The organism is Variovorax sp. P1_H2 (assembly GCF_056405295.1).
In genome coordinates, this window is sequence record NZ_JBFUCJ010000039.1 from 1 (window position 1) to 51,790 (window position 51,790).

Consider the following 51,790-nt stretch of genomic DNA (forward strand, 5'->3'; position numbering starts at 1 on the left):
AGCCTGCGCAGGCAGGCTCGGAGCCGCGGCATTCAGCCCCCTCGGGGGGCAGCGAATACACGAAATGATGAGCGTGGGGGTTCATGGTCTTCCTCAGGCCGGCTGCGAGCTGGCTTCCTGGCCGCCGAGATAGGCTTCGATCACCTTGTCGTCCGACTGCACCGCGGCCGGCTCGCCCTCGGCGATCTTCTGCCCGAAGTCGAGCACCGACACCGTGTCGCACATGCTCATCACGACGTCCATGTGGTGCTCGATCAGGATCACGGTCACGCCGTGCTCGCGGATCTTGCGGATGATCGCGATCAGTTCCTTGATGTCCGGGGCCGTGAGGCCGGCCGCGGGCTCATCGAGCAGCAGCAGCTGCGGGTCGAGCGCCAGCGCGCGCGCGATCTCCAGCAGGCGCTGCTTGCCGTACGGCAGGTTGCGCGCCTCTTCGGCCGCGAACGCCTCCAAGCCGACGAACTTCAGCAAACCAAGCGCCCGGTTGGCGGCGGCCGTGTCCTCGCGCTTGTAGCGCGGCGTGTGCAGCGCGACGTCGAGCAGGTTGCTGCGGAAGCTGTGGTGCAGGCCAACCTGCACGTTCTGCTGCGCCGACATCTCGCCGAACAGCTGCACGTTCTGGAAGGTGCGCGCAATGCCCGACAGCGCGATGTCCGCCGAGGTCCGCCCGACCAGCGAACGGCCGCCGAAGCTGATGGCGCCCGCCGTCGGCACGTAGATGCCGGTCAGCACGTTCATCATGGTGCTCTTGCCGGAGCCGTTGGGTCCGATCAGGCCATGGATCGTGCCGCGCTTGACCATGAGATCGACGTTGTTGAGCGCCTTCAGGCCGCCGAACTGCATCAGCACGCCCGCGGCCTGCAGCAGCTCGGGCTGGCCGCCGGCCATCGCCGCGACCGACACCGCGTCGGCCGGCGCCACGCCCGCCCCGACCGCCTCCTGCAGCGCCTTCGGCCGCCGCAGGTTCAGCGCATTGCGCACGAAGCCGACGATGCCGTCCTGCAGGTAGTAGACGACGAACAGCATGATCACGCCGAAGATCGAGAGCCGCCAGTCGGTCATGGTCTGGAGCCAGAACGACAGGCCCGCGAGCGCGATGCTGCCGACCACCGGGATCGCCATCTGCTTGGGCGTCACGCGCTTTTTCTGTACGCCGACCACGGCCACGATCATCACCAGCACCGCCAAGGCCACCGACACGTAGCGGAACAGCTCGACGTCGTCGAGCAGCTTGGGCAGCAGCACGATGATGGTGGCGCCCAGCATCGCGCCGATGCGGCTCTTGCGCCCGCCCATGATCACCGCCAGCAGGAACAGCACCGTGAGCTCGAAGTTGTAGGTATTGGGCGAGATGTACTGCTCCGAATAGGCGTACAGGCTGCCCGCCAGCCCGGCGAAGCCGGCGCTGATCACGAAGGCGTAGACCTTGTAGCGGTACACCGACACGCCCATGCAGTCCGACGCCACCGGGCTGCCGCGCAGCGCCTCGAAGGCGCGCCCCAGGTGCGAGCGCAGGATGCGGTGCACCACGATCAGCGACAGCACCAGCATCACCACCACCAGCCAGTAGAACTCGCGCTCGTCGAGCTTGTGGCCGAACAGCGGCGGCTTCGTGAGCTTGATGCCCATCGGCCCTTCGGTCAGGAAGCCCATCTCGTTGATGAGGATCTGGATGATGGTGCCGAAGGCCAACGTGACCATGGCGAGGTAAGGCCCGGTCACGCGCAGCGCCGGCAGCGCCAGCAGCGCGCCGAACAGCGCCGTGACGCCGATCGAGGCGATCAACGCCACCATCAGCGGCGCGCCGAGCTTGTAGACCAGTACGCCCGCGGTGTAGGCGCCGACGCCGAACAGACCCGCATGGCCGAGCGAGACCTGGCCGGTGTAGCCGACCACGATGTCCAGCCCGAACAGCAGGATCGCGTAGATCATGATGGTCTCGAGCAGGTGGATGTAGTACGGGTTGTCGATGCCGATCGGGAACAGCAGGAGCGCTGCAAGACCGACGATGGCGAGAAGGAAGCGTCCGATTCTTGTATTCATTTGCGCGTCAAACTTTCTTGATCGCGGTCTTGCCGAACAGGCCCGCCGGGCGCACCGCCAACACGATCAGCAGCAGCACCAGGCCGGGCACGTCCTTGTAGCCGGTGCTCAGGTAGAAGCCGGTGGTGGTCTCGGCGATGCCGAGGATGATGCCGCCGAGGATGATCCCCATGCCGCTGGTCAGCCCGCCGATGATCGCCACCGCGAAGGCCTTGAGGCCCAGCACCGCGCCCATGGTGGCGCCGGTCAGCGTCAGCGGCGCGATCAGCACGCCCGCAAAGGCCGCGGTCAGCGAGGACAGCGCATACGAGAAGGTGATCACCAGCCCGGTGTTGATGCCCATCAGCTTGGCGGCGTCGCGGTCGTTGAAGGTCGCGACCACGGCCTTGCCGTAGATCGAGCGGCGGTTGAACAGCTCGACCGCCAGCATCATCAGGATGGCGCCGACCACCACCAGGATCTCCATCGGCAGCACGTTGGCATTGAGGAACTTGATCGGCGCTTCGGGCAGCGGCGACGGGAACTTGAGGTCGTCGCGGCCCCAGACGTTCTCGGCCACGTTCTTGAAGATGATGCCGAGCGCGATGGTCGACATGATCCAGCCGAATTCCGACTTGATCTTGATGGCCGGACGGACGCCGATGCGCTCGACCACGGCGCCCTGCACGGCGCCGAACAGGCACACCAGCGGAATCATGAGCCAGTAGTTGACGCCCAGCGTGACCAGTGTCAGGCCGACCAGGGCGCCGAGCATCAGCGCATCCCCCTGGCCGAAGTTGAGGGTGTCGGAGGTGGCGAAGGTGAGCTGATAGCCGAAGGCGATGACGGYGTAGATCATGCCCAGCGCGATGCCGCTGAAGATGAGTTGGGTCAGGATTTGCATGACGGCTTTCGCAAGGCGTGGGCACGAAAAGGCGCCGCCACGGGCCTGACCCGAGGCGGCGCCGGTACGCGGGCTTTCTACTGCTTCAGCAGCGCGTCGTTGGCGGCCTGGTCCTTGATGCGAACCTGCGATGCCGTCTTCACGTCGTCGGAATTGGCATAGACCACCCGGCCGCCCTTGACTTCGCCGAACACCGGGATGTTGGCGGTGATGGCGTCGTGGTCGGCCTTGGAGAAGGGCTTGGTGTAGGTCGTCACCACGCCCGGGACCGGGGTCTGGAGATCTTCCAGCGCGGCCTTGAGCTTCGGCCCCTCGGTGCTGTTGGCCTGCTTGATCGCGGCGGCCAGCAGGTAGATGGAGTCGTAGCCCTGCGCCGCCGACACCGGCGAATCGATGCGGTCGTTCTTGGGCTTGAAGGTCTTGAGGTAGCTCGCGATGAACTCCTTGCGCTTCGGCGTCGTGCCTTCCTGGATGAAGGTCTGCGGCATGCGCGCACCGTCGCCGCCGGGGCCGGCGTTGTCGATGAAGTTGGCCATCGACAGCGTCCAGCTGCCGATCATCGGCACCTTCCAGCCCAGCTTGGTCATGCCGTTGGCGATCTGCGCCAGCTCGGGGCCGATGCCGTAGGTCAGCACCACCTCGGCGCCGGCCTCCTTGGCCTTCAGCAGCTGGGCGGTCATGTCGACGTCCTTGATGTTGAACTTCTCGACCGCCACCGGCGTGATGCCCTTGGCCTTGAGCGCCTTCTCGAGGTCTTCGCGGCCGAGCTGGCCGTAGTTGGTGGAGTCGGCCAGGATCGCGACCTTCTTGTAGCCGCGGCGGGTGACCGCCTCCTGGACGATCATCGGCGCCTGGATGCTGTCGTGAGCGGCGTTGCGGAAGACGTAGTTGTCGGGTTCCTTGTCGAACTGGTGCGTGACGATCGAGCCGGTCGCGACGTTGTTCAGCACCGGGATCTTGGCTTCCTGGAAGAAGCGCTGCGAAGCCAGGGCCACGCCGGTGTTGATGTAGCCGACCACGGCCACGACCTTTTCCTTGTTGATGAACTCCTGGGCGATCTGTACGCCGCGCTCGTTCTTGGCCTCGTCGTCGCGTTCGACCAGCTGGATCTGGCGGCCCAGCACGCCGCCGCTCTTGTTGATTTCCTCGGTCGCCAGGCGGACGCCGTCGCGCATGCTGACGCCCATGGACGACGAACCGCCGGTGAACGGTCCGTCGACGCCGATCTTGATCGGGTCGGCGGCCAGCGCCGCGGCAGAAAACGCGATGGCGCTGACCACGGCGAGAATCTTGAATCGCGATTGCATCGGTCGGAATCTCCAAATATTTTGTTGCGGGAATTGCACCTTCGAACATAACGACGGGAACCGGTTTCGAAGAGAGTGACAACCCTAAAACCGCCTCCGGGGAATCCCCGATTCCGCGCTACGGAGCGTCCGGCGCCGCCGGCGGTTCTTCCTCGCGCCGTCCCGACCCCTTCTTGCGCGCCCGGGCCGCTTTCTTCGCACTGCGTTCGGCGTCGATCAACTGTCCCGCGGCGAGCCATTGCGCGAACTCCTCGGGTGTTTCCAGCGTGATGCGGCCGATGTTGCCGCTGCGAAATTCGTTCATCGCGATCTCGGCCGCCTTCTGCAGGTTGACCCGGCCCTTTCCGAGCAGCGCGCCGCGCTTGCGGCCGATGGCTTCGAGCACTTCCTCGTCGCTCAGCGCGCCGATCGGATCGATCTTGAAGCGCGCCTCGACCAGGCCCGCGTAGTGCCCCTTCAGGGTGGCGAGCAATTCGAGCGCCACCTCTTCCTCATCGAAGGCATTGCGCCCGATGGCCCCGCTGGCCGCCAGGTTGTAGCCGCTCTTGGCGACGATGATGCGCGGCCACAGCATGCCGGGCGTGTCCCAGAGGTAGAAGTCGTCGGCCAGCGTGATGCGCTGCTCGAGCTTGGTGATGCCGGCCTCGTCCCCGGTCTTGGCCTTGCGGCTGCCGGTCAGCGTGTTGATCAGCGTCGACTTGCCGACATTGGGGATGCCGCAGATCAGCACCCGCATCGGCTTGGCCATGCCGCCGCGCGAGGGCGCCAGCGCATGGCAGGCATCGATGAGCTGCCGCGCCGGCGTGGTCTGGCTGGCGTCCAGTCCGATCGCCCGCGTGTCCGGCTGGGCGTTGTAGTGGGCCAGCCAGAGCGCCGTGCGGGCCGGGTCGGCCAGGTCCTGCTTGTTGAGCACCTTGAGCCCCGGCTTGTGGCCGGTGAGCTCGGCCAGCATCGGGTTGGCGCTGGAGCCGGGCAGCCGGGCGTCGAGCAGCTCGATGACGACATCGATGTCCTTGATCCGCTCGGCAATGGCCTTCTGGGTCAGGTGCATGTGACCGGGGAACCACTGGATGGCCATCGGGAGTTCTTTCTCTATCTACAGGTTCGACCCGCGATTGTCGCCGGCCCGTGCGCGTGCCCGTCCGGCCCTCGGGCGCAATGTCCAAATGCTTACGCACAGCCGCCCGGCTTGGGCGCACAGTAAGGGCTTGCAGAAAGGACGAACCGCTATGCAGATCCAGGTCAACACCGGCAACGGCATCGAGAACAAGGACGCGCTGGAGCGCTGGGCGGACGGCGAGATGCGGCAGGCCCTGGCCCGCTTCGCAGCCGACGTGACGCGCGTCGAGATCCACCTGAGCGACGAAAACCACACCGCCAGCGGCGGCGGCGACAAGCGCTGCACCATGGAAGCGCGCCTCGCCGGCCACCAGCCCCTGGCGGTCAGCCACCATGCGGCCAACCTCGACGAAGCCTTCCGCGGTGCCGCCGACAAGCTCAAGCGCTCGCTCGACAACACCCTGGGCCGGCTCTACGGCCGCCGTGACCGCGAATCGATCCGCAAGGACGGCGACGCCGAGGTCGAGGAGTGAACGGCCGGGCCGAATGGGCAGCCGCAGGGCGGCGTGCCGTCGTTCACGGGGTGCGACGTCTCAGTGCTCCACCACGTGATCGCGTGACCCGCGACGCATGAAACCGGCGCAGTTCGATACCAGGGATACCGCGGAACCGGCTTTGCCGGGCCGCCGGTATCGCCCCCCTTCAGGGGGGAGGCGCCGCAGGCGCTTCGGGGGGTGTTTCATTTCAGTGCTTGCCGGCGTTCGCCAACGCCTTGCCGACCTCGTTGCTGCCCTGGGCGGCGCCGCTCTGCGGCACGATCTCGCCCGCACGGTCGCTGACCTCGGCCAGCCGCGCGGCGAGTTGTTCGGGCGCATCGCTGCCGAGGCCGATCCAGCTGCCGTTCGTCAGCGTCACGTGGGCGGCCTCGAAGCTGCCGGCGCCGGCGCAGAGGATGGTGCGGTTCGGCGCGTCCTGCGCCGCCAGCACCAGCATCGCGGGCACCACGGCCTCGGGTTTCAGCGCCTCGAGCACGGCCTCGGGCATCAGGTCCTCGGTCATGCGGGTGGCGGCGGTCGGCGCCAGGCAGTTGACGCGGATGTCGTTCTTGGCGCCCTCGATGCTCAGCGTCTGCATGAGCCCCACCAGCGCCATCTTGGCGGCGCCGTAGTTGCTCTGGCCGAAGTTGCCGTACAGGCCCGAGGACGAGGTGGTCATCACGATGCGGCCGTACTTCTGCTCGTTCATGAGGGCCCAGACCGCCTTGGTGCAATGCACGGCGCCCATCAGGTGGACGTCCATCACCAGCCGGAAGTCGGCCAGTTCCATCTTGGCGAAGCTCTTGTCGCGCAGGATGCCGGCGTTGTTGACCAGGATGTCGACCCGGCCCCAGGTATCGACGGCCTGGATCACCATCGCCTGCACGGCCGCGAAGTCGGTCACCGAGGCGCCGTTGGCGATCGCCTGGCCGCCGGCGGCCCGGATCTCGTCGACCACCGCCTGGGCGGCGCTGACCGAGCCGCCTGAACCGTCGCGGGCACCGCCGAGATCGTTGACCACCACCTTGGCGCCGCGCGCCGCCAAAGCCAGTGCGTGCTGGCGACCGAGGCCGCCGCCGGCGCCGGTGACGATGGCCACGCGGCCCTTGAAGTCGATGCTGCTCATGCTTTCAGTGCTTTCGTAGGAGTCGTTGACGCGACGCGTTTTACCCCAGAAAGCGGCCGGCCCAGGACGGCGCGGCGGGCAGTTCAGTCGTTTCGGCGACTCGGGCAGCGGCCTGCCCGGTGCTTGCGCTCAGAGGGCGGCGCGCTGGCTCACCGGCTCGGCGGAGGCCTCGGCCCAGTGGTTCTTGAAGCCCAGGCGGGCCGGCGACACGTACTGCTCGCGGTAGATCTCGAACGGCATGCTGTCGCTGGCTTCGATGCGTTTCTGGGCGTCGACGGAGGTCTGCGTCATGCGCTCGAACTCGGCCCGCCTGGCGTCCGGGAAAGGCAGCGCGAGCAGCGCCAGGCGCGTCTGCTCGGAGCGTTCGCGCACGAAGCCGACGAAGGAATCGTTGTGCGCCTTCATGGCCTCCAGCACGCGGGCCGAGGGCAGCACGGCCGGGTCGCGCAGCGCCGCGGCGGCCGCCCGCACCGCCTCGGCGTGCTGCGTGCCGCCGTGCGCCGCATCGAGCGCGGCAGCGATCGGCGCGAACTGCTCCAGCAGCTCCGAGCCCCAGTCGGTCAGCGTGGCCTCGCGGCCGCCGCGGCGCAGCCGCAGGCCGGGCTCGCGCCCGCGCGCGGCGGTCAGGTGCTGGTTGTGCGCCAGGTCGGCGATTTCCTCGCGCGTGTCGGGCGGGCTGTCGGTCAGCAGGCAGTGCAGCAGGAASACATCGAGGAARCGCATSGTCTGGGCATTGATGCCGACSGGCTCGAAMGGGTCSAGGTCCATCAGGCGCACCTCGACGTACTCGACCCCGCGCTCGCGCAACGCGTGCAGGGGCCGCTCGCCCGGGTAGATCACGCGCTTCGGGCGGATGGTGCCGTAGAACTCGTTCTCGATCTGCAGCAGGCTGGTGGCCAGCTGGTTGTAGTCGCCGCCCAGGTTGCGGATGCCGATCGCCTCGTAGGCCGGCCAGGGCCGGGTCAGCGCGTCCTGCAGCGAGGCGCCGTAGCCGTCCAGGCTGTTGTAGCTCACTGCCAGCGAGGCCTGCGCATCGCTCTGGTAGCCCAGGCGGCCCATGCGCAGCGAGGTGCCGTGCGGCATGTGCATGCTGCCCTCGCCGAGCGGCTGCAGCTCGTGCGGCCGGCCGTCGACGAAGCTCGAGCACAGCGCCGGCGAAGCGCCGAACAGGTACAGCAGCAGGAAGGCGTGGCGGCGGAAGTTGCGGATCAGCGCGAAGTATTGTTCGCTCGACACCTCGGGCAGCGACCAGTTGTAGTGGATTCCCGAGATGGTCTGCATGCGCCGCCCGTAGCGGTGGCTCAGGCCCATGCGGTAGACGCTCTTGGCCCGGCCGACGTTGGACGAACCGTAGAGCCCGATCGGGATCGTCTCGTCGGTCGGCAGGCCACAGGGCATGCTCGACACCCACAGCCGCTCGTCGCCCGCCTCGTCCAGCACGCGGTAGGTGAACTGGTGCACCCGCACCAGTTCCTCCAGCGCGGTCTCGACGCCGGTATGCGCGCCGGTGATGAGCTCGAGYTGCGACTCGCTGAAATCGGTCGTGATGTGAGGATGGGTGAGCGCCGAACCCAGCGCCGCGGGATGCGGCGTCAGGGCCAGCTTGCCATCCGGTTGCGCCCGCAGGCTTTCCTTCTCGATCCCGCGCCGTACCCCCCGGAGTCGCGCGGGCGAGAGCGCGTCCAGGCGCTCCTTGAAGTTACTCATTTAGTTATCACCCATCGTTCTTTTGTGGGCACGGAAGGTAGCACGCCGAAAGAAACGTTGCTCGCCCCAGGTGTTGCTCGCCCCCAGGTTGGGCTCACTTCGTGTAGAGCGCCTCGAGTCGCTGCCAGAGGCAGCGGCCCTTCGGAGCCGTCCAAGCCTGCACAGGCAGGCTTGGAGCCACGGCTCCTCAGCCCCCTGCCGGGGGCAACACCAGCGGCCCGGCAAAGCCGGTTCCGCGGTGTTTCACCGACGGGCCTGGCTGCGCCGGCCGGGATCAGGTCAGGCCAGGACGCGGAGGAGGAATCTATTGAGGTCGGCGATTTCTTCCATGCAGACCGAGTGCTCCATCGGGTAGTCGTGCCATTCGACGTCGTAACCCAGCGCCTTCAGTGCATCGCGGCCCTGGACGGCGCGGGCGATCTGCACCACGCCGTCGCGCTGGCCGTGGGCCTGGAAGACCGGCGTCTGCTGGTTGGCCGGGCTGCGCTCGGCGGCGGTGGTGTCGGCCAGCGGCAGGTAGCCCGAGAGGCCGACGATGCCGGCCAGCCGCTGCGGATGGCGCAGGCCGGTCAGGAAGGCCATCGCGCAGCCTTGGGAGAAGCCGGCGATCACGATGCGGGAGGCCGGGATGCCCCGGGCCTTCTCGGAGGCGATCAGGGCCTCGATCGCCAGCTGCGAGCGACGCAGGCCGGCCTCGTCCTCGCGCTTGGCCAGGTCGGGACCCAGGATGTCGTACCAGGCCGGCATGCGGTAGCCGCCGTTGAGGGTGACCGGCATCACCGGCGCGTTCGGGAACACGAAGCGCACCGGACCGACCGCGGACAGGTCGAGCTCGTTGGCGATGGGCACGAAGTCATTGCCGTCGGCGCCCAGGCCGTGCATGAGAAGGACGGTGGCCGTCGGATTCGGGCCGGTTTCGATTTCGATGGGTGGATTTGACATGGCTGCGAAGTTACCTCAGAAACCGGGCACCGGTCCCGGCAGAATCCATCCATACCAATGACAGGAGACATCCATGCTGACACTGATCGGCTTCGCGGCCAGCAACTACTACAACAAGGTCAAGCTCGCGCTGCGCGAGAAGAACGTGCCCTTTGCCGAGGATCTGGTCTGGCTCGGCGAAACCGACCTGAGCGCCTCGCCGCTCGGCAAGGTGCCCTACCTGCGCACCGACCAGGGCATGCTGTGCGAATCGGCCGCGATCAACGAGTACATCGAGGCCGCCTACCCGGCAATTCCGCTGCTGCCAGCCGACCCCTACGCCGCCGCCAAGGTGCGCGAGCTGAATCTCTACCTCGAGCTGCACCTCGAGCTGGTGGCGCGCAATCTCTACCCCGAGGCCTTCTTCGGCGGCAAAGTGAGCGAGGGCCTGAAGGAGAGGATCGGCCAGCAGCTCGAGAAGAACATCCCGGCCTTCGGCAAGCTCGCGCGCTTCGACACGCCCTTCATCGCCGGCGAGCAGTTCACGCTGGCCGATTGCGCCGCGATCACCCACCTGCCGCTGGTCGCCGGTGCGACACGCATCATCTATGGCCGCGACCTGCTCGAGCAACACCTGCCTGCCGCGCGCGACTACCTGAAACGCATGAACCAGCGCCCCCACGTGATGCAGGTCAACGCCGACCGGAAGACCAACACCGAGGCGATGCTGAAGCGCTACGCCTGACGCCGCGTCGCGGCAAGCTGCACCTGAAGGGCATGGTCATGGGCCAAACCCGTGTCGTGCTGCTGCAGACCCTGCAGGGGCTGAAGCAGCCTGACTCAGGAAAACTTCGGCGCCCGCCGCTCGCGCAGCGAGGCCACGCCCTCGCGCACGTCGGGACCGGCGAAGCCCATGAATTCGAGCGCCAGCGAAGCGTCGAAGGTCGGCCCGGCCTGGCGCAGCCAGTTGTTGAGCGCGTACTTGGTGAAGCGGATCGCGCTCTGGCTGCCGGCCGCCAGCCGGTCGGCCAGTTCGTAGGCCCGCGGCAGCAGGTCAGCCTCGTCGACCGCCAACAAGGTCCGGTAGTGGGCGTAGTCCATGGTGCCTTTGCGCCCTGGATCAGAGCTTGGCCGCGAGATCGCGGCATTGCTGCAGGTTGGTGTTGAACTTCGCCGCCATGCCGGGTTCGCAGGCGGAACTGGTGGTCATGATCCGGCACATGCCGACGACCAGGAAATCCGACACGGCATCGGTGCACATCGGGAAGCGCGCCAGCGCGGGGTTCTCGCGCGTCTTGAAGCCCCAGCTGTCGGAGAAGTCCAGCATGCGGCCCATGGCGTCCTCGAAATAGTCCCGGTCGCGCGCCGCGATCGCGGCTTCCATCGCCGGAAGTTCGCCGCCCAGGAAGCTCATCGCCGCGGCGGGAAAGCGGTTGGCGTCTGCCTGCGCCCCCGCGCCGGCGGCGGCGGTGGCAAGCAGCAGCGGCGCAACGATGCGCCCGAGGATGGCAGGAAGGCGGGTGCGAAGGAGGTCCATGGGGTCCGGTCTGGCAGGTCTGGAAATAGCTTCGAAGGCCGCCCGGCGCGGGCGACCGCAGGAAGCGTATTTGAACCGAAACCCGGACCGCCGGACGACCAGCTCAGGCGCATCCCGATCGAACCCTGCACCGACGACTTCACCCTGGCATCGCCGCCGGCGCTGTAGAGCTGTCCGACTTCGCCGTAGAGCGTGGCGGCGGGCGTCACGCTATGGTTCAGATAGCAGCAAAGTCACATTCAGCGGGAGTTCGCAGCGCGATGCACCGGAACGGGGAACGTATCCGGAATGCGCGGGAACATGTCACGCGGATGTCACGGCGCGCGAGAGGCCTAAACTCGGGCGATGGCTTCCAGACGACCCACCCGCAGCCCGCGCATGATCGAACGCGGTGTCCTGTGCATCCTCATCGGCGCCGCCGTGCTGATCGCGCCGAACTTCCTGAGCTCGCCCGGCTGGCGCGAGACGGTCGGCGGGGCCTCCGTCGTGGGATGGTTCGCGCTGGTGCTGGGCGTCGCGCTGGTGGCGGTGGCCCTGGTGCAGCGGGCCCGGGGCAAGGACCGCTGAATTCAGCGGGGCTGGCGCGCCCGCTTCACCCCTTCGACCGCAGCCAGGACCATGCTGCCGGCGATCACGCCGATCGCGGCATTGGCGCCCATCGAGCCCAGCCCGCCCAGCAGGCCGCCAACGCTGTCGGCCCAGGCCTCGACGGCGTGGCCCAGGGCCGGCACGCCGTGCACCAGGATGCCGCCGCCGACCAGGAACATCGCCGCGGTGCCGGCGATCGACAGCCCCTTCATGAGCCACGGTGCCGCCGCCAGGATGCCCCGGCCCACCGCGCGTGCGCCGGCGCCTTCGCGCCGGCTCAGGTAGAGGCCGGCGTCGTCGAGCTTGACGATGCCGCCGACCAGCCCGTAGACGCCCACGGTCATGATCAGCGCGATGCCCGCCAGCACCGCGAACTGCGTCAGGAAGGGCTGGCCCTGCACGGTGCCCAGCGTGATCGCGATGATCTCGGCAGAGAGGATGAAGTCGGTGCGCACCGCGCCCTTGACCTTCTGCTTCTCGACCGCCACCAAGTCGACAGCCTCGCTGGCCACGGCCTGCGCGTGCCGCGCCGTGTCGGCCGCGTGTTCCTGCTTGTGCAGGAACTTGTGCGCAAGCTTCTCGCAGCCTTCGAAGCACAGGAAGGCGCCGCCGATCATCAGCAGCGGCGTCACCAGCCAGGGCAGCCAGCTGCCGATCGCGAGTGCCGCCGGCACCAGGATCGCCTTGTTGACGAAGGAGCCCTTGCAGACCGCCCAGACCACCGGCAGTTCCCGGCTGGCCTTGACGCCGGCCACCTGCTGGGCATTCAGCGCCAGGTCGTCGCCGAGCACACCGGCGGTCTTCCTGGCCGCGACCTGGGTCAGGACTGAGACATCGTCGAGTACCGACGCGATGTCGTCGAGCAGCAGCAGCAGGCTGGTGGCCATCGACAGCGTGCCGGCTCAGACGTCGCGCTTGAGGCGGATCTCCTCGATCTTCACGTCCCCGATGGCCGTGGTCTTGGCGGTCTTCATCTCGCGCTTGAAGCCGGCCAGCTCGTGGAAGCGCATGGCGCGGTCGTTGCGCAGCGGCACCCAGATCGTGACCTTGGTGCAGCCCTCTTCCTCGAGGCCGTCGCGCGCCGCATCCCACAAGGCGACGCCGACGCCCTTGTCCCAATGTTCGGGCCTGACGTAGATGGCCCAGATCTCGCCGGTGGTCGACGGCGTCTTGGGGTCGCGCGAGCGGTCGTAGCCGACGAAGCCGACGATCTCGCCGTCGAGCACCGCGACCTGCACCTGCGGCTCGCTGAACTCGATGGCCTCGCGCCACTTGGCCTCGCGGGTGGCCGGCGCCAGGGCACGCAGCTGGTCTTCGGGCAGGATGCCTTCGTAGGCGGCACGGGCGGCGGCGGCATGAACCTCGGCGATGGCCTTGGCATCGCGCAGGGTGGCGGGGCGAACTTCGTAGTCGGACATGAATGCGGGAAGCGAATCGGTAAAAGCCATATTGTCGCCGCGCCGAACGCGCGGGCTAAACTTGCCGGCACATTCGCATTCGCACTACCCGGAGAACCCCATGGCCAAGAGTCAGCAGCGCAGCACCAAGGAAGCCAAGAAACCGAAGAAGGACACTTCGCCGCCGAAGCCGCCGGGCGCCGCCGTCGAGCCGGTGCGCACCATCACCACCGCGGTCATCCCGCGCGGCAAGCTCAAGAACAAGTGAGCCAGGCATGAGCGCCGCGCCGGGCCGCTCCCGAGCAAGCTCGCACCGCAGTGCGAAGCACGAAGGTTCCGAATGAGCGCTGCGCCGGGCCGCTCCCAAGCAAGCTCGCACCGCAGTGCGAAGCACGAAGGTTCCGAATGAGCGGCGAGCCCGGCCCGAACGCGCCGCCGCRGAAGCAGGCGCGCAACCCGCTGCACGGTCTCACGCTGGAAGCCATCGTGACCGCGCTGCAGGCGCACTACGGCTGGGCCGGACTGGGCGAGCGCATTCCGCTGCGCTGCTTCACCAGCGACCCGAGCGTGGCCTCGAGCCTGAAGTTCCTGCGCAAGACGCCGTGGGCGCGCGAGAAGGTCGAAAGCCTCTATCTCTTCATGCTGCGCGACCAGCGCCGCCAGCAATCTTCCGTGCCGCGCCCCCGATGAAGGTCGACATCGCACCCGGCGGCTTCCACTTCGACTGCGACAGCGGCGTCACGCTGCTGCAAGCCGCCGATGCCGCCGGCATCGAACTGCCGAGTTCGTGCCGCAACGGCACCTGCCGCACCTGCCTCTGCCGGCTGGTCGAGGGCCGAATCCGCTATCGCATCGAGTGGCCCGGCGTCAGCGCCGACGAGAAAACCGAAGGCTGGATCCTGCCCTGCGTGGCCGAGCCGCTCGAGGACGTCAGGCTCGACGTGCCATACGCCTTCTCGGTCTTCTAGGCCTGCCGGACGAGGCGGTCCCGCTGCGCCAGCGACGGGAAGAGCCTGAACCAGGCCAGCGCCACCAGCAGGGTGCCGACGCCGCCCGCCACCACCGACCCCACCGGCCCCAGCAAGGCCGCGGTGGCACCCGATTCGAACTCGCCGAGCTGGTTGCTGGCGCCGATGAAGATCGAATTGACCGCGCTCACGCGGCCACGCATGGCATCGGGCGTCTCGAGCTGAACCAGCGTCTGCCGGATCACGACATTGACCATGTCGGCGCCACCCGAGACCGCCAGCGCGATCAGCGAGACGATGAAACTGCGCGACAGGCCGAACACCACCATGCAGATGCCGAACAGCCCGACCGCCAGCAGCAGCGTGCGGCCCACATGCCGTTCGACCGGCCGCCGCGTCAGCAGGATCGATGTCGCGAGCGCCCCCACCGCCGGCGCACCGCGCAGCAGACCCAGGCCCCACGCTCCGGTGTGCAGGATGTCCTTGGCGTAGATCGGCAGCAGCGCCACGGCGCCGCCGAGCAGCACCGCGAAGAGGTCGAGCGAGACGGCGCCGAGCACCGGCTTGCGCTTCCAGATGAAGTCGACGCCGGCCAGCACGGTACGCAGCGTGACCGGCTCGCGCGCCGGCGGCAGGTGTGAATAGCGCAGCCGCAGCACCAGCGCGGCAGCGACCACGAAGAAGGCCAGCGCCGCGCCATACACCACGCCCATGCCGGCCACGAACAGCATCCCGCCCAGCGCCGGCCCGCCGATGATGGCGCCCTGCATGCCGGCCGAGCTGAAGGCCATCGCGCGCGGCAGCATCATCGCCGGCACCAGCAGGGGCGTCAGCGCCTGCTGCGCCGGCATCTGGAAGGCCCGCACCGCGCCCAGCACCAGYGACAGGCCGAGCAGCAGGCCGCGCGTGTCGTGCCCCACCTGCACCGCGAGCAGCAGCACCAGCGCCACCGCGCCCTGCACCGCAAAGCAGGCCGCGACGATGCGGCCGCGATGGTGGCGATCGACCACGTGGCCCGCGAGCAGCGCCAGCAGCAGGGCCGGCACGAACTGGTAGAGGCCGACCAGTCCCAGGTCCCAGGCGCTGCCGGTCAGCTCGTACATGTGCCAGCCGATCGCGACCAGCAGCATCTGGCTGGCTGCAGTGCCGAACAGCCGAGCCACCCAGAGCCGCATGAAGGGCCGCTCGCGCGTGAGATCGGAAAAACGGGCGGGGCGAGCGGGTGCGGAGGCGACTGACATTGGCTTCGAGGATAGCCGAGGCTTCTAGACTCGGGCCTGCGATGACCGAACTGCAGCCGCTCCACGAAGACCCTCACCTGCTGGTGCTCGACAAGCCCGCCGGCCTGCTGTGCGTACCCGGCCGCGGCGAGGGCAAGCAGGACTGCCTGAGCGCCCGGGCCCAGCGGCAGTGGCCCGACGCGCTGGTGGTGCACCGGCTCGACATGGCGACCAGCGGCCTGGTGCTGATGGCGCGCAGCCCCGAGATGCAGCGCGCGCTGGGTGACGCGTTCGCCGCCCGGCAGGTGCACAAGCGCTACGAGGCGATCGTCGAAGGCCTGCTGCCGCCCGCCGACGACTGGTCGCTGATCGATGCGCCGCTGGCCGCCGACTGGCCGCGCCGGCCGCTGCAGAAGATCGATCCCTCGGGCAAGCCGAGCCAGACGCGCTGGCGGGTCAAGCGTTCATTTCCCGAGCGCGACGCCAGTCATCTGCTGCTGGAACCCCTGACCGGGCGCAGCCACCAGTTGCGGGTGCACCTGCTGTCGATCGGGCATCCGATCCTCGGCGATGCGCTGTACGGCACGCAGAGCGTGCGGCAACGCGCGCCGCGACTGCTGCTGCACGCCACCCTGCTCGAGTTCAGGCACCCCGCCGATGGGCAACTGCGCCGTTTCGAGAGCGCAGCACCCTTCGATCAGGGCCTGTTCGGCCCCGGAGGGATCTAGTTCTCCCCGCGCACCACGAGCACGGGGATCTTGGCATCCTGCAGCACGCGCTGCGTGACGCTGCCGAGCAGCAGCTTCTCGATGCCGGAGCGGCCGTGCGAACCCATGACGATCAGGTCGGCGCCGATCGCGATCGCGGTGTCGACGATGCCCTCGTGCACCACATGGCCGTCGATCACGCGCTGGTCGCTGTGCAGGCCTTCGGCGGCCAGGGCGGCGACACCGCGCGCCAGCGCCGCGTTGGCGCTGCTGGTGGCGGCCGCGAGGTATTCGTTCTGACCGAGCGCGTAGTCCGCGCCGACGCCGATGAAGGGATAGTTGTCCACCACATGGATGAGCGTGATTCGGCTGCCGAACGCCAGCGCCAAGCCGCTGGCCTTGCTGACCGCGAGCATCGAGGCGTCGGACCCGTCGATCGGGACCAGGATGTGATTGAACATGGGCGGACCTCTTTGGTTCTCTACGGGGCTCGGTCGCTCGAAGCGAACCCCGAATTTACATCCATGGCGCCGCCATCGGTAGTAGGACGACTGCGGCGCGCTTGTCGGCGATCAATCGCCCTGAAAATTCCCGGAGCGGCAGGTCACGACCAGCGTATCGCGCCAACCCGGCTCGCCATCGATCAGGGGCTGGATCGGCGTCGACTCGTGGATCACGCGCGCATCGTCGAGCAGCATCAGCGTCCAGGGCTCGGTCAGCGTGAAGCGTTCGCCACGCCGGCCGCTGGCCTCGAACACGCGGGTCTCGCCGCCCTTGATGTTGTGGCGGCCTACCAGTGCCACCGCGACCAGGTCGACGCCGTCGCGGTGCGCGCCCTCGGGTGTCGGCCGGCCGATGCCGTCGGCGGTGTCGATGCGGAACTGGTGCGCCTCCACGTACCAGCGCTGGGTGCCGCGCAACCCGCTGGCCGCTTGACCCAGCGCGCGCATCAGCTGCTGCCAGGCCGGCTGCGCCACGGTCGCCGCCTCCATCGGCGCGAACCAGCGCTGCATGCCGCCATGCAAGGCGTTGTATTCGACCGGCTGCCAGTGGGCGCGACGCGGCACCTGCTCGAGCGTGGCGCCGTCGACCGTGAAGCACGCGTGGCGCCGCGTCCTATAGCGCCCGCCATCCTTCAGGTAGTCGTCCGGCGGCAATTGGGACCAGTCGGCATGCAGGGCCTCGAGCTGCGCCAGCGGCACGCCCAGCCAGTCGGCCACGCCCTGCGGGCTCAGCACCGCGTAGCCATCCTGGCGCAGCGTGGGAACGAGTCGGTCGGGAGGCGTGAAAGGGGGACTGAACGCGAGGCTCACTCCGTCACCTTCACGCCCTTCCAGAAGGCGACGCGGTTGCGGACCATTTCGGCTTCGGGCTTGGGGTCGGCGTAGTACCAGGCCGCATCGGCATGCAGTTCGCCATCGACCAGCAGCGAGAAGTAGCTGGCGGTGCCCTTCCAGGCGCAGGTGGTCTTGTGGTTGCTGAAAGTCACATGGTCGCGATTGAGCGATTCCATGGGGAAATAGTGGTTGCCTTCGACCAGCACCGTGTCGTCGCTCTCGGCCACGGTGACGCCGTTCCAGACTGCTTTCATTTCAGCGACCGCCCGGCCGCCCGAAGGGCGCTGAGCCCCCCTCGGGGGGCAACGAATACACGAAGTGATGAGTGATGGGGGTCATGCAGTTTTCTCCGGTGCCCACCCAATCGGGGGCAGCACGCTATTGTGCCGCGGGCGCCTGCAGCCAGTGAACGCTGAACAGGCGCTCGGGATCGGTCCACACCGCGGCAGGCCGGAAGCCGGCCCTCCGGGCCAGCGCGCGCAGCCCCTCGACCGTGAACTTGTGCGAATTCTCGGTATGCAGCGTCTCGCCCTCCTCGAAGCTGAATCRCTGGCCGTCGAGCGTCACCTCCTGCGCCCGGCGGCTGACCAGGTGCATCTCGACGCGGCGCAGCGGCGAGTTGTAGAAGGCCGCATGCGTGAAGCCGTCGAGATCGAAGTCGCAGCCCAGTTCGGCATTGGCGCGCCGCAGCAGGTTGAGATTGAAGGCCGCCGTCACGCCCTGGGCATCGTTGTAGGCGGCATGCAGCAGCGCCGGGTCCTTGACGAGATCGACGCCCAGCAGCAGGCCGCCGCCGCGCAGCAGCCGGTGCGCGAGCTGAAGGAAGGCGAGCGCCTCGTCGGGCGAGAAGTTGCCGAGCGTCGAGCCCGGGAAGAAGCCCACACGCTGGCCGGCGCCCTTCTCGCGCGCCGGCGGCAGCACCAGCGGCATCGTGTAGTCGGCCACCACGGGCTGCACCGCGAGCCGCGGATAGTCGATGCGCAGCCGCTCGGCGGCAGCCTCGAGGTGGGCCCCCGAGATGTCGATCGGCACGTAGCGCCGGGGCGCCGCGAGCGCATCGAGCAGCAGCCGCACCTTGGTCAGGGAGCCGGCGCCGAATTCGATGATCTCGGCGTCCGGCCCGATCTGGTCCGCGATCTCGGAGGCACAGTCGGTGAGGATGCGCAGCTCGGTGCGCGTCGGGTAGTACTCGGGCAGTTCGCAGATGCGGTCGAACAGCGCCGAGCCCTCGACGTCGTAGAAGAACTTCGGCGAGATGCTGCGCGCATCGAGGCTCAGGCCGGCGAACAGCTCGCGCGCGAAGTCGGACAGCGGTGCCGCCCGCTGCGCGGCGCGAAAGGCGTGGCGGTTGAAAGCTGGAGTGCCCATCAGAGGTCTTTCGCGAGCCGCAGCCCCGAGAACTGCCAGCGAGCGGCCGGCGGGAAGAAGTTGCGATAGCTGGCCCGCGTGTGCCCCTGCGGCGTCGCGATGCTGCCGCCGCGAAGCACCAGCTGGCCGACCATGAACTTGCCGTTGTATTCCGCCGCGATGCCGGCGAGCGGCCGGAAGCCCGGATACGGGTCGTAGGAAGAACGGGTCCATTGCCACACATGGCCGCTCATCTGGGTGACGCCGGGCGCGTCGTGCGCCGCCTCCCATTCGAACTCGGTCGGCAGCCGGGCACCGGCCCATTCGGCATAGGCGGCAGCCTCGAAGAAACTCAGCTGCGCCACCGGGGCCTCCGGCTCGAGGGGACGCACGCCGTGCAGGCCGAACACCTGCCAGCCGGCGGGCACGGCTTGCCAGGCCAGGCGCGGATCGTCGGGCGCCAGCCAGTAGGCCGGTGCGCGCCAGCCCTGCGCCTGCACAGCAGCCCAGCCATCGGACAGCCAGAGCTCCGGCCGCTGGTAACCGCCATCGGCGACGAACTGCGCGTAGTCGCCGCAGCTCACGAGCCGGTGCGCGATCGCATGGGGCCGCAGCAGCACCGGGTGCCTCGGCGTCTCGTTGTCGAAGGCGAAGCCCGGCCCGCCGTGGCCAAGCTCGACCACCCCGCCCGGCTGAGGCAGCCAGCGCACCAGCGGCGTCGTCGAAGCCAGCCGCAGGGCCGGCCCGGCCGGCGCGCGATAGGCCGGCAGCAAGGGATTGCACCAGAGCGCATGCAGGATGTCGGTGACGATCAGTTCCTGGTGCTGCTGCTCGTGCTGGAGGCCCAGCGTGAGGATCGGCTCGATGGTCGCCCAATCGGTTTCCGCGGCGCGGTCCAGCAAGGCCAGCACCGCCTGGTCGACGTGGCGCCTGAAGTCGTGCACCTGTTCCAGCGACGGCCGTGTCAGCAAGCCGCGCTGCGGCCGCGGATGGCGCGGCCCCAGGGCTTCGTAGTAGGAATTGAAGAGATAGTGGAAACGCGGGTCGAACACCTGGTAGCCGCTCGCATGCGGCTGCAGCAGCACGGTCTCGAAGAACCAGGTGGTGTGCGCCAGATGCCATTTGGTCGGGCTGGCGTCGGGCATCGACTGGATGCACTGGTCCTCGGCCGACAGGGGCGACGCCAGTTCGAGGCTGTGCGCGCGCACGGCCTCGAAACGCTCGCGCAACGCCTCCGCCGCCGGCAGCTTCGGCCGGATCAGGTTCATGGGGTCTCCAAGTTTGGCTTGAACGCTTTTTAGCCCATGCGGGCGGACAAGTGCCGTAGGACAAGTTCGCGCCGGATCACGGACCGGGGGCGCCGGCGCGGCAGAACGCGCCACTTTGGCACAACTCGCCGGCGTCTGCCAGGGCCTGCGTATCATCCGCCGAATGAGCATCCCCCCGACGACGTCACCGTCCTCCGGCCGCCCCCGGGTCCTGATCCTCGGCTGCGGCTTCGGCGGCCTCGAGGCGGCACGCAGGCTACAGAAGGCCGATGTCGACATCACCATCGTCGACAAGACCAACCACCACCTGTTCCAGCCGCTGCTCTACCAGGTGGCGACCGCGGGCCTGGCGGCRCCGTCGATCGCGGCGCCGATCCGGTTGCTGTTCCGCCGGCAGCCCAACGTCACGACGCTGCTGGGCGAAGCCACGCAGATCGACCCGGCGGCCCGCACGGTGCAACTGGCGGACGGCAGCCAGCTGGCCTGGGACCACCTGATCGTCGCCGCCGGGTCGACCCACAGCTACTTCGGCAACGACGCCTGGGAGCCGATGGCGCCGGGCCTCAAGACGCYGGCCGACGCCTTCGAGGTCCGCCGCCGCGTGCTGGTGAGCTTCGAGGCGGCCGAGGTCGAGAGCGATCCGGTGCGGCGCCGCGCGCTGCTGACCTTCGCGGTGATCGGCGCCGGCCYCACCGGCGTCGAGATGGCCGGCACGCTGGCCGAGATCGCGCGCCACACGCTCGAGGGCGAGTTCCGCCACATCGACCCGAGCAGCGCCGAGGTGCTGCTGATCGAGGGCGGCCCCCGCGTGCTGCAGGCGATGCCCGAATCGCTGAGCCAGCGCGCCCTGGAGCAATTGCAGAAGCTCGGCGTGCAGGTGCGGCTGAATGCCCGCGTCACGTCCATCGACGCCACCGGACTGCAGATCTCCTCGCCGTTCAGTGACGGCGGCGCCGGCCTCGGCAGCCACCGCATCGACTGCGGCTGCGTGATCTGGGCCGCCGGCGTCGCCGCCTCGCCGCTCGGCCGGATGCTGGCCGCGGCCACCGGCGCCGAGACCGACCGCGCCGGCCGGGTCAAGGTCCTGCCCGACCTCAGCCTGCCGGGCCGACCGGACATCAGCGTGGTCGGCGACCTCGCGGCGGCCATGAGCCACCAGCCGGGCAAGGAGCCGACGCCGGTCCCCGGCGTCTCGCCCGGCGCCAAGCAGATGGGGCGGGCCGCGGCCTCGAACATCCTGCACCGCATCGCGGGCCAGCCGACCGAGCCCTTCCGCTACCGCGACTACGGCAACCTCGCCACCATCGGCCGCAACTCGGCCGTGGTCGACCTCGGCACGCCCTTCGGACCGCTGCGCTTCTCGGGCAAGCTGGCCTGGCTGTTCTGGCTGTTCGCGCACATCTACTTCCTGATCGGCTTTCGCAACCGCTTCGTGGTGCTGATGGACTGGGCCAGCGCCTACTGGAGCTTCCAGCGCCATGCGCGGGTGGTGGCCGACGTCCGCGCCAAGGAGAGGACCGAGTGACACGCATCGAACAGAAACTCCAGGACATGGGCCTGGCGCTGCCGCCGCCCGTGACGCCGCCGCCCGGCGTGCTGCTGCCCTTCCCTCCGGTGCGCCTGCTGGGCCGGCGGGCGCTGATCTCCGGCCACGGACCGCTCGCCGCGAACGGCAGCTTCGCCGAGCCGCTGGGCAAGCTCGGGCAGGCGCTGACCGTCGAGCAGGGATTCCAGGCCGCGCAGCTGACCGGCCTGGCCATCCTCGCCAGCCTGCAGCGCGCCCTCGGCGACCTCGACCGCATCACGGCCTGGGTGCGAGTGTTCGGCATGGTCAACGCCGCGCCGGGCTTCATGCGCATGCCGGAGGTGATCAACGGCTTCTCGACGCTGATCCTTGCGCTCTACGGGCCCGAGGCCGGCGCCCACGCCCGCAGCGCGGTCGGCATGGCCGAACTGCCCTTCAACATTCCGGTCGAGATCGAGGCCGAGGTCGAATTCGACTAACGCCAGAGCCGCTAGAGGCCCTGGGCCTTGCGCTGCCTTCTCGCCTCCAGCGCGAGGAAACGATAGAGCTTCGGGTCGTCCGAATAGCCGACGTTGAAGCGCAGCCACGGCGTGGGCCGCACGTCGGTGCTGAACAGATCGCCCGGCGCGAGCAGGAAGCCCTCCCCGATCGCGCGCTGCGCCAGTGCGCGCATGTCGACGTCGCTGCGCTCGAATCGCGCCCACAGGAACAGCCCGCCCGCCGGCCGCATGAACAACTGCATGCCGGCCGCCTCGAGCCCGTCGCAGACGGCGTTCTGGGCGGCGCGAAGCCGTTGCGCAAGCTGCGCGAGATGGCTGCGGAAGCGCCCCTCGACCAGCACGCCGTACAGCAGCTTCTCGCTGAGCTCGGAGGTCGTGAGGCTGTTGACCATCTTCTGGAAGATCAGCTTCTCGGTGAACTCCTCGTTGGACGCCACGAAGCCCACGCGCAGGCTCGGCGACACCGTCTTCGAGAAGCTGCCGACGTGGATCACGCGCTTGAGCCGGTCGAGGCTGGCGAGGCTGATCGCACCGGGCGGCTCCAGGCCCGACATCACGTCGTTGTCGACGATGCGGAAGTCCAACTGCTCGGCCAGCCGCAGCATCTGGTAGGCCACGGCGGGCGTGCACTGGCTGCCGGTCGGGTTGTGCAGGTTGGTGGTGGTGAAGAAGGCCTTGGCGCCGTGGCGCTGGGCCAGCGACTGCAGCGCGGCGACATCCGGCCCGTTCACGGTGCGCTGCACGCCGACCAGCTTCAGGTCGAGCGAGCGCAGCATTGCAAACAGGTTGGTCGAACTCGGCTCGTCGACCAGCACCACATCGCGCGGCTGCAGCAGGCAGCGCGCCACCAGGCCCAAGGCCTGCGAGGCGCCGTGCGTCAGCACGATCTGGTGCGGCGCGGTCTCGATGCCCTTGTGCGCCAGCAGCGTCTGGATCTGCTGGCGCAGCGGCAGGTAGCCGTAGGGGGTGCCGTAGTTGGCGAGCCCGGCCGACGACTTGCGCGCCAGCGCGGCCAGCGAGCGCTTCACGCTGTCTATATGCAGCATCTCGGGCGGAATCCAGCCGCAGCCGGCATTGAGGAGCGTGCGATCGTCCTCGTAGACATGCTTCAGGAGCCACAGCGAGTCGACCGAGGTGCGGCCCAGGAAGGGCTTGCGCCGCGTCGCGGCCCGCTCCACTTCGGCCACGTAGTAGCCGCTGGCGCGGCGCGCCTCGACGTGGCCCTCGGCCACCAGGCGCTGGTAGGCATTGGTCACGGTCATAGTGCTGACGGCGCAATCCCTCGCGAGGGCACGCACCGAAGGCAGCTTCTCGCCGGGCTTCATGGCATTCGACGCGATGCGCGCCAGCAGGGCGTCGTAGACCTGCCGGACCAGGGGGGTGGGGAGCGAGGGGTCGATGGTGATCACGGCGACGGATGCACGTTCAGGGTGCATGAAAGGCCCCAACTGAGGGGATGGGCGGGCACTGTTCTACTACAGGACACCTCAACTGTATATATTCATTTTTGATCTCTCCTGTCTCAATGGAGCCCTCGCCGACAGACGCCATCCGGATGCCGGCACAGCGAGGAACCCAGGGCCGATGCGCCTGGGCGAGACGCGATCCATCCACTCAGGAATCCACATGCAACTGCAGCCCTTCTCGAATCCGCAGGCCCGCCCGGCCGCAAACTTGACACGCCGCTTTGCCAGGTGGGGCGCCGCGGCGCTGTTGGCCGGCGTGGCCATCGCGCCGGCACTGGCCCAGACCCGCACGCTGAAGATCATCCCGAGCAGCAACATCACGGTGCTCGACCCGATCTGGACCACGGCCTACGTGACGCGCAACTTCGGCTACATGGTCTACGACACGCTGTTCGCCACCGACCTCGAAGGCCACATCAAGCCGCAGATGGTCGACAAATGGAAGATCTCGGCCGACAACAGGACCTGGACCTTCACGCTGCGCGACGGCCTCGAGTTCCACGACGGCAAGCCGGTGACCGGCGAGGACGTGGTGGCCTCCATCAAGCGCTGGGCGAGCCGCGACACCTTCGGCGCACAGCTGGCCAAGAACACCGAACGCTACGAGACGCCGGATGCGAAGACCTTCTCGATCGTGCTGAAGGAGCCCTTCGGCCTGATGCTCGAAGCCCTGGGCAAGCCGTCTTCCAACGTGCCGTTCATCATGCCCAAGCGCGTCGCCGATACCCCGGGCGATACGCAGATCAAGGAATCGGTCGGCTCCGGCCCCTATGTCTTCAAGGCCGACGAGTTCCGTCCGGGCGAACGCGTGGTGTTCACCAGGAACGCGCGCTACAAGCCGCGCGCCGAGACCCCGTCGGGGACCGCCGGCGGCAAGAACGTGTACGTGGACCGCGTCGAGTGGCTCATCATCCGCGACGCGCAGACCCAGATGAATGCGCTGCTGAACGGCGAGGCCGACATCCTCGAGCAGCCGGCCTTCGAGCAGTACGCGACGCTGCGCACCCATCCCGACATCAAGCTGGTCGACGCCCAGCCGGCCGGCAACCAGTTCATCCTGCGCTTCAACTTCCTGCAGCCGCCGTTCAACAACGACAAGGTGCGGCACGCCGCGATGCTCGCGCTGGGCCAGGAGGCCTTCCTGCGCACGCAGGTCGGCACGCCCGGCCTCACCCGCTACTGCAAGAGCATGTTCCCCTGCGGCACGCCCTTCGAGTCGGAACAGACCGGCGACTACACGGGCATCGCCGATCCGCAGAAGGCCAAGGCGCTGCTGCAGGAAGCCGGCTACAAGGGCGAAGCCGTGGTCCTGATGCGCCCGACCGACAACCCGACCATCGGCAAGCTGCCGCTGGTGGCCAAGCAGCAGCTCGAGCAGGCCGGCTTCAAGGTCGACATGCAGTCGATGGACTGGTCGACGCTGGTGGCGCGCCGCGCCAAGAAGGACGCACCCGCAGCCGGCGGTTGGAGCGCGTTCATGACCTCCTGGACCGCATCGGACATCCTGAACCCGATCACGATGGCGATGATGAATGCCACCGGCGACAAGGGCTGGTTCGGCTGGCAGAACGACCCGAAGCTCGAGGAGATCAAGGTCCAGTTCACGCAGGCCAAGACCGATGCCGAGAAGAAGAAGCTGGCACAGGCGGCCCAGCTGCGTGCCTTCGAGACCGGAACCCATGTGCCGGTCGGCCAGTACAACCAGCCCGCCGCGGTGCGCAAGAACGTCGACGGCCTGATCCCGGCAGGCGCGCAGGTGTACTGGAACATCAAGAAGCAATAGGCCGCGGGCGGCGGCGACCGCGTCGCCGCCCCCTCGCGCCTTCTCCCGGAGTCCTCCCATGCTGACCTTTCTCGGCAAGCGCCTGCTCGCCACCCTTCCCGTGCTGCTGGTCGTGGYCATCGCGATCTTCATGATCGTGCGCCTCACGCCCGGCGACCCGGCGGCCGTCATCGGCGGCAACAGCGCCACCAACGAAGACCTGGACCGCATCCGCGCGCAGCTCGGGCTGACCCAGCCGCTGTGGGCCCAGTTCGCGATCTGGGCCGGCGGCGTGCTGCACGGCGACCTGGGCTTCTCCTTCTTCCTGAACAAACCGGTGCTCGAACTGATCGGCCAGCGGATGGAGCCGACGCTGTCGCTGGCCGGCGGCACCCTGCTGCTGGCCGTGGCGATCGCGCTTCCGCTCGGCACGCTGGCCGCATGGCGCATGGGCGGCTGGCTCGACAAGGCCGTGATGGCCTTCTCGGTGGCCGGCTTCTCGGTGCCGGTGTTCGTGGTCGGCTACGCCCTGATCTACCTGCTGGCGATGAAGCTGCAGTGGTTTCCGGTGCAGGGCTACCGGCGCTTCGCCGACGGCGTGGGCCCCTGGTTCCACCAGCTCGTGCTGCCCTGCCTCACGCTGGCGATCACCTACGTGGCGCTGCTGTCGCGCGTGACGCGTGCCGCGGTGAGCGAAGCGCTGACCGAGGACTACATCCGCACCGCCCGCGCCAAGGGCATCACCGAGCTCGAGGTGCTCAAGCACCACGCGCTGCGCAACGCCGCCGTGCCGGTGGTCACGGTGATCGGCGTCAGCGCGGCCTTGCTGCTCGGCGGCGTGGTGGTCACCGAGACCGTGTTCGCGATTCCCGGCCTCGGCCAGCTGACGGTCGACGCGGTGCTGAACCGCGACTTTCCGGTGCTGCAAGGCGTGGTGCTGTTCTTCGCGGTGGTCTACGTCACGGTCAACCTGCTGGTCGACCTGAGCTACCTCCTTCTCGATCCGCGGATCCGCTACTGATCATGAGCACCCTGAAGAAACTCTGGCGCAACAGCGCCGTGCGCGGCGGCATCGTGGTGCTGGTGGTGCTGGCGCTGCTGGGCATCCTGGCGCCCTGGCTCGGCACCTTCGATCCGTCGGCGATGGACCCGGGCTTCATCTCGGTCGACGCCGGCACCGCCGGGCAGGTGACGATGCCCGACGGCGCGCAATTCGCCCACACCTTCTGGATGGGCAGCGACAGCGTCGGCCGCGACATCTGGAGCCGCGTGCTGTACGGCACCCGCATCTCGCTGACGGTGGGCCTCTTCACCGCCTTCGTCGCGATCGCCTTCGGCTGCCTGCTGGGCATGCTGGCGGGCTACTTCCGCGCGGTCGACGCGGTGCTGATGCGCGTGATGGACGGCGTCATGGCGATCCCCGCCGTGTTGCTCGCGATTACGCTGGTGGCGGTGCTCGGCGCCAGCCTGCCGACGGTGATCCTGGCCATCGCCGTGCCCGAGGTGCCGCGCGTCACGCGGCTGGTCCGGGCGCTGGTCATGAGCCTGCGCGACGAACCCTTCGTGGAAGCCGCGCGGGCCCTGGCCACGGCAAACGCCATGATCCTGTGGCGCGACATCCTGCCGAACGCGCTGGCGCCGCTGATCGTGCAGGGGACATTCATCGCAGCCTCGGCCGTCCTCACTGAAGCCATCCTGAGCTTCCTCGGCCTCGGCCTGCCCTCGGACGTGCCGACCTGGGGAAACATCATGGCCGAAGGCCGCGTGCAGTTCTCGCAGAGCCCGGGCAACGTGCTGTTCCCGGCGCTGTTCCTGGTGCCCACGGTGCTGGCGATCAACATGCTCGGCGACGGCCTGCGCGACGTGCTCGACCCCAAGTTCTCCAAACGCGTCTGAGGCTTCGATCCATGACTGATTCCAACCGATCCGCCGCCGTCCTCGAAGTGCGCGGCCTGCAGGTCGCACTGCCCTCGGACGCCGACCGCCCGCACGCCATCGAAGGCCTGGACCTGCGCATCGAGGCCGGCCGGACCCTCTGCGTCGTGGGCGAATCCGGCTCCGGCAAGTCGGTGCTTGCCACCACCGTGATGGGCCTGCTCGCCAAGGGACTGAGCGTCGCGGCCGGGCAGGTGATCCTGGCCGGCGAGACCTTGCTCGACCAGGGCCGCTTCGTCTCCGAGAAGCGGCTGCGCCAGTTGCGCGGCACCGGCATGGGCATGGTGTTCCAGGAGCCCATGACCGCGCTCAATCCGGTGCTGAGCTGCGGCGAGCAGGTCGACGAGCTGCTGCGCACCCACACGCCGTGGAGCGCGGCCGAACGCAAGGCGAAGATCCTCGCGACTTTCGAACGCGTGCGGCTGCCCGACCCGGCGCGCATCCATGCCAGCTACCCGCACCAGCTGTCGGGCGGCCAGCGGCAGCGGATCGTGATCGCGATGGCCATCATCCTCAAGCCGCGGCTGCTGATCTGCGACGAGCCGACCACCGCGCTCGACGTCACCACGCAGGCCGAGATCCTCAAGCTCATCGCCGAACTGCAGGCCGAGCAAGGCAGCGCGGTGCTCTTCATCACGCACGACATGGGCGTGGTGGCCGAGATCGCCGACGAGGTGCTGGTGATGCACCGCGGCGCGCTGGTCGAGCAGGGCCCGCGCGAGCAGGTGCTGCGCTGCCCGCGCGCGGCCTACACGCGCGCGCTGCTGGACGCCGTGCCGGGCATGACGCCGCCGCCCGCGCGTGCGCTGCCCGGCGGCAAGCCGCTGCTCGCCGGCAGCGGCGTCGGCAAGGTCTACACCCGGCGCGACTGGATGGGCCGCGCGAAGCACAACACCGCGCTGCAGGACGCCAGCGTGGCGGTGCACCGCGGCGAGACCGTCGGCGTGGTGGGCGAATCCGGCTCCGGCAAGTCCACCTTCGCGCGCTGCATGATCCGGCTCATCGCGCCCAGCGAAGGCAGCATCCGCTGGGGCGACGCCGAGGTGAACACGCTGCCCGAAGGCCGGCTGCGCCCCCTGCGCTCGCGGGTGCAGGTCGTGTTCCAGGACCCCAACCGCTCGCTCAATCCGCGCCGCACCGTGGGCTCCTCGATGATCGAGGGGGCGATGAACTTCGGCATGGGCAAGCGCCACGCGCGCCGCAGCGCGGAAGAGCTGATGGACCGCATCCAGCTGCCGCGCACCGCGCTCGACCGCTACCCGCACCAGTTCTCGGGCGGCCAGCGCCAGCGCCTGGCAATTGCGCGCGCCATCGCCTGCCAGCCGCAGGTGCTGGTGGCCGACGAGGCCGTGTCGGCGCTCGACGTCTCGGTCCAGGCGCAGATCCTCGACCTGCTGCGCGAGATCCAGCGCGACCTCGGGCTGGGCATCCTCTTCATCACGCACGACCTGCGCGTGGCCGCCCAACTGTGCGATCGGGTGATCGTGATGAGCCGGGGCCGCATCGTCGAGCAAGGGCCGACCGGCCAGGTCTTCGGCGCCCCGGCCCACGACTACACGCGCCAGCTGCTGGCCGCCGCGCCGCGAGTCGAACTCGCGAACCGGCCCCTGCTCGCGGCGGCCTGATGCCGAAGCCGGACCCGGACACGAGGGACCGACGGCGCGCCTGGCGCGCGTCGCTCGAGGATCCAGCGTGGCGCGCCGCCTTCGGGCAAGGCCGTCGCGACATCGCCGGCGCCGCGCTCGGCACCGTGGCCATGGGCCTGGTCGCGGGCGTGGCGATGGCCAAGAGCGGCGTCGGCCTGGGCCTGGTCCTCGCGATGTCGCTGCTGGTGTTCGCCAGCGCATCGCAACTGGCCTGCCTGCCGCTGATCGCAGCCGGCGCGCCCTTGTGGACGATCGTCGCCACCGCCTGCGTGCTCAACCTGCGCTTCGTCGTCTTCAGCGTGAACTGGCGCCGCTACTTCGGCCGCCACCGGCGATCGCTGCGCCTGCTGCTGTCCTACCTGGCGGGTGACCCGGTCTATGCGCAGTTCGTGCAGCGCTACCCGGAGCCGTCGCCGGCGGGCCGCGCGACGCCGGTGCAGCAGGGCTACTTCCTCGGTCTGGCGCTGACCAACTGGGCGGCCTGGCACGTCGCGTCGCTCGCCGGCATCTTCCTGGCCGATGCCATCCCGGCCGCCTGGGGACTTCGCTTCATCGGCGTGCTGGCCCTGCTCGCGCTGGCGCTGCCGATGCTCAGCGACCGGGCGGTGCGATGCTCGGCGCTGGCCGCGGGCGCCGTCGCGCTGGCCACCGCCTCGTGGCCGATGGGACTCAACGTGGTCGCGGCCATCGCCACGGCCTTCGTGGCCGGCCTCTGGGCCGACCGCCGATGGAGCGCAGCGTGATGCACGCAGGCCGCGAGATGCACGCCTGGCTGGCCGTGCTGGCCCTGGTGGGGGTGACCGTGCTCACACGCAGCTTCTTCCTGCTTCCGGACAGCGAGCCGAAGCTGCCCGGCTGGTTGTGGCGCGGACTCCGGCATGCGCCGGTCGCGGCCTTGCTGGCGATGGTGGTGCCGGATGTATTCCTGAGCCACGGCCACCTGCTGGCCGACTGGCGCGACGCACGGCTGTTCGCGGTCGCCGCGGCCTTGGTCTGCTCCCTGCTGCGCCGCAACGATGTGACCGGGACGATCCTGGTCGGCACGGGTACGCTGATGCTGCTGAGAGTTGGCTTCGGCTGGCCATAGATGAGATCTCCCCCAGGTTGGCTCACTTCGTGTAGCCGCCCACCCCCTCGCCGGGGGCAACACCGGCGGCCCGGCGAAGCCGGTTCCGCGGTGTTCCCCGAACGGGCCTCGCTGCGCTGGCCGGGCGAAAGCGCGGTGGAAGAATGAATCGACAACCGCGGCACCTCAAAGGTGCACCGCATTTATTTACTGAAATGGAGAACTTGAGATGACGCTGGCAATGCGCTGGGATGAATGGGCCGACCACGATGCCGTGGCCCTGGCCGAACGGGTCCGCAAGGGCGAGGTATCGGCGGCCGAACTGGCGGCCCAGGCCGCGGCCGCCATCGCGAAGACCAACCCGTCGCTGAGCGCCGTGGTCGAGGTCTTCGACGACGTGGTGGCCGACCCGCTGAAGGACGGCATGGACCCCGGCGGCGCGTTCGCCGGCGTGCCCTACCTCATGAAGGACCTGGGGCCGACGCTCAAGGGCCGGCTGCAGGAGTTCGGCTCGATGCTGATGCAGGGCCATCGCCCGGCCGAGGACAGCTTCCTCACCGGACAGATCCGCAAGGCGGGCCTGAACATCATCGGGCGCAGCACCACGCCCGAGTTCGGCGTCTGCAGTTCGGCCGAGAACGCGCTCTATGTCACGCGCAACCCCTGGAACCTCGACTACACGACCTGCGGCTCCTCGGCCGGCACGGCGGCGGCGGTTGCGGCCGGCGTGCTGCCGCTGTCCCACGCCACCGACGGCGGCGGCTCCATCCGCATCCCTGCCGGGGTCAACGGCAACATCGGCCTGAAGGTGTCGCGTGGCGTGTTCTCGCTGGCACCGGGCTTGTCCGACCTCAGCGGCCTGGTCTCGATCCAGGGTTGCCACAGCCGCACGGTGCGCGACACGGCGGCCTTCGTCGACCACTGCCGCGGTGGCGCGCCGGGCGAATTCATGCCTTTCTGGACACCCGCCGAGCCCTACGGCGAACTCATCCAGCGCGATCCCGGCCGCCTGCGCATCGCGCTGTCGCACGAGTGGGGCGACTTCCGTGCCACGCCGCACTTCGTGGCCGAACTGGCGCGCGTCGGCCGCTTCCTCGAAGGCCTCGGCCACCACGTGGATTGGGCGCTGCCCGAGGTTGATTTCCGAGGCGCCTTCGCCGCCCAGACCACCTGCTACACCAGCAACTTCGCGCAGGTCATCGCCGGCCAGATCGCCCGCCTGGGCTACGAGCGTCCGCCGGCCGAGCTGCTGGAGCCGATCAACATCAAGATCTGGGAAGCCGGCCTGCACACTTCGTACACCGAGCGCTCGAAGATGCAGGCCGTGTTCAACAGCACCTCGCGCGCCTTCGGTCGCTTCTTCGAGGACTGGGACATCATCCTGACGCCGGTCACCGCGCTGCCCACGCCCAGGGTCGGGACGACGCAATACCTCACGACCAGCACCAACCCTTCGGTGCACGACTGGTTCGCCAACCTCTGGAAGAACTTCGCCTACACGCCGCTGGCCAACCTCTGCGGCATGCCCGGCATCTCGCTGCCGATGGCAACGCAGGAGAACGGCTTGCCGCTCGGCATCCAGGCGCAGGCGCGCCAGGCCAACGACGGCTTGCTGCTTCAGCTCGCGGCCCAGATCGAGCGGGCCCTCGACGGCCAGTGGAACGCGGGGCAGCGGCCGGGGGTTCACGTCACCCGCTGAGCCGCCGAGGCGGCGGTGCTAGCCGCCGCTCTCGGCCTCCTGCAGCAGCCGCCACATCACCTTGCCGCTGCCGCTCTTGGGCAGCGCGTCGACGAACTGCACCACGCGCGGAACCTTGTAGACCGCCATGTTCTCGCGGCACCAGTCGATGATCTGCTGCTCGGTCGTGTCCTTGTGGGTCGGGCGCAGCACCACCACCGCCTTGACCGACTCGCCACGGTAGGCGTCCTTGATGCCGATCACGCAGGCTTCCTGGATCGCCGGATGGCGGAACATCAGCAGCTCGACCTCGGCCGGCCAGACCTTGAAGCCGCTCGCGTTGATCATGCGCTTGAGGCGGTCGGTCATGAAGAAGTAGCCGTCCTCGTCCATGCGGCCCATGTCGCCGGAGCGGAAGAAGCGCTTGCCCTCGAATTCGACGAAGGCCGCGGCCGTGGCGTCGGGCCGCTTCCAGTAGCCCTGGAACACCTCGGGCCCGTGGATGATGATTTCGCCCGATTCGCCGACAGGCATTTCCTGCAGCGTGTCGGGGTCGACCACGCGCGCGTCGGTGCTCATGTAGGGGATGCCCAGGCACTGCTGCTTGGGGTTCTCGAACGGATTGGCGTGCGAGGGCGCGGCGGTCTCGGTGAGGCCGTAGCCCTCCTGGTACTTGAGGCCGAACTGCTCGAACAGGCGCTGGGCCACGGCTTGCGGCATCGCGGCCCCGCCGCCGCCGATGTAGCTCAGGCTGCTGAGGTCGTAGCTGGCGAAATTGGGGCTGGCCATCAGGTCGATGACCATGGTCGGGATGTTGGTCCAGCTCGTGACCTTGCGGCGCGAGATCAGGCGGCCGGCGACGTCGCGGTCCCAGCGCGGCATGATGACCAGCGTGCCGCCGATCAGCACCGTCGTGTGCATCATGCTGACCACGCCGGTGATGTGGAACATCGGCACCACGGCCAGCACCACCACCTCGGGCGATCCGAGCCCCCACAGCTGGCTGGCGCAGGCGTTGTGCATCAGGCTCGAATGATGGTGGATGCAGCCCTTGGGCAGGCCGGTGGTGCCGCTGGTGTAGGGCAGCAGCGCCATGTCGTCGGCGCCCACCACGTGTTCGGGCGGCGCATGGCCGGCGCCGAGCGCGTCGGTCCAGCGCATCACGGCACCGCCTTCCAGGGTCGGCAGCGGATGCTGCGTCAGCAACCAGTCGCGCCAGGCCGGCGCCGGCGCCTCGTCGCCCGTGACCTCGGGGTCGAAGGTGTCGGTGAACTGGGTGACGATCATGTGCGCCAGCCGGTCCTTGGGATCGAGCGCGTTGCTGGCCTTGGCCAGCTCGGGCGCCAGGTCGCCGGTGGTGATCGCGAACTTCGCGTCGGGGTCGGTGATGTAGTGCTTGAGCTCCTCGGCACGGTTCATCGGATTGACCGGCACCACGACCGCATTGGCGCGCAGGATCGCGAAATGGGCGATCACCAGCTGCGGGCAGTTCTGCATGTCGAGGATCACGCGGTCGCCGCGCTGCACGCCCAGGGCATGCAGGGTGCCGGCGAGCCGCTCGGCCTGCGCCGCGAACTCGGCGTAGCTGATCTCGCTGCCGAAGAAGACCAGCGCCGGCTTGCGCGGATAGCGCGCGGCATTGACCGCGAGGTTGTGCCACAGCGAGGTCGCGGGCACGGTGATCGAACGGGGCAGGCGCTGAGGCCAGAACTTGTAATGCGGGCGATCCATACAGTCTCCAGAGAGCGTGAGAGCCTACGACGCTCCCGGCACCTCCCGCATCGGGGAAGCCCCCACGGTCGTCGCCTGGGCGACTCGACGCCCAGGCAGGGGGCCACGCTCCGCTACCGCCATTGACCGACAGACGCGGCGCCCGATCTGCCGTAAAAAAGCGGACTCTCAACCCCTTTCGACAAGGAGCTTCCATGGCAGCAGACAAGCACGCGAGCGTTCACTGGGAGGGCGCCGGCAAGACCGGCAAGGGCCTGATCAGCACCGAAACCGGGTCGCTCAAGGACTACCCCTACGGCTTCGCCAGCCGCTTCGAGGACGACAAGCGCGGCACCAACCCGGAGGAGATCCTGGGCGCGGCACACGCCGGTTGCCTCACGATGGCCTTTGCCTTCGCGCTCGAGGGCGCCGGCCTGACGGCGACCTCGATCGACACCAAGGCCGCGGTCCGGCTGGCCAAGGACGGCCCGGGCTTCAAGATTGACCGCATCCAGCTCGAGCTCGAGGCGGTGGTGCCCGGCATCGACGAGGCGAAGTTCCAGCAGCTCGCGGCCGGCGCCAAGGAAGGCTGCCCGCTGTCGAAGGCGCTGGCCAGCGTGCCCGAGATCACGTTCAAGGCCACCCTCAAGCCCTGACGAGGCGGACGCCGGGCGCTGTTTATGATCTCCTCACAACGAGGAGACACCCATGAACATCGCCCGCAAAGGCATCGCCGCGCTGCTGTGGCTGTCGGTTTCGGCCGCCGCCGTGGCTGCATTTCCGGATAAGCCCATCAAGGTCGTCATCGGCTTCCCGGCCGGGGGCCCGCTCGACCAGCATGCGCGCCTGCTCACCGACAAGCTGCAGGCGGTGCTGGGCCAGCCGATCATCGTCGACTACAAGCCGGGCGCCGGCGGCTCGGTCGGCGCCGAGGCGGTGGCCAAGAGCGCGCCCGACGGCTACACGCTGATGCTTGCCAACACCGGCGTGGCGGTGATCAACGGCGCGCTGTACGCCAAGCTGCCCTACAACACGCTGCGCGACTTCACCCCGGTCGCGCGCACCGCGATGCAGCCGCTCGCGCTGCTGGTGACGCCCAAGCTGCCGGTTCAGGATCTGCGGCAGTTCGTCGACTACGCCCGTGCCCGGCCGGGACAGATCAACTACGGCTCGGCCGGCAACGGCGGCATCAGCCACCTGGTGCCCGAGATGTTCAAGAGCGCCACCGGTATCTTCATGGTCCACATCCCCTACCGCGGCAGCGCGCCGGCCTTCACCGACCTGATGGGCGGGCAGGTGCAGTTCATGGCCGAATCGATCCCGCAGGCGGCCAATTACCATAAGCAGGGCAAGGTGCGCGCGCTGGCGGTGACCAGCGCGACGCGCAACCCGGCCTTGCCCGAGGTGCCGACCGTGATCGAATCCGGCATCAAGGGCTTCGAGGTGGTGGGCTTCTAGGGCTTTCTGGCGCCCGCGGGCACCCCGAAGGACGTGGTCGCCAAGCTCAGCGATGCGTTCAAGCAGGTGCTGGCCAGTCCCGAGGTGCGCGAGCGCATGGTGAGCCAGGGCGCCGACCCGGCCTACCTGGGCAGCGAGGATTTCGCCCGCTTCCTGGCCGCGGAAACACCGCGATGGGACAAGGCGGTGAAGGCCTCGGGCGCCAGATTGGACTGACCCTACATCTTTCGGAGGCTGTCGGGCGCTCGAGAAAGTAGCCAAAATGACTTACATGGATCACCTGTATTTTTCCCGTCGGCCCGCGCCCGACGGCCTGTTCGGGCAACGCCGGTTCCGCCTGCCGCCCGAAGGCTCCTCGCACCATGGCGGACCGCCCCTCGACCCGGAGCGGCCGCCGCCACGGCCGCTGAGCCCCTGGGAGCTGCTTCGGGTCGCCGCCGCGTGGAGGCGAAGGACCGATGACCCGTCGTCGAACCGGGTCGCCCAGGCCCTGGAGTCCCTGGCGGCCCGCCGCATGCCACCGCCGGTCGAGAAGGCTCCGGCGGCCGCCCCCCCGAAGTCCGTGGCCCGGAAGATCTCGGCGTTGATGGGGCTTTAGCAGCAAAAGGTAACAACCCCGATTCGACGAATTTCCCACACCCGAAAGCGCCGGACAGCGCGAAAATCGGGCTGTTAGTTCATTGCTGCAAGTGCAATCAAGGTTAGGCCCGCCTCGTGCGGGCCTTTTTTTCGGCCGCTGACGCCCCGGGCAACGCACCGTTGCGGGGCTCAGGCTTGCATACAAGCAGGCATGAAAGCTGCTTGTATGCAGCGCCATGTCCATCACCGCTCCCGAAATCAGTGCACGCATCGTCGAAGCGGTGATGGCACAGAAGCTCGCGCCCGGCGCCCGCCTGGGCGAGCAGCAGCTCGCGATGCTGTTCGACTGCAGCCGCACCATCGTGCGCGAGGCGCTGACCCGGCTGGCGGCGCGCGGCATCGTGACCGTGAGCGCACGCCGCGGCTGGTTCGTGATCGAGCCGTCGCAGGACGAGGCACGCGAAGCCTTCGAGGCGCGGCGCGTGATCGAGTCGGGCCTGATCCGCAGCGCCGGCGCCATCGACCGCGACGCCCTGCGCGCACTCAAGGCGCACCTCAAGCGCGAGAAGGCAGCGCTCAAGGAAAGCGACATCGGCAACCGCAGCTACCTGCTCGGCGACTTCCACGTCTGCCTGGCCGAATGCCTGGGCAACTCGCTCTTGGCCGACACGCTGCGCGACTTCACCGCCCGCACCACGCTGATCGCGATGCTCTACCAGTCCTCGCACGACGCGGCGCAGTCCTGCGAGGACCACGTGCGCATCGTGGCCGCCCTCGAGCGCGGCGACATCGCGGCCGCCGAGGCCCTGATGAGCGAGCACATCGGCACCGTGCAGTCGGCGCTGCGCGTGCAGACACCGACCGACCCGCTGGCCCAGTTGCGGGACGCACTGGCACCGATCCAGGGCACGGCCGCCGACCCCAGAGGCGAGGCACAGCTCTTGCGTACCGGCCCTTCCAGGAGGGGCCGGAAGGCGGCCGCGTCCGACCCTTCACCCGACGATTCATCGACCTACCTAGGAGCCCTGTTATGAAGCAAACCAAGCGCACTTTCGCGCTCGCCCTGGCCGCGGCCGCCCTGTTCGCCACCGGCGTCTCGCACGCCCAGAGCGCGCTCGACAACGTGATGAAGGCCAAGCTCATCAAGATCGCGGTGCCGACCGACTACCCGCCCTACGGCTCGGTCGACAAGACGATGACGCCGCAGGGCCTGGACGTCGAGATGGCGCAGCTGATCGCCAGCAAGCTCGGCGTCAAGGTCGAGCTGGTGCCGGTCACCAGCGCCAACCGCATTCCCTACCTGCAGACCCGCAAGGCCGACCTCGTGATCTCCACGCTGGGCAAGAACGCCGAGCGCGAGAAGGTGATCGACTTCTCGTCGGCCTATGCGCCCTTCTTCCAGGCGGTCTACGCTGCGAAGAGCGTCAACATCAAGAGCTTTGCCGACATGGGCGGCAAGACCGTGGCCGTGACGCGCGGCGCGATGGAGGACCAGGAACTCGCCAAGGTCGCACCGGCCAGCCTCGAGTACAAGCGCTTCGAGGACAACAACGCCACCATCGCCGCCTTCGTGGCCGGCCAGACCCAGACCCTGGCCACCAGCGCCGCGGTCGCCGGCGACATGATGCAGAAGAACCCGCAGCTCGGCGCCGAGTACAAGCTGCTGCTCAAGGACAGCCCCTGCTTCGTCGGCATCGCCAAGGGCGAGGACCCGTTGAAGGCCAAGGTCAACGAGATCATCGCCAACGCCAAGAAGGACGGCACGCTCGACGCCATGGCGAAGAAGTGGCTGGGCCGCCCGGCCGGCGACCTGCCGGTCTGAAACGCGACGGCCTGCCATGGGCATCGAATTCGACTTCGGCGCCGTCCTCGGCCAATGGCCCCTGCTGGCCAGGGGCGTGCTCTGGACGCTGGGACTCACGGCCATCGCGACCGTGATCGGCATGGTGGTCGGCGTGGCCTGCGCCTGGGCCCGCGCCAGCGGCCCGACCTGGCTGCGCTGGGTGGTCGGCAGCTACGTCGAGCTGATCCGCAACACGCCCTTCATCGTGCAGCTGTTCTTCATCTTCTTCGGGCTGCCGGCGGCCGGCTTCAAGCTGTCGCCCGAAGTGGCGTCGGTGATCGCGATGGTGATGAACCTCGGCGCCTACGCGACCGAGATCATCCGCGCCGGCATCGAGGCCACGCCGCGCGGCCAGATCGAGGCCGCCGTGAGCCTGGCGCTCAACAAGGTGCAGGTGTTCATGCGCGTGGTGCTGCCGCCGGCGATGAAGAAGGTCTGGCCCGCGATGGTGAGCCAGATCATCATCGTGATGCTGGGCTCGGCCGTGTGCAGCCAGATCTCGACCGAGGAACTGAGCTACGCCGCCAACCTGATCCAGAGCCGCAACTTCCGCGCCTTCGAGGCCTTCATCGTCGCCACGGTGATCTACCTGGCCCTGTCGGTGGGCGCACGGCGCCTGCTGAACTGGGCCGGCCCCAAGTACTTCTTCGGACGGTGAGGCGCCATGACCGACTTCTCCCTCTGGGACATTCTCCGCAATCTGCTGCTGGCGCTGCGCTGGACGGTGGTGCTGTCGTTGATCGCCTTCGTCGGCGGCGGCGTGGTCGGCGGCCTGCTGCTGTTCGCGCGGCTGTCGGGCGGACCGGTGGTCGACCGGCTGATCGGGCTCTACGTGCAGGTGTTCCAGGGCACGCCGCTGCTGATGCAGCTGTTCCTGGCCTACTTCGGCATCGCCCTCTTCGGCGTCGACGTCTCGGCCTGGACCGCGGCCTCGGTGGCGCTCACGCTCTACACCAGCGCCTTCCTGACCGAGATCTGGCGCGGCTGCGTGGCCTCCATTCCGAAGGGCCAGTGGGAGGCCTCGGGCAGTCTGGCMCTGAGCTTCAGCGAACAGATGCGCCACGTGATCCTGCCGCAGGCCACCCGCATCGCGGTGGCGCCGACGGTCGGCTTCCTGGTGCAGGTGATCAAGGGCACGGCGCTGGCCTCGGTGATCGGCTTCATCGAGCTCACCAAGGCCGGCAGCATGATCTCGAACGCCACCTTCAAGCCCTTCGTGGTGTTCAGCTGCGTCGCCCTGCTTTATTTCGTGCTGTGCTTTCCCGTGAGCCTGTACGCCAAGAACCTCGAGAGGAAGATCAATGTCGCTCGTCGCTGAAGCCCCCGCCTCCGAAGCCGAACCCGCGGCCCGGCCGTCCGCCGCACCCATCGTGCGAATCACGGCGCTGCGCAAGTCCTATGGCAGCAATGAGGTGCTCAAGGGCATCGACCTCGAAGTCAAGCGCGGCGAGGTGATCGCCATCATCGGCAAGAGCGGCTCGGGCAAGAGCACGCTCCTGCGCTGCATCAACGGCCTCGAGGTCTTCCAGGAGGGTTCGCTCACGGTCGACGGCAAGCCGCTGCTGCACGAGAGCGCGATGGCGATGCGCGAGCTGCGCCAGCATGTCGGCATGATCTTCCAGAGCTTCAACCTGTTCCCGCACCTGACGGTCGGGCGCAACGTGATGCTGGCGCCGACCCTGGTCAAGAAGCGCAGCAGCGTCGAGGCCGCCTCCCAGGCGCGCAAGCTGCTGGCGCGCGTCGGCCTGGCCGAGAAGTTCGACGCCATGCCCGACCAGCTCTCGGGCGGCCAGCAGCAGCGCGTGGCGATCGCCCGCGCGCTGGCGATGGAGCCGGCGGTGCTGCTGTGCGACGAGATCACCTCGGCGCTCGACCCCGAGCTCGTCGGCGAAGTGCTGCGGGTGGTGGAATCGCTGGCGGTCGAGGGCATGACATTGCTGATGGTGACCCATGAGATGAGCTTCGCGCGCAAGGTCAGCGACCGCGTGATCTTCATGCACCAGGGCCGGGTGCACGAGATGGGACCACCGGCGGAGTTGTTCGGCAGCCCGAAGACGCCCGAGCTGCAACAGTTTCTTTCATCCTTGCACGATTGAAGCGCGCGGCCGGGAACCCCCGGCCTGTGGCAAGCTCCGAGCGCTATGCCACTTTGCACGTCTTATTCCCGCCGACGGCTGCTCGGCGCCCTGCTGGGCGTCGCCGCCCTGCCCGCGCCGCTGGCAGCCCTGGCCGGCTTCAACTTCTTCACCAGCGAATACACCGCCAGCCGCGACGAGCTGCAGGCGCAGGTCGCGAAGCGCTTCCCGGTGCAGCAGCGCTATGCCGAGTTCTTCACGGTCTCGTTGCGCGACCCGCAGCTGTCGCTCGACGCCCGCAACAACCGGGCCGCGATCACGGCCATGTTGACGATCGCCAGCCCGCTGCTGAAGCCGTCCTCGGTGGAAGGCCTCGTCTCGGTCAGCAGCGCGCTCAAATACGACGCCGTGGCGCGCGCACTGCGGCTCGACCGCCCGCAGGCCGACCGGATCGAGCTGCAGGGCCTGAGCGGCCGCGATGCCGAGCGCCTGCAGCAGATCGGTGCCGTGGTCGCGCAGGAACTGCTGCGCGACCAGCCGCTGCGCACCTTCAAGCCCGAGGAACTCACCGTCGGCCGCAAGACCTACGAGATCGGCGACATCACGGTGCAGGACGACGGCATCACCGTGGCGTTGAAATGAACCCCCCGAAGCGCCTGAGGTGCCTCCACCTCAAGGCTTACAAGGGGCGACGTTCTCGCAAACGCTTCCAAAGAAGCGCCACGCACAAGCAAACCAATGCGTTCATTGGTATCACGACAGCAAAGCCGAGCCACGCAAGGGCGTCATTCACTTCTTCCTGATTCTGGTAGTCATACCACTCAAGGGCGAGATTCATCATCCCGCCAGTAATTGGTARCGGAATATTTTCCAATATCCATTCTCGAACCATCCAAGCCGACACGATCAAGAAGATGGCAATGAATATCAGAAAACCTGCGATTTTGACGACCAACTTCATTTGACGGTCAGGATTCCGTACGCTTGTATCTGTGTTCGGGGTATGTCAATTTTCATGGAACAAAGAAGATGATTCCTAAGGTTTGCAAACTCGTGCTTGTGCTGTAAAGTGACGCACCCTTCACTAACTCCTGTAGACCCTGCGGGGTGAAGGCGGAAGTTTCCGCGCTCCACGGCTGAGCAGAAGGTGTAGTTATCGATTCGGCCGTCGTCTGCGAAAAGCCCAAACCAATCTGTTTTGCCTCTTATATTGTCAATTATGGGGCCCAAACGCCCCCCCGGTGGGACGGTCAACAATGTAATATCTTCCCCTGGGAATCGGCCCTTTCTTTTTTAGGCACTGGTTTCGCCATTCGTTTCGATATTCGCCATTTCCTGAATATGCTTTATATCGAAAGCTGCCCGTTGTTAGATAGGAAAATTCCTCTCCGTTCAATTTGAATGTCAGATTCATCATATTGCTCATCCTTGATATCAGAAATGCTACGCGCGTTGGAGCACAGGGTGTGAGCCGGTCATCTGAGAGTGTTGTGAGAACCTTCGGCAAACGTGAGCGCGTCAGGGATTTCAGTGGTGAAGCCCTGAGCCCGCAAAAACCGCTAGGGAGGCGGTCCCAGCGGCCCGGCGAAGCCGGTTCCGCGCTATCCCCGGCATCGGGCGGCGTCGGCGTCCTGCGGGCCGGGGCCGGGCCTTTGCTGTGGGTCGCGTCCGCTCTGTTGCTGGCCGGCTGTGCAGCACCGGCGCCTACACAGCAGCGTGCGGTCGACCTCCAGGCTCATCGCGGCGGCCGCGCGCTGGCGCCCGAAAACACGCTGGCCGCTTTTTCGAATGCGATCGAGATGGGCGTGACCACACTGGAACTCGACATCGGCCTGACTGCCGACGACGTGGTGGTGATCTCGCACGACACCCAGCTGAACCCCGACCACACGCGCGACGCCCGCGGCAAMTTCCTCAAGGCCGCGGGGCCGTCGATCCGCTCGCTCACGCTGGCACAGCTGCAGACCTACGACGTCGGCCGGATCGATCCCGCGAGCAGCTACGGCAAGCCCTTCCCCAAGCAGCTGTGGAGCGACGGCGAGCGCATTCCGACGCTGGCCGCGCTGTTCGCGCGCGTCAACGAACGCGGCGCGACCAGGGTCCGCTTCAACATCGAGACCAAGCTGGATCCCGGCCAGCCCGAGGAAACCGCTTCCCCCGAACAGATGGTCCGCGCGCTGCTGGCCGAGGTCGACAAGGCCGGCATGGCGCAGCGCGTGACGGTGCAGAGCTTCGACTGGCGCTCGCTGGCGCTGGTCGGCCAGCAGGCGCCGTCGATGCCGCGCGCCTACCTGACGAGCGCCCGCACGCTCAAGGACAGCCGCTGGACCGCCGGCCTGCGCATCGAGGACTTCGGCACGGCGCCGCGGCTCGTGAAGGCCGCCGCGGGCGACGCCCAGGGACCGGTGATCTGGTCGCCCGCCTACGACGACCTGAGCCCGGCGCTGGTGCAGGAAGCCCATGCGCTCGGCCTGGCCGTGCTGCCCTGGACCGTGAACCAGCGCGCCGACATGGCACGGCTGCTGGACTGGGGCGTGGACGGCCTGATCACGGACGACCCGGCGATCCTGCGCGACCTGCTCGGCGAACGCGGTGCGGCGCTGCCGGCGAAGCGCGGGCACTGAGAAGCGCCCGATAATCGCAGCCGATGCCTGAACACTCCTCCCCCGCGGTGGCCCGCGCCGGCGCCATCACCGACGTCGCCGGCATCGAAGTCGGCCACCACAGCGACCCTCGCCGCCCCACCGGCTGCACCGTCATCCTCGCGCGCGAAGGCGCGGTGGCCGGCGTCGATGTGCGCGGCGCAGCGCCGGGCACCCGCGAGACCGACCTGCTCGCGCCCGGCAACCTGGTGCAGCAGGTCCATGCGGTGATGCTGGCCGGGGGCAGCGCCTGGGGGCTGGCCGCGGCCGATGGCGCCATGCGCTGGCTCGAGGAGCGAGGCATCGGGCTCGACGTCCACTTCGGCACGCTGCCGATCGTTCCGGCCGCCGTCCTGTTCGACCTGCCGGTCGGCGACGCCCGCATCCGGCCCGATGCCGATGCCGGCTATGCCGCCTGCGCGGCGGCCTCGAACGCGGCGCCGGACGAAGGCTGCGTGGGTGCCGGCAGCGGCGCGCTGGTGGGCAAGCTGTTCGGCATCGATCGGGCGATGAAAGGCGGCATCGGCACCGCATCGGTCACGGTCAACGGCGTCACGGTCGGCGCCCTGATCGCCTGCAACGCGCTCGGCGACGTCATCGACCCCGACACCGCGCAGGTCGTCGCCGGTGCACGCACCGAAGACGGCCGCGCCCTGCTCGACACCCGCCGCGCCCTGTTGCGCGGCGACTTGCCGAAGCCGCTGCTGGCCGGCACCAACACCACGCTGGGCGTGGTCGCCACCGATGCGGTGCTGACCAAGGTGCAGGCCAACCGGCTCGCGGCGGTCGCGCACGACGGCCTGGCGCGGGCGATCAATCCGGTCCACACGATGAGCGACGGCGACACCCTGTTCGCGCTGGCTACCGGCCGCGTGCCGCTCGAGGGCGATGCCCCCGGCATGACGGTGCTCGGCACCATGGCGGCCGAAGTCGTGGCGCTGGCGACCGTGCGGGCGGTGCGGGCGGCACGCGCGGTGCGCATCGGCGACAGCTACTTCCCGGCCGCTGCGGACCTGTCCTGAGCGCCGGCTGTCGGCCGCCCGCTCGGCACGCGCTTTGTAACCCGCCGGGCGCGGAAAGCACAGAAAATGCCGCTGCCGCGCCCGCGGCGACCTTGAGTTCCGTTCCAACCCGCCGCCGCATGCCCCAAGCCATCCGCCTGTTCCTGCTCTCGATCCGCGACCTGATCGCATCCGCCGGGCCCGTCGTCTTCCTCGTCATCGCCCTGCTGGTCGCCGCCTACTGGTGGCTGCAACCGCAGCCGCCCCAGCGCGTGGTGCTGGCCACCGGGCCCGCCGGCAGTGCCTATGCCGGCTTCGGCAAGCGCTATGCCGATGCCCTCAAGGCCAATGGCATCGAGGTCGAGCTGAAGGCCACCGACGGCTCGCTGGACAATCTCGAGCTGCTGCGCAGCGGGGGCGCCGACGTCGCCTTCGTGCGCGGCGGCAGCGCCGATCCGGTGAAGGACGAGGAAGGCGGCCTGACCTCGCTCGGCAGCCTGTTCTTCGAGCCGCTGTGGTTCTTCTACCGGACCGATGCGGCGAAACGCATCGACCGCAAGACCAGCACGCTGACTTCGCTGACCCAGCTCAAGGACCTGCGCGTCAACGTCGACAAGGCCGGCAGCGGCGTGCCCGACATCATGGACCGGATGTTCCGCGCCAACCACATGGACCCGGCCACGCTGAACCTGTCGAACCTCGAGCAGACGCCCGCCACCGAGGCCTTGCAGGCCGGGCTGCTCGACGTCATCGTGCTGGCCTCGGCGCCGCAGTCGCCGCTGGTACAGAGACTGCTTCGGGCACCCGACATCCAGCTGATGGATTTCGCCCAGAGCGACGCCTACTCGCGCCGCTTCGCCTTCCTGCAGCCCGTGACCCTGCCGCGCGGCGTGGTCGACCTGGCCGCCGACCTGCCCTCGCACGATGTCTCGCTGCTGGCGGCCACCACCTCGCTGCTGTCGCGCGAGGAAACCCATCCGGCGCTGCGCCAGCTGTTCGCGCAAACCGCCCAGAACCTGCACGGCGGCGCCGGCTGGTTCAACCGGGCGCGCGACTTCCCCAACACGCGCACCAGCGAACTGCCGGTCAGCCCCGAGGGCGACCGCGCCATCAACGGCACGCCGCCGTTCTGGCAGCGCTACCTGCCCTTCTGGGCCAGCAACCTCGTCGAGCGCATGTGGCTGGTGCTCGGTGGCCTGCTGGTGCTGATGCTGCCGTTGTCGCGCGTGGTGCCGCCGCTCTACCAGTTCCGCGTGCGGCGGCGCGTGTTCCGCTGGTACGCGCGGCTGCGCGAGGTCGAGCACAAGCTGGACACCGGGGCGGGCGACGCCGACGCGCTGCTGAAGGAACTGGCCGATCTCGATCGCGTGGTCAACAAGGTCGCGGTGCCGCTGTCCTATGCCGACGAGCTCTATGCACTTCGCAACAACATTCATGCGGTGCGCAAGCGGGTGTTGGCGAACGCGCCGCAGGGCGGCGCGGCCGCCGCCGCCTGAGGGCCGTCACTGCCTTTGCACCCGCAGCAGCTTGCCATTGCTGCTGTCGGTCAGCAGGTAGAGCCACCCATCGGGCCCTTGCCGGACATCCCGGATCCGCTCACCGCGCTCGGCCAGCAAGCGCTCACGGCCGACCACCGTATTGCCCTCCAGCGTGAGGCGCCACAGCGCGGTGCCGGCCAGCGCACCGACGAAAAGATTGCCCTTCCAGTCGGGCAGCGCATCGCCGGTATAGAAGGCCATGCCGCTCGGCGCGATCGACGACTTCTGCGTGCCCGGGGTCCAGGCCGTGCCGTCGATCTTTTCCCAATAGGTCAGGGGCTGTTCGAGGCCCGGCTTGGCGCCGCCTTCGCCCACCTGCGTGAGCGTGCCGTATTCCTGCCCATAGCTGATCACGGGCCAACCATAGTTGCGCCCGGCCAGCGTCAGGTTGACTTCGTCGCCGCCCTGCGGGCCGTGCTCGCTGGTCCAGAGATCGCCGGTCAGCGGATGCAGCGCCGCGCCCTGTGGATTGCGATGGCCGTAGCTCCAGATGTGGGGTTGCGCGCCGGCGGTCGCCGCAAACGGATTGCCCGGCGCAGGCGCGCCATCGGTGGTGATGCGCACCACCTTGCCGTTGCCGCGCGACAGGTCTTGCGCGAAGCTGCGCTGGGTGTCGAGCAGGCGTTCGCCCATCGTCACGAACAGATAGCCGTTGCGATCGAACACCAGCCGCGATCCGAAGTGCGCCGTGCTGTCGACCTTGGGCAACTGCCGGTAGATGACGGTCACATTGGCGAGACTGCGGTTGGCCGCATCGAGATCGGCCCGGGCGACCGCCGTGCCGTTGAGGCTCGGATTCGATCCGTCCCGCTCGGAGAAACTGAAATAGATCCGGCGATTGCTCGCGAAGTCCGGATCGACCGCGATGTCGAGCAGGCCGCCCTGCCCCACCGCGGCGACGGCCGGCATGCCGGCGACCTGGTCGGCGCCGCCATCGACAGGGGAACCGTCGGCGTTGCGCAGCCGCAGCTGGCCGCCCCGCTGGGTGATCAGCATCCGGCCGTCGGGCAGGAAGGCCAGGCCCCACGGGGTGTCCAGGCCGGTCGCCACTTCGGTGACCTTGGCCGCCATCGGCGTCGAGGGCGGCGGCGCCGTGCCGGTGCTTTGCGTGGCGACGCTGATGTTGGGCTGGGAGGGCGGGTTCGCGGGGGTCGGCGTCGCCGTGGCACCGACACCGAACGCGGAGACCGACACGCTGGCGCCGCCACCGCCACCGCACGCGCCCAGGGCCGCCAGGCCCATCGCCAGAAGATACCGAGTCGCCGCTGCCATGCATGCTCCTTCGGAATGGGCGCTGCGACGCGCCCGGGTCTAGCGCCCTGCCGCTACTTCAGCGCCTTGAAGCGCATGCGGTGCGGCTTGGCGCCTTCTTCGCCCAAGCGTTTCTTCTTGTCGGCTTCGTACTCCTGGTAGTTGCCGTTGAAGAAGGTCCACTGGCTGTCGCCCTCGGCCGCCAGGATGTGGGTCGCGATGCGGTCGAGGAACCAGCGGTCGTGGCTGATCACCAGCACCGAGCCGGCGAACTCGAGCAGCGCGTCTTCGAGCGCGCGCAGGGTTTCGACGTCGAGGTCGTTGGACGGTTCGTCGAGCATCAGCACGTTGCCGCCCGCGATCAGGGTCTTGGCCAGGTGCAGCCGCCCGCGCTCGCCGCCCGACAGCGTGCCGACCTTCTTCTGCTGGTCGGCGCCGTTGAAGTTGAAGCGGCCGGCGTAGGCCCGGCTGGCCATCTGGAACTTGCCGACGTTGATGATGTCGAGGCCGTTCGAGATGTCTTCCCACACCGTCTTCTCATTCGCGAGAGCGTCGCGGGTCTGGTCGACGAAGGCCATCTTGACCGTCTGGCCGACCACCACCTCGCCGCTGTCGGGCTTTTCCTTGCCGGCGATCAGCTTGAACAGGGTCGACTTGCCGGCGCCGTTCGGGCCGATGATGCCGACGATCGCGCCCGCGGGAACCTCGAAGCTGAGGTTGTCGATCAGCAACCGGTCGCCGAAGGACTTGCTGACGTTCTTGAATTCGAACACCTGGTTGCCCAGGCGCTCCGCCACGGGGATGAAGATCTCCTGCGTCTCGTTGCGCTTCTGGTATTCGAAGTCGCTCAGTTCCTCGAAGCGGGCCAGGCGCGACTTGCTCTTCGCCTGGCGCGCCTTCGGGTTCTGGCGCGACCATTCGAGTTCCTTCTTGAGTGCCTTGGCGTGGGCTTCCTCGCTCTTCTGCTCCTGCGCCAGGCGCTCGCCCTTCTGCTCGAGCCAGGTGCTGTAGTTGCCCTTCCAGGGGATGCCGCGGCCGCGGTCGAGTTCGAGGATCCACTCGGCCGCGTTGTCGAGGAAGTAGCGGTCGTGGGTGATCGCCACCACGGTGCCCGGGAATCGCTGCAGGAACACTTCGAGCCACTCGACCGATTCGGCGTCCAGGTGGTTGGTCGGTTCGTCGAGCAGCAGCATGTCGGGCTTGCTGAGCAACAGGCGGCACAGCGCCACGCGGCGCTTCTCGCCGCCCGAGAGCACCCCGATGTTGGCGTCCCAGGGCGGCAGCCGCAGCGCGTCGGCGGCGATCTCGAGCTGGTGCTCGGAGTCGGTGCCGGCGGTCGCGATGATGGCTTCGAGCTCGGCCTGTTCGGCCGCCAGGGCGTCGAAGTCGGCGTCTTCGGCCCCGTAGGCCACGTAGACCTCCTCGAGCCGCGCCTTGGCCGCATAGACCGCGCCCATGGCCTCTTCGACCGACTCGCGCACCGTGTGGGCCGGGTTCAGCTTGGGCTCCTGCTCGAGGTAGCCGATCGTGAGACCGGGCATCGGCAGCGCCTCGCCCTCGATCTCCTTGTCGATGCCGGCCATGATCTTCAGCAGCGAGGACTTGCCCGAACCATTCAGGCCGAGCACGCCGATCTTGGCGCCGGGGAAAAACGACAGCGAAATGTCCTTCAAGATCTGCCGCTTGGGCGGCACGGTCTTGCTGACCTTGTTCATGGTGTAGACGTACTGGGCCATGTCTATTGCTACTCGGTGATGGGCTGCTGGAAAGGTGGGAAAACCGGCCTCGACCCGGCGCGCAAGTCCGGTTCGGCAATCGGGAGGGGTCGCCTCGCCCGTGCGCTGGATCGAAGGGACTTTCGGCGTGACAGGCGCTTGCTGCTGCTGCGCGCTGGCGCGAAATGCCTGCCGAGTCTAACTCAGGCCCTCATTTGGGGCTGGCAACGGCGGCTTCAACAACGCCGCCAGCATTTTCATCGGCTCGGCAGCCGACGCTTCTCGCGCGGCACCAGATACATCGGCGGCCGCCTTGTTCTTGCTTGCGCCTTGGCCGCCAGTTGCGTGGCCTACGCGCCGCCCACACCCGCACAGATGGCCGCGACGCTGGCGCGACAAGGCCATGTGCTGATCGAGCAGGCCATGTCGGACGAAGGCCGCAAGCTCCTCGAGAAGGCCTTTGCGCTCGACCCGGACAACGCGAGCGCGCATTTCGACCGCGGACAGCTGATGCTCAACGCCGGAGAGACGAAGGCCACCCTGGCCACCTTCGACAAGGCCGTGGCGCTCGCACCCGATCACCCACGCTATCTGGGCGCGCGATGCGTAGGCCGTGTCATCGCCGGCCAGGTCGATGCCGGACTCGCGGACTGCAGCAAGGCGCTGGCGCAGGCCGATCCGCGCGGCCATGGCCTGATCGCACGGGGCCAGGCCAGGCTGGTGCTCGGCCTCGATGCAGAAGCCTTGAGCGACTTCGAGGCGGCGCTGCTGCAGCAGCCGAATCACATGCGCGCCCTCTACGGCCGCGGCGTCGCCAGGCTTCGCCTGGGCGACAGCGCCGGGGAGATGGACAAGACGGAAGCCGTCAAGCGGCTCCCGGGCGCGGGACGGGACTACCAGCTTGCGCAACTCTCCTGACGACGAACCCGACACGCCTCTGCCCTGGCCACTGCCGACGGAAGAGCGACGCCCGAGGTGGTGGCGGCGGCTCGCGCCTGAGCCGGAACTGCGCTTCTGGTACTCGTTCTGGTTTCTGCTGACGCTGGCGGGCCAAGGGCTGTCGGTTTACGTGGTCCTTGGCATGCAGTTTTCATTCGACGTTGCAGCCATGTATCTCGCGGAGCGCTGGCCGCGACTGTGGCTGCTCTTCTATCCTGCGGCCCTCCTCGTCGCGACGATCGACGCCGCCCGCCGGCGCCGTGCGCGACCCGGATCCCCCCGTTGAGCCGCGCACGCAGCGCCGTGTCCACATCGCGATCCGAATTGAAGGAGACCGCCACCTCGACATGGATCAGCGGATTGATTGCCAAGCCTATCCGTATCAAAAGTTCGGCCAGTACACCGGGACGGTCACCGAGGTCTCGTGCAGTCCGCTGCAACCCAGCGACTTCACCGCCATGCCTGCCGACCGGCGGGGAGTATTTCAGCAGCCTGTTAGGCGCTCCGCCGCCTTGATTTCCGTGGGTGTGCATCGGTGAGTGGCAAGGCACCGAGACTTCAGTTTGCCAACATGTTGTGCGACCTTCAATAAGGAGGCGGTTTGGTAGATGGTCCCGTCTTTATCGATCAGAAAGTGCGCGCCATGCGGACCGGTTCTGTAGCCATTGAAGGTTGCCTCGGCGGTAGGCGAATTTGTTTGGTGGACCACAATTCCATTCACTGCACCCAGTTTTCCGTGTTGGATCTTGTCAAAAATCTTTACATTAATTCTGTCTGCGTCAACGATTCCACCGCGGCTGATAAAAAACCCCATTTCAATCCCCTTATGCTTCTCGGTTGGCTTGAATGTCGAAACTCATCGATACGGTTCCACCGGAACTACCCTGTTGATTTTGAATGGTGTATTCCTGCGACACCCGGGAAAATGAGAGGCTGATTGTTTCGCGTCCTAGCCTCATATTGGTCTTGTGGCTTGGCTCAACTTTGGTCACAATGACATCCTTCATCGTGATTTTTAGATATTCCAGCGGCTTTTAACCGGCCTTTCTCAAGACAAGAGTGGCCGTATCGATGTGCTTTCCTGTCACGCAGTATTTCATCAGGTTTGGGCTGGACCGGTCTACGTAGTGGTCAAAAATCAGGTCGCCCACAGTAGCCTTGCCGGCACCCCCGCCGCTGCCAGAGTGCATGGTGGAAGTCTGAGTAACGTTTCAATCCCATTCCAGCACTTCGATCTCGTTCTTATGGTTCGCATCCTGGGATTCGCCAGAAATGCCGGTCAACTTCAAAAAAATGTCCTGCGCCACGGGAGAGGCTCCAAATTAAAGATCGTAAATAAATGTGACGCCTCGGCAGAGGGCGACTATTCAAGTCTGTCGGACTGAGATGCGCGGCGGAACCCGCTGGCGAGTCGGAAATCTCTTTAAATAGGGGAGAAATCGGAATCTGCGGGCAACATCCTGAGTTGCCTACGAGCGACCGGCCTTGCCCTGCGCCTTCTCCTGCTCCAGCGCAATGACCAGATGGCGAACTGGAACGCTTCGCCGAGTTCKAAGGCCAGCGGCACAGATGCGTTGACTGCAGCCCCCTGGCCTTCGCCCTGAGCGTGTTCGGCTGCTCGCCGAGCCGGAACTTCGGCGGGCCATCCGCCTTGCCGCGCAGCCACTTCGCAACCGTGTCGCGCGATAGCCCCGTCATAGGCGCAACCTCATGCTCCACCTTGCCCTCCGGCTATGCAAACGCCGGAACCTGCCAATCATGTCCATGGTGATCACTCCGCTTCCTCTGCGGCACAAAAATTCAGCAGCGTAGGTTGTTCACTTGGCTCAGTTTTCGGTCGGCGCCCACAGAATGAGGCCAAACCCCAACTCATGAGACAATAGCGCCTGTTGCCGGGTCCAGTTGCCCGCAACGCCGGCTCTCTGCCGGGGACGAAGACGGCCTTTGCAGGCTGTCAGGCTCCCACTCCTGACCCATCTGCCCTTACTGGCTCGTCGTCCGATGTGACGCCCGAGCGGGTGGATACCACTGCGCCGTGTAGGGCGCTTATTGAACTCAATGAACTTTGATGAACTGAAGCTGGCCCCGGCCATCTTGAAGGCCGTGCATGAGCAGGGCTACGAAACGCCGACGCCGATCCAGGCCCAGGCCATTCCGGCCGTGCTCGACGGCCATGACCTGCTGGGCGGCGCCCAGACCGGCACCGGCAAGACCGCTGCCTTCACCCTCCCGATGCTGCACAAGCTCACGATGAGCCGCAGCGCCACCAACAAGTTCGGCGGCACCGGCATCCGTGCCCTGGTGCTGACCCCGACGCGCGAACTCGCGGCCCAGGTCGAGGAATCCGTCCGTACCTACGGCAAGTACCTGCAGCTGAGCTCGACCGTGATCTTCGGCGGCGTCGGCATGAACCCGCAGATCAGCAAGCTCAAGAGCGGCGTCGACATCCTGGTCGCCACCCCCGGCCGCCTGCTCGACCTGCAGCAGCAAGGCATGCTCGACCTGTCGCAGGTGCAGATGCTGGTGCTCGACGAGGCCGACCGCATGCTCGACATGGGCTTCATCCACGACGTCAAGAAGATCCTCGCGCTGGTGCCGAAGGAAAAGCAGAGCCTGCTGTTCTCGGCCACCTTCAGCGACGAGATCCGCGACCTCGCCGCCACCCTGCTGAAGAATCCGCAGAGCATCCAGGTCACGCCGCGCAACACCACCGTGCAGCGCATCAGCCAGGTGATCCATCCGGTCGGCCGCGGCAAGAAGAAGGCGCTGCTCGCGCACATCATCAACGAGCACAAGTGGAGCCAGGTGCTGGTGTTCACCCGCACCAAGTTCGGCGCCAACAGCGTGGCCGAATTCCTCACCAAGAACGGCGTCGAGGCGATGGCGCTGCATGGCAACAAGAGCCAGAGCGCGCGCACCCAGGCACTGGCCGGCTTCAAGAGCGGCGACATCCGCGCGCTGGTGGCGACCGATATCGCGGCCCGCGGTATCGACATCGACGAACTGCCGCACGTCGTCAACTACGAAATTCCGAACGTCAGCGAAGACTACGTCCACCGCATCGGCCGCACCGGCCGCGCCGGTTCGAGCGGCGAGGCCGTGAGCTTCGTCTGCCTCGACGAGGAAGGCTTCATGCAGGAGATCGAGCGCTTCACCAAGCAGCAGATCCCCGTCCAGGTCATCGACGGCTTCGGCCCCGAGGAAGGCGAACGCGCCGAGCCCATCGCGATGGGCCGCCAGACCATCTGGGGCGGCGCCGGCCGTCCGCCGAGCCGCGAGGTGATGCAGGCGGCCGCCAAGGCCGCGCGCACGGAAATGATGCAGCGCATCCGAGACAACAAGGCCGGCCAGGGMGAACGCAGTGGCGGTGGCAATGGCGGCAATGGCGGCAATGGCGGTGGCCAGCGTCGGGGCGGAGGCAATGGCCAGGGCCAGGGCGCACCGGCCGGCCGCGGCGCCAATGGTGGCGGCGGCCAGGGCCCGCGTGGCCAGGCCGGCCGTGGCCAGGGC

The 51,790-nt window shown here is 68.0% G+C and carries 54 protein-coding genes and 4 pseudogenes; 31 read left to right on the forward strand and 27 right to left on the reverse strand.

Annotated features, from left to right (window positions below; translation table 11 throughout):
* Positions 1 to 93: 93 nt before the first annotated feature.
* The 4 genes from AC1D2E_RS15525 to ylqF all read right to left on the reverse strand — a co-directional run bounded on the left by AC1D2E_RS15525 (position 94) and on the right by ylqF (position 5,311).
* Positions 94 to 2,043 carry a branched-chain amino acid ABC transporter ATP-binding protein/permease gene (locus AC1D2E_RS15525; RefSeq protein WP_478198207.1) on the reverse strand — a complete coding sequence of 650 codons (1,950 nt, stop codon included), beginning with the start codon at positions 2,041 to 2,043 and terminating at the stop codon, positions 94 to 96.
* A 7-nt stretch (positions 2,044 to 2,050) separates the two neighbouring features.
* Positions 2,051 to 2,926 (reverse strand): branched-chain amino acid ABC transporter permease, encoded by an 876-nt coding sequence (locus AC1D2E_RS15530; RefSeq protein WP_478198208.1) that lies wholly within the window; start codon positions 2,924 to 2,926, stop codon positions 2,051 to 2,053.
* A gap of 77 nt (positions 2,927 to 3,003) precedes the next feature.
* A complete protein-coding gene (locus AC1D2E_RS15535; RefSeq protein ID WP_478198209.1) occupies positions 3,004 to 4,233 on the reverse strand; it encodes an ABC transporter substrate-binding protein in 1,230 nt (409 codons plus the stop codon).
* 118 nt (positions 4,234 to 4,351) lie between these two features.
* Positions 4,352 to 5,311 carry a ribosome biogenesis GTPase YlqF gene (gene ylqF / locus AC1D2E_RS15540; RefSeq protein ID WP_478198210.1) on the reverse strand — a complete coding sequence of 320 codons (960 nt, stop codon included), beginning with the start codon at positions 5,309 to 5,311 and terminating at the stop codon, positions 4,352 to 4,354.
* A gap of 151 nt (positions 5,312 to 5,462) precedes the next feature.
* Here ylqF and AC1D2E_RS15545 point away from each other — a divergent pair, with 151 nt between their 5' ends.
* Positions 5,463 to 5,825, forward strand: a complete 363-nt coding sequence (locus AC1D2E_RS15545) for an HPF/RaiA family ribosome-associated protein (protein ID WP_478198211.1) — start codon at positions 5,463 to 5,465, stop codon at positions 5,823 to 5,825.
* Between the two features lie 211 nt (positions 5,826 to 6,036).
* Here the strand turns inward: AC1D2E_RS15545 and AC1D2E_RS15550 are convergent, their stop codons facing one another.
* The 3 genes from AC1D2E_RS15550 to AC1D2E_RS15560 form a co-directional block, all read right to left on the reverse strand.
* Entirely contained in the window at positions 6,037 to 6,954 is a 918-nt protein-coding gene (locus AC1D2E_RS15550) for an SDR family NAD(P)-dependent oxidoreductase (RefSeq protein WP_478198212.1), read from the reverse strand.
* A 129-nt stretch (positions 6,955 to 7,083) separates the two neighbouring features.
* Entirely contained in the window at positions 7,084 to 8,661 is a 1,578-nt protein-coding gene (gene gshA / locus AC1D2E_RS15555; RefSeq protein WP_478198213.1) for a glutamate--cysteine ligase, read from the reverse strand.
* Between the two features lie 279 nt (positions 8,662 to 8,940).
* Positions 8,941 to 9,603: an alpha/beta hydrolase gene (locus AC1D2E_RS15560; protein ID WP_478198214.1), complete on the reverse strand. Its 663-nt coding sequence runs from the start codon at positions 9,601 to 9,603 to the stop codon at positions 8,941 to 8,943.
* Between the two features lie 73 nt (positions 9,604 to 9,676).
* Here AC1D2E_RS15560 and AC1D2E_RS15565 point away from each other — a divergent pair, with 73 nt between their 5' ends.
* A complete protein-coding gene (locus tag AC1D2E_RS15565) occupies positions 9,677 to 10,327 on the forward strand; it encodes a glutathione S-transferase (protein ID WP_478198215.1) in 651 nt (216 codons plus the stop codon).
* A 95-nt stretch (positions 10,328 to 10,422) separates the two neighbouring features.
* Here the strand turns inward: AC1D2E_RS15565 and AC1D2E_RS15570 are convergent.
* Both AC1D2E_RS15570 and AC1D2E_RS15575 read right to left on the reverse strand, forming a co-directional pair.
* Positions 10,423 to 10,656, reverse strand: a pseudogene (locus tag AC1D2E_RS15570) (enoyl-CoA hydratase); the annotation flags it as partial.
* Positions 10,657 to 10,702: 46 nt separating this feature from the next.
* Complete coding sequence (locus tag AC1D2E_RS15575; RefSeq protein WP_478198216.1) at positions 10,703 to 11,119, reverse strand: hypothetical protein; 417 nt, start codon at positions 11,117 to 11,119, stop codon at positions 10,703 to 10,705.
* 345 nt (positions 11,120 to 11,464) lie between these two features.
* Between AC1D2E_RS15575 and AC1D2E_RS15580 the strand changes: the two genes are divergently transcribed.
* On the forward strand, positions 11,465 to 11,686 hold the full coding sequence (locus AC1D2E_RS15580) for a hypothetical protein (protein WP_478198217.1): 222 nt from the start codon (positions 11,465 to 11,467) through the stop codon (positions 11,684 to 11,686).
* Positions 11,687 to 11,688: 2 nt separating this feature from the next.
* Here the strand turns inward: AC1D2E_RS15580 and AC1D2E_RS15585 are convergent, their stop codons facing one another.
* Together AC1D2E_RS15585 and AC1D2E_RS15590 are read right to left on the reverse strand one after the other, a co-directional pair.
* Entirely contained in the window at positions 11,689 to 12,594 is a 906-nt protein-coding gene (locus tag AC1D2E_RS15585) for a DUF808 domain-containing protein (RefSeq protein WP_478198218.1), read from the reverse strand.
* 15 nt (positions 12,595 to 12,609) lie between these two features.
* Positions 12,610 to 13,125: an N-acetyltransferase family protein gene (locus AC1D2E_RS15590; RefSeq protein WP_478198219.1), complete on the reverse strand. Its 516-nt coding sequence runs from the start codon at positions 13,123 to 13,125 to the stop codon at positions 12,610 to 12,612.
* A gap of 100 nt (positions 13,126 to 13,225) precedes the next feature.
* Between AC1D2E_RS15590 and AC1D2E_RS15595 the strand changes: the two genes are divergently transcribed.
* From AC1D2E_RS15595 to AC1D2E_RS15605, 3 genes are all read left to right on the forward strand, one after another.
* Positions 13,226 to 13,372, forward strand: coding sequence for a hypothetical protein (locus AC1D2E_RS15595; RefSeq protein WP_478176148.1), 147 nt, complete (start codon positions 13,226 to 13,228; stop codon positions 13,370 to 13,372).
* Positions 13,373 to 13,509: 137 nt separating this feature from the next.
* Positions 13,510 to 13,794 (forward strand): VF530 family protein, encoded by a 285-nt coding sequence (locus AC1D2E_RS15600; protein ID WP_478198220.1) that lies wholly within the window; start codon positions 13,510 to 13,512, stop codon positions 13,792 to 13,794.
* Entirely contained in the window at positions 13,791 to 14,072 is a 282-nt protein-coding gene (locus tag AC1D2E_RS15605) for a 2Fe-2S iron-sulfur cluster-binding protein (RefSeq protein WP_478198221.1), read from the forward strand. The genes AC1D2E_RS15600 and AC1D2E_RS15605 overlap by 4 nt, the downstream gene beginning before the upstream one ends.
* Here the strand turns inward: AC1D2E_RS15605 and AC1D2E_RS15610 are convergent.
* On the reverse strand, positions 14,069 to 15,313 hold the full coding sequence (locus AC1D2E_RS15610; RefSeq protein ID WP_478198222.1) for an MFS transporter: 1,245 nt from the start codon (positions 15,311 to 15,313) through the stop codon (positions 14,069 to 14,071). The genes AC1D2E_RS15605 and AC1D2E_RS15610 overlap by 4 nt on opposite strands.
* 41 nt (positions 15,314 to 15,354) lie before the next feature.
* Here AC1D2E_RS15610 and AC1D2E_RS15615 point away from each other — a divergent pair, with 41 nt between their 5' ends.
* Complete coding sequence (locus AC1D2E_RS15615) at positions 15,355 to 16,020, forward strand: RluA family pseudouridine synthase (protein ID WP_478198223.1); 666 nt, start codon at positions 15,355 to 15,357, stop codon at positions 16,018 to 16,020.
* Here AC1D2E_RS15615 and AC1D2E_RS15620 read toward each other — a convergent pair.
* The 5 genes from AC1D2E_RS15620 to egtB all read right to left on the reverse strand — a co-directional run bounded on the left by AC1D2E_RS15620 (position 16,017) and on the right by egtB (position 19,951).
* Positions 16,017 to 16,460, reverse strand: a complete 444-nt coding sequence (locus AC1D2E_RS15620; RefSeq protein WP_478115463.1) for a universal stress protein — start codon at positions 16,458 to 16,460, stop codon at positions 16,017 to 16,019. The genes AC1D2E_RS15615 and AC1D2E_RS15620 overlap by 4 nt on opposite strands.
* A 111-nt stretch (positions 16,461 to 16,571) precedes the next feature.
* Positions 16,572 to 17,312, reverse strand: a complete 741-nt coding sequence (locus tag AC1D2E_RS15625; protein ID WP_478198224.1) for a 2OG-Fe dioxygenase family protein — start codon at positions 17,310 to 17,312, stop codon at positions 16,572 to 16,574.
* Positions 17,309 to 17,590, reverse strand: coding sequence for a DUF427 domain-containing protein (locus AC1D2E_RS15630; protein WP_478115466.1), 282 nt, complete (start codon positions 17,588 to 17,590; stop codon positions 17,309 to 17,311). The genes AC1D2E_RS15625 and AC1D2E_RS15630 overlap by 4 nt, the downstream gene beginning before the upstream one ends.
* A 124-nt stretch (positions 17,591 to 17,714) precedes the next feature.
* The gene (gene egtD / locus AC1D2E_RS15635) at positions 17,715 to 18,704 is read right to left on the reverse strand and encodes an L-histidine N(alpha)-methyltransferase (protein WP_478198225.1); all 990 of its coding nucleotides are present in this window, start codon (positions 18,702 to 18,704) and stop codon (positions 17,715 to 17,717) included.
* Positions 18,704 to 19,951, reverse strand: a complete 1,248-nt coding sequence (gene egtB / locus AC1D2E_RS15640) for an ergothioneine biosynthesis protein EgtB (protein ID WP_478198226.1) — start codon at positions 19,949 to 19,951, stop codon at positions 18,704 to 18,706. Before egtB ends, egtD begins: the two co-directional genes overlap by 1 nt.
* A gap of 163 nt (positions 19,952 to 20,114) precedes the next feature.
* Here egtB and AC1D2E_RS15645 point away from each other — a divergent pair, with 163 nt between their 5' ends.
* Both AC1D2E_RS15645 and AC1D2E_RS15650 read left to right on the forward strand, forming a co-directional pair.
* The gene (locus AC1D2E_RS15645) at positions 20,115 to 21,476 is read left to right on the forward strand and encodes an NAD(P)/FAD-dependent oxidoreductase (RefSeq protein WP_478198227.1); all 1,362 of its coding nucleotides are present in this window, start codon (positions 20,115 to 20,117) and stop codon (positions 21,474 to 21,476) included.
* Entirely contained in the window at positions 21,473 to 21,955 is a 483-nt protein-coding gene (locus AC1D2E_RS15650) for a RidA family protein (RefSeq protein WP_478198228.1), read from the forward strand. The genes AC1D2E_RS15645 and AC1D2E_RS15650 overlap by 4 nt, the downstream gene beginning before the upstream one ends.
* Before the next feature lie 11 nt (positions 21,956 to 21,966).
* Here AC1D2E_RS15650 and AC1D2E_RS15655 read toward each other — a convergent pair whose 3' ends face one another.
* Positions 21,967 to 23,412 carry an aminotransferase-like domain-containing protein gene (locus AC1D2E_RS15655; protein WP_478198229.1) on the reverse strand — a complete coding sequence of 482 codons (1,446 nt, stop codon included), beginning with the start codon at positions 23,410 to 23,412 and terminating at the stop codon, positions 21,967 to 21,969.
* A gap of 190 nt (positions 23,413 to 23,602) precedes the next feature.
* On the opposite strand from AC1D2E_RS15655, the gene AC1D2E_RS15660 reads away from it, so the two are divergent.
* From AC1D2E_RS15660 to AC1D2E_RS15690, 7 genes are all read left to right on the forward strand, one after another.
* The gene (locus AC1D2E_RS15660) at positions 23,603 to 25,225 is read left to right on the forward strand and encodes an ABC transporter substrate-binding protein (protein WP_478198230.1); all 1,623 of its coding nucleotides are present in this window, start codon (positions 23,603 to 23,605) and stop codon (positions 25,223 to 25,225) included.
* Between the two features lie 58 nt (positions 25,226 to 25,283).
* Positions 25,284 to 26,225 (forward strand): ABC transporter permease, encoded by a 942-nt coding sequence (locus AC1D2E_RS15665; RefSeq protein ID WP_478198231.1) that lies wholly within the window; start codon positions 25,284 to 25,286, stop codon positions 26,223 to 26,225.
* A 2-nt stretch (positions 26,226 to 26,227) separates the two neighbouring features.
* Positions 26,228 to 27,100 carry an ABC transporter permease gene (locus AC1D2E_RS15670; RefSeq protein WP_478198232.1) on the forward strand — a complete coding sequence of 291 codons (873 nt, stop codon included), beginning with the start codon at positions 26,228 to 26,230 and terminating at the stop codon, positions 27,098 to 27,100.
* 11 nt (positions 27,101 to 27,111) lie between these two features.
* Positions 27,112 to 28,764: a dipeptide ABC transporter ATP-binding protein gene (locus tag AC1D2E_RS15675; protein ID WP_478198233.1), complete on the forward strand. Its 1,653-nt coding sequence runs from the start codon at positions 27,112 to 27,114 to the stop codon at positions 28,762 to 28,764.
* Positions 28,764 to 29,528 carry an AzlC family ABC transporter permease gene (locus AC1D2E_RS15680; RefSeq protein ID WP_478198234.1) on the forward strand — a complete coding sequence of 255 codons (765 nt, stop codon included), beginning with the start codon at positions 28,764 to 28,766 and terminating at the stop codon, positions 29,526 to 29,528. Before AC1D2E_RS15675 ends, AC1D2E_RS15680 begins: the two co-directional genes overlap by 1 nt.
* The gene (locus tag AC1D2E_RS15685; RefSeq protein ID WP_478176189.1) at positions 29,528 to 29,872 is read left to right on the forward strand and encodes an AzlD domain-containing protein; all 345 of its coding nucleotides are present in this window, start codon (positions 29,528 to 29,530) and stop codon (positions 29,870 to 29,872) included. Before AC1D2E_RS15680 ends, AC1D2E_RS15685 begins: the two co-directional genes overlap by 1 nt.
* A gap of 208 nt (positions 29,873 to 30,080) precedes the next feature.
* Positions 30,081 to 31,550, forward strand: a complete 1,470-nt coding sequence (locus AC1D2E_RS15690) for an amidase (protein WP_478198235.1) — start codon at positions 30,081 to 30,083, stop codon at positions 31,548 to 31,550.
* Between the two features lie 18 nt (positions 31,551 to 31,568).
* Here AC1D2E_RS15690 and AC1D2E_RS15695 read toward each other — a convergent pair whose 3' ends face one another.
* Positions 31,569 to 33,260, reverse strand: a complete 1,692-nt coding sequence (locus AC1D2E_RS15695; protein ID WP_478198236.1) for a long-chain fatty acid--CoA ligase — start codon at positions 33,258 to 33,260, stop codon at positions 31,569 to 31,571.
* Between the two features lie 194 nt (positions 33,261 to 33,454).
* Here AC1D2E_RS15695 and AC1D2E_RS15700 point away from each other — a divergent pair, with 194 nt between their 5' ends.
* From AC1D2E_RS15700 to AC1D2E_RS15740, 9 genes and pseudogenes are all read left to right on the forward strand, one after another.
* The gene (locus tag AC1D2E_RS15700) at positions 33,455 to 33,895 is read left to right on the forward strand and encodes an OsmC family protein (RefSeq protein WP_478198237.1); all 441 of its coding nucleotides are present in this window, start codon (positions 33,455 to 33,457) and stop codon (positions 33,893 to 33,895) included.
* Positions 33,896 to 33,947: 52 nt separating this feature from the next.
* Positions 33,948 to 34,913, forward strand: a pseudogene (locus tag AC1D2E_RS15705) (Bug family tripartite tricarboxylate transporter substrate binding protein).
* A gap of 46 nt (positions 34,914 to 34,959) precedes the next feature.
* Positions 34,960 to 35,295 carry a hypothetical protein gene (locus AC1D2E_RS15710; RefSeq protein ID WP_478198238.1) on the forward strand — a complete coding sequence of 112 codons (336 nt, stop codon included), beginning with the start codon at positions 34,960 to 34,962 and terminating at the stop codon, positions 35,293 to 35,295.
* 217 nt (positions 35,296 to 35,512) lie between these two features.
* On the forward strand, positions 35,513 to 36,310 hold the full coding sequence (locus AC1D2E_RS15715; RefSeq protein ID WP_478198239.1) for a GntR family transcriptional regulator: 798 nt from the start codon (positions 35,513 to 35,515) through the stop codon (positions 36,308 to 36,310).
* Positions 36,307 to 37,098 (forward strand): transporter substrate-binding domain-containing protein, encoded by a 792-nt coding sequence (locus AC1D2E_RS15720; protein ID WP_478176170.1) that lies wholly within the window; start codon positions 36,307 to 36,309, stop codon positions 37,096 to 37,098. The genes AC1D2E_RS15715 and AC1D2E_RS15720 overlap by 4 nt, the downstream gene beginning before the upstream one ends.
* Before the next feature lie 16 nt (positions 37,099 to 37,114).
* On the forward strand, positions 37,115 to 37,777 hold the full coding sequence (locus AC1D2E_RS15725; RefSeq protein ID WP_478198240.1) for an amino acid ABC transporter permease: 663 nt from the start codon (positions 37,115 to 37,117) through the stop codon (positions 37,775 to 37,777).
* A 6-nt stretch (positions 37,778 to 37,783) separates the two neighbouring features.
* Positions 37,784 to 38,437, forward strand: coding sequence for an amino acid ABC transporter permease (locus AC1D2E_RS15730; RefSeq protein WP_478198241.1), 654 nt, complete (start codon positions 37,784 to 37,786; stop codon positions 38,435 to 38,437).
* Complete coding sequence (locus AC1D2E_RS15735; RefSeq protein ID WP_478198242.1) at positions 38,421 to 39,215, forward strand: amino acid ABC transporter ATP-binding protein; 795 nt, start codon at positions 38,421 to 38,423, stop codon at positions 39,213 to 39,215. Before AC1D2E_RS15730 ends, AC1D2E_RS15735 begins: the two co-directional genes overlap by 17 nt.
* Before the next feature lie 45 nt (positions 39,216 to 39,260).
* Complete coding sequence (locus tag AC1D2E_RS15740) at positions 39,261 to 39,836, forward strand: DUF1439 domain-containing protein (RefSeq protein ID WP_478198243.1); 576 nt, start codon at positions 39,261 to 39,263, stop codon at positions 39,834 to 39,836.
* Between the two features lie 37 nt (positions 39,837 to 39,873).
* Here the strand turns inward: AC1D2E_RS15740 and AC1D2E_RS15745 are convergent, their stop codons facing one another.
* From AC1D2E_RS15745 to AC1D2E_RS15755, 3 genes are read right to left on the reverse strand one after another with little or no spacing between them, the layout of a single operon-like run.
* A complete protein-coding gene (locus AC1D2E_RS15745) occupies positions 39,874 to 40,155 on the reverse strand; it encodes a hypothetical protein (protein WP_478198244.1) in 282 nt (93 codons plus the stop codon).
* On the reverse strand, positions 40,152 to 40,451 hold the full coding sequence (locus AC1D2E_RS15750) for a tlde1 domain-containing protein (RefSeq protein ID WP_478198245.1): 300 nt from the start codon (positions 40,449 to 40,451) through the stop codon (positions 40,152 to 40,154). Before AC1D2E_RS15750 ends, AC1D2E_RS15745 begins: the two co-directional genes overlap by 4 nt.
* A complete protein-coding gene (locus tag AC1D2E_RS15755; RefSeq protein ID WP_478198246.1) occupies positions 40,408 to 40,620 on the reverse strand; it encodes a tlde1 domain-containing protein in 213 nt (70 codons plus the stop codon). Before AC1D2E_RS15755 ends, AC1D2E_RS15750 begins: the two co-directional genes overlap by 44 nt.
* A 250-nt stretch (positions 40,621 to 40,870) precedes the next feature.
* Here AC1D2E_RS15755 and AC1D2E_RS15760 point away from each other — a divergent pair, with 250 nt between their 5' ends.
* The 3 genes from AC1D2E_RS15760 to AC1D2E_RS15770 all read left to right on the forward strand — a co-directional run bounded on the left by AC1D2E_RS15760 (position 40,871) and on the right by AC1D2E_RS15770 (position 44,333).
* The gene (locus AC1D2E_RS15760) at positions 40,871 to 41,818 is read left to right on the forward strand and encodes a glycerophosphodiester phosphodiesterase (RefSeq protein ID WP_478198254.1); all 948 of its coding nucleotides are present in this window, start codon (positions 40,871 to 40,873) and stop codon (positions 41,816 to 41,818) included.
* A gap of 23 nt (positions 41,819 to 41,841) precedes the next feature.
* Entirely contained in the window at positions 41,842 to 42,858 is a 1,017-nt protein-coding gene (locus tag AC1D2E_RS15765) for a P1 family peptidase (protein WP_478198247.1), read from the forward strand.
* 119 nt (positions 42,859 to 42,977) lie between these two features.
* Positions 42,978 to 44,333 carry a TAXI family TRAP transporter solute-binding subunit gene (locus AC1D2E_RS15770; protein WP_478198248.1) on the forward strand — a complete coding sequence of 452 codons (1,356 nt, stop codon included), beginning with the start codon at positions 42,978 to 42,980 and terminating at the stop codon, positions 44,331 to 44,333.
* 6 nt (positions 44,334 to 44,339) lie between these two features.
* Here AC1D2E_RS15770 and AC1D2E_RS15775 read toward each other — a convergent pair whose 3' ends face one another.
* Complete coding sequence (locus tag AC1D2E_RS15775; RefSeq protein ID WP_478198249.1) at positions 44,340 to 45,647, reverse strand: PQQ-dependent sugar dehydrogenase; 1,308 nt, start codon at positions 45,645 to 45,647, stop codon at positions 44,340 to 44,342.
* A gap of 53 nt (positions 45,648 to 45,700) precedes the next feature.
* Positions 45,701 to 47,362, reverse strand: coding sequence for an energy-dependent translational throttle protein EttA (gene ettA / locus AC1D2E_RS15780; protein ID WP_478176178.1), 1,662 nt, complete (start codon positions 47,360 to 47,362; stop codon positions 45,701 to 45,703).
* A 138-nt stretch (positions 47,363 to 47,500) separates the two neighbouring features.
* Here ettA and AC1D2E_RS15785 point away from each other — a divergent pair, with 138 nt between their 5' ends.
* Positions 47,501 to 48,259 carry a tetratricopeptide repeat protein gene (locus tag AC1D2E_RS15785; protein WP_478198250.1) on the forward strand — a complete coding sequence of 253 codons (759 nt, stop codon included), beginning with the start codon at positions 47,501 to 47,503 and terminating at the stop codon, positions 48,257 to 48,259.
* Entirely contained in the window at positions 48,243 to 48,566 is a 324-nt protein-coding gene (locus AC1D2E_RS15790; RefSeq protein WP_478198251.1) for a hypothetical protein, read from the forward strand. Before AC1D2E_RS15785 ends, AC1D2E_RS15790 begins: the two co-directional genes overlap by 17 nt.
* 198 nt (positions 48,567 to 48,764) lie before the next feature.
* Here the strand turns inward: AC1D2E_RS15790 and AC1D2E_RS15795 are convergent, their stop codons facing one another.
* The 3 genes and pseudogenes from AC1D2E_RS15795 to AC1D2E_RS15805 all read right to left on the reverse strand — a co-directional run.
* Positions 48,765 to 49,094, reverse strand: a complete 330-nt coding sequence (locus AC1D2E_RS15795; RefSeq protein ID WP_478198252.1) for a peptidoglycan recognition protein family protein — start codon at positions 49,092 to 49,094, stop codon at positions 48,765 to 48,767.
* 10 nt (positions 49,095 to 49,104) lie between these two features.
* Positions 49,105 to 49,587 (reverse strand): annotated as a pseudogene (locus tag AC1D2E_RS15800) (Hcp family type VI secretion system effector).
* 209 nt (positions 49,588 to 49,796) lie between these two features.
* A pseudogene (locus AC1D2E_RS15805) lies at positions 49,797 to 50,046 on the reverse strand (IS21 family transposase); the annotation flags it as partial.
* Positions 50,047 to 50,338: 292 nt separating this feature from the next.
* Here AC1D2E_RS15805 and AC1D2E_RS15810 point away from each other — a divergent pair.
* Positions 50,339 to 51,790: DEAD/DEAH box helicase (locus tag AC1D2E_RS15810; RefSeq protein WP_478198253.1), on the forward strand; the 1,452-nt coding region annotated here is incomplete at its 3' end.

What these genes read in the sequence shown, in the direction of transcription:
- AC1D2E_RS15525 (WP_478198207.1), bottom strand. Translation starts at nt 2,043, where the DNA reads ATGAATACAAGAATCGGACGCTTCCTTCTCGCCATCGTCGGTCTTGCA.
- AC1D2E_RS15535 (WP_478198209.1), bottom strand. Translation starts at nt 4,233, where the DNA reads ATGCAATCGCGATTCAAGATTCTCGCCGTGGTCAGCGCCATCGCGTTT.
- ylqF (WP_478198210.1), bottom strand. Translation starts at nt 5,311, where the DNA reads ATGGCCATCCAGTGGTTCCCCGGTCACATGCACCTGACCCAGAAGGCC.
- AC1D2E_RS15545 (WP_478198211.1), top strand. Translation starts at nt 5,463, where the DNA reads ATGCAGATCCAGGTCAACACCGGCAACGGCATCGAGAACAAGGACGCG.
- AC1D2E_RS15550 (WP_478198212.1), bottom strand. Translation starts at nt 6,954, where the DNA reads ATGAGCAGCATCGACTTCAAGGGCCGCGTGGCCATCGTCACCGGCGCC.
- AC1D2E_RS15560 (WP_478198214.1), bottom strand. Translation starts at nt 9,603, where the DNA reads ATGTCAAATCCACCCATCGAAATCGAAACCGGCCCGAATCCGACGGCC.
- AC1D2E_RS15565 (WP_478198215.1), top strand. Translation starts at nt 9,677, where the DNA reads ATGCTGACACTGATCGGCTTCGCGGCCAGCAACTACTACAACAAGGTC.
- AC1D2E_RS15575 (WP_478198216.1), bottom strand. Translation starts at nt 11,119, where the DNA reads ATGGACCTCCTTCGCACCCGCCTTCCTGCCATCCTCGGGCGCATCGTT.
- AC1D2E_RS15580 (WP_478198217.1), top strand. Translation starts at nt 11,465, where the DNA reads ATGGCTTCCAGACGACCCACCCGCAGCCCGCGCATGATCGAACGCGGT.
- AC1D2E_RS15585 (WP_478198218.1), bottom strand. Translation starts at nt 12,594, where the DNA reads ATGGCCACCAGCCTGCTGCTGCTGCTCGACGACATCGCGTCGGTACTC.
- AC1D2E_RS15590 (WP_478198219.1), bottom strand. Translation starts at nt 13,125, where the DNA reads ATGTCCGACTACGAAGTTCGCCCCGCCACCCTGCGCGATGCCAAGGCC.
- AC1D2E_RS15595 (WP_478176148.1), top strand. Translation starts at nt 13,226, where the DNA reads ATGGCCAAGAGTCAGCAGCGCAGCACCAAGGAAGCCAAGAAACCGAAG.
- AC1D2E_RS15605 (WP_478198221.1), top strand. Translation starts at nt 13,791, where the DNA reads ATGAAGGTCGACATCGCACCCGGCGGCTTCCACTTCGACTGCGACAGC.
- AC1D2E_RS15615 (WP_478198223.1), top strand. Translation starts at nt 15,355, where the DNA reads ATGACCGAACTGCAGCCGCTCCACGAAGACCCTCACCTGCTGGTGCTC.
- AC1D2E_RS15620 (WP_478115463.1), bottom strand. Translation starts at nt 16,460, where the DNA reads ATGTTCAATCACATCCTGGTCCCGATCGACGGGTCCGACGCCTCGATG.
- AC1D2E_RS15630 (WP_478115466.1), bottom strand. Translation starts at nt 17,590, where the DNA reads ATGAAAGCAGTCTGGAACGGCGTCACCGTGGCCGAGAGCGACGACACG.
- egtB (WP_478198226.1), bottom strand. Translation starts at nt 19,951, where the DNA reads ATGAACCTGATCCGGCCGAAGCTGCCGGCGGCGGAGGCGTTGCGCGAG.
- AC1D2E_RS15655 (WP_478198229.1), bottom strand. Translation starts at nt 23,412, where the DNA reads ATGCACCCTGAACGTGCATCCGTCGCCGTGATCACCATCGACCCCTCG.
- AC1D2E_RS15660 (WP_478198230.1), top strand. Translation starts at nt 23,603, where the DNA reads ATGCAACTGCAGCCCTTCTCGAATCCGCAGGCCCGCCCGGCCGCAAAC.
- AC1D2E_RS15670 (WP_478198232.1), top strand. Translation starts at nt 26,228, where the DNA reads ATGAGCACCCTGAAGAAACTCTGGCGCAACAGCGCCGTGCGCGGCGGC.
- AC1D2E_RS15675 (WP_478198233.1), top strand. Translation starts at nt 27,112, where the DNA reads ATGACTGATTCCAACCGATCCGCCGCCGTCCTCGAAGTGCGCGGCCTG.
- AC1D2E_RS15680 (WP_478198234.1), top strand. Translation starts at nt 28,764, where the DNA reads ATGCCGAAGCCGGACCCGGACACGAGGGACCGACGGCGCGCCTGGCGC.
- AC1D2E_RS15685 (WP_478176189.1), top strand. Translation starts at nt 29,528, where the DNA reads ATGCACGCAGGCCGCGAGATGCACGCCTGGCTGGCCGTGCTGGCCCTG.
- AC1D2E_RS15690 (WP_478198235.1), top strand. Translation starts at nt 30,081, where the DNA reads ATGACGCTGGCAATGCGCTGGGATGAATGGGCCGACCACGATGCCGTG.
- AC1D2E_RS15695 (WP_478198236.1), bottom strand. Translation starts at nt 33,260, where the DNA reads ATGGATCGCCCGCATTACAAGTTCTGGCCTCAGCGCCTGCCCCGTTCG.
- AC1D2E_RS15700 (WP_478198237.1), top strand. Translation starts at nt 33,455, where the DNA reads ATGGCAGCAGACAAGCACGCGAGCGTTCACTGGGAGGGCGCCGGCAAG.
- AC1D2E_RS15710 (WP_478198238.1), top strand. Translation starts at nt 34,960, where the DNA reads ATGACTTACATGGATCACCTGTATTTTTCCCGTCGGCCCGCGCCCGAC.
- AC1D2E_RS15715 (WP_478198239.1), top strand. Translation starts at nt 35,513, where the DNA reads ATGTCCATCACCGCTCCCGAAATCAGTGCACGCATCGTCGAAGCGGTG.
- AC1D2E_RS15720 (WP_478176170.1), top strand. Translation starts at nt 36,307, where the DNA reads ATGAAGCAAACCAAGCGCACTTTCGCGCTCGCCCTGGCCGCGGCCGCC.
- AC1D2E_RS15725 (WP_478198240.1), top strand. Translation starts at nt 37,115, where the DNA reads ATGGGCATCGAATTCGACTTCGGCGCCGTCCTCGGCCAATGGCCCCTG.
- AC1D2E_RS15735 (WP_478198242.1), top strand. Translation starts at nt 38,421, where the DNA reads ATGTCGCTCGTCGCTGAAGCCCCCGCCTCCGAAGCCGAACCCGCGGCC.
- AC1D2E_RS15740 (WP_478198243.1), top strand. Translation starts at nt 39,261, where the DNA reads ATGCCACTTTGCACGTCTTATTCCCGCCGACGGCTGCTCGGCGCCCTG.
- AC1D2E_RS15755 (WP_478198246.1), bottom strand. Translation starts at nt 40,620, where the DNA reads ATGAGCAATATGATGAATCTGACATTCAAATTGAACGGAGAGGAATTT.
- AC1D2E_RS15765 (WP_478198247.1), top strand. Translation starts at nt 41,842, where the DNA reads ATGCCTGAACACTCCTCCCCCGCGGTGGCCCGCGCCGGCGCCATCACC.
- AC1D2E_RS15770 (WP_478198248.1), top strand. Translation starts at nt 42,978, where the DNA reads ATGCCCCAAGCCATCCGCCTGTTCCTGCTCTCGATCCGCGACCTGATC.
- AC1D2E_RS15775 (WP_478198249.1), bottom strand. Translation starts at nt 45,647, where the DNA reads ATGGCAGCGGCGACTCGGTATCTTCTGGCGATGGGCCTGGCGGCCCTG.
- ettA (WP_478176178.1), bottom strand. Translation starts at nt 47,362, where the DNA reads ATGGCCCAGTACGTCTACACCATGAACAAGGTCAGCAAGACCGTGCCG.
- AC1D2E_RS15795 (WP_478198252.1), bottom strand. Translation starts at nt 49,094, where the DNA reads ATGGGGTTTTTTATCAGCCGCGGTGGAATCGTTGACGCAGACAGAATT.